This is a genomic window from Erythrobacter sp. AP23, from assembly GCF_001542855.1.
GTDB lineage: Bacteria > Pseudomonadota > Alphaproteobacteria > Sphingomonadales > Sphingomonadaceae > Qipengyuania.
The window spans coordinates 223,400-270,390 of record NZ_LNBY01000012.1 but is presented as its reverse complement, the minus strand read 5'-3'; the positions used below and the strand labels follow the sequence as shown (position 1 = coordinate 270,390).

The window sequence follows — 46,991 nt, the reverse complement described above, 5'->3', positions numbered from 1 at the left end:
GAGCATCACCTCAAGGTGAGCGCGGCCGGGCTCGACGACGGCGATTTCGTCATGGCGGCGGGCTATCCCGGCTCGACCAATCGCTACACCCGCCTGGGCGAGGTCAGGAACACCTTCGAGTGGAGCTACCCGACCTTCGTCACGCTGATCAACGACTGGATCGACACGATCGAGGCGACCGCGCCCGAAGGCTCGGATGCGCGTGTGAAATACGAATCGCGCCTCGCCGGGCTCAACAATTTCGAGAAGAACCTGCGGGGCCAGATCGATGGCGCGCGCCGTGTCGGCCTGGTCGATCGTCGCCGTGACCGCGAAGCCGCGCTCAACGCCTGGATCGCCGCCGATGCTTCGCGCCAGCCCTATGCCACGGCGATCGCCGCGCTCGATGCGCTGTCGGAGGAAAGCGCCACTGCCGCACGGACCAATTTCTGGTATAACAACGCCACCCGCCCGCAATTGCTGAGCGCGGCGCAGCGGCTCTACCGTCTTGCCAAGGAAAAGGAGAAGCCCAACGCCCAGCGCGAAAGCGGGTATCAGGAACGCGACATGGCGTTTTTCCGTCAGGGCCTGCAGGCGCTCGACCGCCGCTATGACGCATCGGTCGACAAGGCCGAGTGGCTGCTGTTCCTGAACGGCTATCTCGCACAGCCCGAGGCGGAGCGCGTTGCGGTGTTCGACGAGGCGCTGGGCCTCACCGGCGTGGACGATGCCAAGCAGCTCGATGCCATCGTCGATGCTTATTATACCGGCACCACGCTCGACGAGAGCGAAACGCGGCTGGCGCTGATGGACGCGAGCGCTGCCGAACTCGAGGCGAGCGAGGATCCGTTCATGCAGCTCGCCATCGCGCTCCATGATTACGAGCGCAAGCTGGAGAAGGAGAGCGAGGAACGCGAAGGCCGCGCGCTGGCGCTGCGCCCCGCATATATGGACGCGATCACCCGGTGGCAGCGCGAGCAGGGCCTGGCGACCTATCCCGACGCCAACAGCACGCTGCGCGTGACCTATGGCACCGTGCTCGGTGGCTCGCCAAAGGACGGCATGGCCTACCTGCCGTTCACCACGCTTGAGGGCATCCTCGAGAAGGATACGGGTGAAGACCCGTTCAATGCGCCCGAGGCACAACTGAAGGAAATCCGCGAGAAGGATTACGGCGGCTACGCGCTCGACAGCATCGGATCGGTGCCGGTCAACTTCCTGTCGGATCTCGACAGCACCGGCGGCAACAGCGGCTCGGCCACATTGAACGGTCGCGCCGAACTGGTCGGCCTGCTGTTCGATGGAACCTTCGAAAGCGTCAATTCGGACTGGGATTTCGATCCGCGCACAACGCGCACGATCCATGTCGACACCCGCTACATGCTGTGGGTGATGGACAAGGTCGACGGCGCGCATAGCCTGATCGAAGAAATGGACGTGGTGCGTTAAGCCCTGCTCTGCACGAATGACGAGGGGCCGCCGGAGCGATCCGGCGGCCCTTTTCGTTCGGCATCGGCTCGGGCCGGTTCCGCGTCAGAGATAGGGCCGGACCAGCGCGCGCACGTCGACGCGGGCTTTCAACCGCGCGGCAAGCAAAGCGGTGCCGCTGATCTTGCGCTGGACGAACAGGGTATCGATCGGCGGGATATGCCAGGTGGTCCGGTCGGCGGCCATTTCCAGGCCCTGTTGGCGCAGAATCTCGACGAAGCCGCGATCGCCGAAATCGAACGGGCCGGGGCGGTTCATCTCGGTCACGACGATATCGATCATCCTCTCGACCAGTGCGCGATGCCGCTCGACCGCCGCAGCGCCGAGGAAACCCGATTCCACCGCCGCCTCGCGCACCGCGTCGTGATCCTCGGCAAGCCCGGTCGCCAGCAGGCTGCGATAGCCTTCGGCCGTGGCCGGATCGACATCGCGCGTGGCGCCGAAATCGAGCAACACCAGCCTGCGCTCCTCGGGCTGGAAGCGGTAATTGGCGAAGTTGGGATCGGTCTGCATCACGCCGAATTCGAACATTTCCCGCAACACCAGCACCATCAGGTCGCGCATGGCCGTATCGCGCTGGTCCTGCGGTGCGTCGGCAAGTGCCTCTATCGGGCGGCCCTCGACGAAATCCATCGCCAGCACGCGCGCTGTGGTCAGGTCGGCATGCGGGCGCGGCACCAGGTAATCGGCTTCGCCCTCAAGCAGGTCGGCATAGCGCGTCATCTGCGCCGCCTCGCGCTCGTAATCGGCCTCTTCGTGCAATTGCCGCTTGGCTTCCTCGAGCAGCGGCGCGAGGTCGAGCTCGCGCGGCAGCGCGCCCGACACGCGCAGCAGCGTGGCGACATTGTCGACATCGGAATCGATGCTTTCGCGCACGCCCGGATATTGCACCTTGATCGCCAGTTCGCGCCCGTCGGGCAGGGTGGCGCGGTGGACCTGCCCGATCGATGCGGCAGCGATTGGCGTGGCGTTGAAGCGCTGGAAGCGCGTCCGCCAGTCGGGGCCCCATTCGGCGTCGAGCACCTTGCGCAATTGCTGCGGCGGCATGCGATGCGCCTGCGAGCGCAGTTGCGCGAGGATGGCCGAGAGCTCGGGCGGCAGCAGTTCGCCCGCATCCATCGAGATCATCTGGCCTATCTTCATTGCCGCGCCGCGCAGGTGCGAGAGGCGCTCGGTCACGCGGCCCACGTTTCCGGGTGTCAGCAGCAGGTCGCGCATTCGCGGCCTTTCGCCGCGAGCCAGCCGCCGTGCGCCCTCGCCGAGGATACCTCCGGCGACGCCGCCTGCCAGCCGCCCGAACGCACCCAGCCGTGCCGTACGCGTGCTGGGCACCGGGCGGTGACGGGCTTTGGGGGGATCGGTTTCGTCCATGGAGCTACCTGGACAAACCCGGAACAGCGTCTCGGTTCCGTCCGGAGCGCCATTCCGGCCACCATGGTGAATGGCGTGCCGCCGTATGGGGCGGATAAACGAAGGGCGCCGGAGCCGTAGAAGCTCCGACGCCCTTCGCGAAATCGGGTTGGCCGATCAGCCCTGGCGCTCGCCGGTCAGCGGCATGTCGCCGAAAGCGCCGGCGTTGACGGTGCCGGTCATCTGGTCGCCATTGACGGTGGCGGTGCAGTTGAGCGTCATCGGCATGGGCACGGTCATGTCCATCTTCCACTTGAGCGTGTCGCCGCCTTCGATGGTGCCGTCGGTGATGTCCATCGAGCCCATGCCGCCGGCCATCGAGCCGGTGAAGCTGTTGCCATCGTCGCTCGGCACGACGGTCAGCGTGCCCTTCTGGTCGCCCATCGGGCTCTTGACGACGGTGTCATAAGTACCTGCTACGGACATGGGAATTCCTCTCTTCGCTTGAGGGTTTGAGTTGGTGTTTCAATCGGCGTTACTGACACCGGTGTCAACATCGAGGTAGGTAGTCGGCAAGTCGAGCCGTTCGAGTTGTGCGTCGATTTCCCTGCGGTCGCCCACCACGACGATCGTGAGGTTCTCGGGACCGAGATAATCGCGCGCCGCGGCATCGATCGCGGCCGCATCGATCGCGCGATAGGTTTCGGGCAGGGTGACGTAGTAATCGTCGGGCCGGCCGAGATCGTCGTTCTCGGCAATCGCGCCCAGCACCTGGCGATTGGTTTCGAACCGGTTGGGCAGGCCGCGAATATTGCCGTCGGTGACGCGGTTGAACTCGGTTGCGTCGACGCTGCGAGAGCCTTCGGCGAACTCGCGGGCGGTCTGAAGGATCAACTCGACCGAATCCGCCGTGCGGTCGGACTGGACGGCGGTGCTGACGGTGAACAGGCGCGGGCCGTCGGGGGAATCGATCCCGCTGCGCGCGCCGTAGCTCCAGCCCTTTTCCTCGCGGATGATCATGTTCAGGCGGCTGAGGAAGCCGTTGCCGAGCACCTCGTTGGCAAGGTCGAGCGCTTCGAGACCCGGAGTCGGTCCCGTCAGCGGAAGAATGCGCCCGGCGTAGATCACCGATTGCGGCGAATTGGGGCGATCGATCACGACCAGCCGCGTCTCGGCGGGTGGTGTGGCCGTGTCGAGCGTCTTGGCGGGTGCGGGCTCGCCGGTGCCCTGCCAGTCGCCGAAGCTGGCTTCGAGCAGCGGCTTGAGCTTGTCCATGGTGACATCGCCGACCACGTAGATCGCGGCATTTTCGGGCCTGATCCAGCGATCGTGTTCGCGCGCGAGCGTGTCGGGACCGATCGCCTCGACCACCGGCACCGTGCCCAGCCCACCGACCGAGCCGTAAGGATGGTTCTCGCCGAAGACGAGCGGGCGCAGCGTCCGGCTGGCAAGCCCGCCGGGCGAGGAAAGCTGTTGTGCGATCGCCGCAAGCCGCTGGTCGCGCACGCGCTGGACTTCGTTGTCGGCAAAGGCCGGATTGCGCACGATATCGGCCATCAGCGCCAGCGAAGGCGCAAGGTTGGCGGTGAGCGCGTTCATCGTGACCGAGCTGGTGTCGAGTGAGCTGCCGGTCGAAATCGATGCTCCGAGGCGTTCCTGTTCTTCGGCGATTGCGACCGCGCTGCGCGTCTCGGTGCCTTCTTCGAGCAGGTCCATCATCAGCGACTGGGTACCGGCCCGCGCCGCGCCATCTGCGGCATAGCCGGCGTCGAACTGCATGCTGATGACCGCCTTGGGCACCGCCGTACGCCGGGCGAGCACGACTTCGATGCCATTGCCCAGCTCGGCGCGCTCGACTTCGGGGAAGGTCAGCGGGCCGACCGGCTCGGGCGTGGGCAGTTCGCGCGGCGGGCCGGTGCGGGTGATTTCGATCGGTTCCTTGGCATCGGGCTCGGGGGCGGGCGTGGTCGCCTCGTCGCCCCAGCCGCCCATGGTCGCGCCGCTCTCCGTGCGCTCGCCGGGCACGATAGCCAGGCGATAGACCGGACGCGTCATCCAGCGCTGCATGGCTTCGGTCACGCGTGCTGGCGTGGTGGCGGCGATGGTCGCGAGCTGGGTTTTGTAGACTGCCGGATCGCCCGTGTAGAGCAGCCCCTCGGCGAGCGTCGAACCCTTGCCGCCGAAACCGCCTACGCGCTCGAGCGCATCGATCTCGCTCGAGACCAGGCTGGTCGCGGCGCGTGCCAGCTCGTCGGCATCGGGGCCGTTGGCGATCATCTCGGCGATCACTTCGTCGAGCCGCGCTTCGGCAACCGCCTGGTCGACACCGGGCTTCACATCCATCTGCGCGGCGAGGATCGCGACCTGTTCGGACTGGTAGCTGTAGGCGGCAACGCCGGTTGCCAGCTGTTCGTCGCGGACGAGGACATTGTCGAGCCGCGAACTGGCAAGCCCGCCGAGCACGCTCATGCCCAGCCGCAGCGGCTCGGCGTCCGGATGCGTTAGCGCCGGGCCGGTCCACACGCGATAGATCCGCGCCTGCGGCACCTGATCGACCATAACGCGCGACTTCTCGGCAGCGAGCGTGGTCGGCTCGGCCTCGACCTCGGGTACCTCGGGGCCGGAGGGTATCGCGCCGAACCAGCGCTCGACCATGGGACGGGCGGTTTCGGCGTCGATATCACCGGTCAGCGACAGGATGACGTTGTTGGGCGCGTAATTGTCGATGAACCAGTTGCGCACGTCGGTCAGGCTGGCGGCATCGAGATCGGCCATCGAACCGATGGTCGAATGGCGATAGGGGTGGCCGACGGGGAAAAGCCCCTCGAGAATGGCGTAGAAGGTCAGGCCATAGGGCTGGTTGTCGCCCTGGCGCTTTTCATTCTGCACCACGCCGCGCTGCTTATCGAGCTTCTCCTGGCTGATCGCGCCGAGCAGATAGCCCATGCGGTCGCTTTCCATCATCAGCGCGAGATCGAGCGCGCCGGTGGGAACGGTCTGGACGTAATTGGTGCGGTCGAAGCTGGTCGAACCATTCGTGGTCGTCGAACCGGCCGCCTCCAGCGGGATATCGAAGTTTTCGACGTTCTCGCTGCCGCCGAACATCAGGTGTTCGAACAGGTGCGCGAAACCCGTACGTCCGCGCGGTTCGTGCTTGGAGCCGACGCGGTAATAGGTGGTCACCCCGACGATGGGCGCCTTGCGGTCGGTATGGACAAGGACTGTAAGCCCATTGTCGAGCGTGAACTGCTCGTAGGGAATATCGACCTTCTCGACCAATTCGGCGAGCGGCGCGGGTTCGGCCACCTCCTGCGCGGCAAGGATTGCAGGGTTTGCGGAGGCGAATCCCGCCAGGGCAACCGCGGCAATGCCGCTCATCAAAATGCGACGCATCGAAAACTCCGTGTTAGCGCGCGGGCCGGTTGGTGACCGTATAGCGGCGCTGGGCATTGGCAAGCACGTCCTCGCGCCAGAAATGCACCGGCTTCAAGCGGTGCTGGACGAACAGCGCAGCCTGATCGGCGTAATGCGGGGAATCGGGCCGCGTGGTGGCCGATCCGAAGGGCTGGATCGAGCGCGAGGACACCCGCTCGCCCGGCATCCATTCGACCCACTGGATGAAGCTGTCGCCATGCTTGAGCGACAGGCGGCCGTCCTCGTCGACGTTCCACAGGGTCGAAGCGCGCAGCGTGTCCGAACCGCCGTCCAGCGGGAGATCGATGTCGCCCTGGCGCAGGCGTAGCAGCTCGCTCATCGGCGGATCGATCCGTCCGAAATGCGTAGTCAGATGCTCGACGGCGCTTTCCAGCTCGTCCAGCACGTCGGGACAGGCCTTGTTCTGGTAGCGGCAGGACATGAATTCGCGGATGGTCAGCAGGGCGAGGCTGTCCGCAGGGCCGACGCTGTCGGCAGTGAAATCCCAGCCGAGCAGCAGATCACGGGCAGGCGCGAGGTCGGGCCTGTCCGAAAGATCGAGACCGGCGAACTCGTTCCACAGGTCGGCAATATATCCTGCCCGCGTGTAGGTCGTGTCATATTTGATCTTCTTGAGCGCCGCGCGATCGAGCTCACCCGCCTCGCTCAGGAGCTTCCATGCCATGCGCGAACGGTTGGTCTGCTTGAGCTCCACACCCAGCTCGGGCGCGAAATCCTCGGGCGCCAGATCGCTGCCATCACCGGCAGCGGTGAACGGCGTGTTGTTGGCATTGTAGAGCCAGCCGCTGGCCGGATTCACATAGCGCGGCAGTTCCTCGTATTCGACCGGGCCGTCCCACAGCAGCGACGGATCCGACCCGTCGAGCACACCGCGCCAGTTCGGTCCTTCCGGCCGGTCGGGGATCGCGGCATTGTAGACATAGGCGATATTCCCTTCGGCATCCGCATAGATGAAATTGGTCGAGGGAATGTCCATCCGTGCCAGGATCGCCTCCCACTCGGCGAGATCGGTCGCCTTGTTGAGCCGGTAATAGGCATCGAGCTGGCCGAGATTGTCGATCCCCCCATAGCGGAAGGCGAAGGCGCCCTTGCCGTTCTTGATGACCGGCCCGTGCACGCTGCGGTGGATGTCGCGGCGGATCGGCAGGACCACCGGACCGATACGGACGGGCAGGGTGACCGTGCGGGTTTCGAGATCGCGCCATTCGCCGTCGAAGCGGTAGCGCTGGCCGCTCTCGTCGAGTTCGAGCCGGTAGATATCGACCATGTCGGGCGTGTTGACGGTGTTGGTCCAGCCGAGCGTCCGGTTGTGGCCGAGGAAGGGGAAGGGCGACCCGGGGAAATTGGCGCCGGTGAAGTGCCAGCCCTCTTCGCTCTCCACACTGAATTCGTACCAGGCGACGCCCCCGCGTAGCGGCTGATGGCTGTTGGAGATCAGCGTGGTCGGCCCGCCTGAGCGTTCGGGAGTCACGGCGAAGGCGTTGGAGCCGTTGTGCGCACTATCGGGGCCGAAGGGGGATAGGGAAAGGCTGTCTTCCTTGTCCTCGCCGACTGGGCGCAAGGCAGTGTCCGCCGTGCCTTCGCGCGGGTAGCCGGGAATGTCCCGACCGAACTCGCGCCGCAGCTCGGCACCGCTCACCAATGGCTCGATGACGCCGTTGAGCCCGAAGAAGAACGGTTGCCGCAGCGCGAAACCGGCGGCGACATCCTCGCCGTCGACCGGGAACAAATTGGCGAGCTTGAGCTCGCCCGGATGCCGCGCCGCATAATCGTTTAGCCCGGTCGCATAGGCTTCGAACAGCGCGCGCGTGTCGTCGGGCAGGTCGGGATAGTGGCGTTCCGCAGTGCCGCGCGCATCGAGCAGGTGATAGACGTAGTCGATCGCCGCACCGTCCTGCCCGGCAATCGCGCCGTAGCGCCCGCGCGCCATGGCGATGACGTCCTGCAGCGTGCTGAAATCGTCTTCGGCATGCGCGATGGCGACACCGTAAGCGACATCGCGGTCGCGCTCGCCATAGATGTGGGGCACGCCGAACTCGTCGCGAATGATCTCGGCGGTGTAGCTGTCGCTCGATTGCACGACGTCATCGCGCTTGGCGAAAAAGGGCTCCCAAGTGGCCAGCCCGACGAATATCACCAATACGATTACGAGCAGCGCAAAACCGATGCGCCCCAGCCATTTTGTCATTAAAATCCGTCCTCTCTTGCAACCGGCCTAGCGAGGCTGGCGGCGCGACGCAACGCGATTGGGCAAAACCATGCCCGCGCATGTTCCCCCGTGCGGATTCGGCTCGCTAACTGCCGGTCAGTGACAGCGCAGATCACCATCGGCCACGAATCCTCCGGCAAGCCGGTCGAGTTCGACATCGAGGAACTCCTCGCCACCCGTCTGCTCGTCCAGGGCAATTCGGGGAGCGGCAAATCGCACCTGATCCGCCGCTTGCTCGAAGAGAGCGCCGGCATGGTCCAGCAGGTCGTGATCGACCCGGAAGGCGATTTCCCCTCGCTGGCCGAGGAATTCGGCCATGTAGTAATCGACGGAGCGGCCTATTCACCGGGCGAGATCGAGGCGCTTGCCCGTCGCATCCGCGAACATCGCGCTTCGGTCGTGCTCGATCTCGACGGGCTCGAGGTCGAACAGCAGATCCGCTGCGCCGCGCAATTTCTCACCGCGCTGTTCGATGCTCCGCGCGAGCACTGGTATCCCGCGCTGGTAGTGGTCGACGAGGCGCAGATGTTCGCGCCCGCCGCCGCCGGCGAGATGGCCGAGGACACCCGGCGCATGACCCTGTCGGCGATGACCAACCTGATGTGCCGCGGGCGCAAGCGCGGGCTGGCGGGGATCGTCGCCACCCAGCGGCTGGCGAAACTCGCCAAGAACGTGGCGGCCGAGGCCTCCAACTTCCTCATGGGGCGGACTTTCCTCGATATCGACATGGTCCGCGCCGCCGACCTGCTCGGGATGGAGCGGCGGCAGGCGGAGCGTATTCGCGAGCTCGAACGCGGGCATTTCCTCGCGCTCGGTCCGGCGATCACGCGCGTGCCGATGGCGGTCAAGATCGGCTCGGTGAAGACCGGTCACACGGGTCGGAGCGAGGGGCTGATAGCGCTGCCCGATACCGCGCCCGAGGACATGGCCGCGCTGCTCACTACCGATCTCGCCAGCGAGGTCGCCAAGGCACCGCCGCCGCCAGCACCTCCGCCCGCGCCACGGGTAGAGGAAGTGGCCGACAGCATTGCCGGGGCCGAGGAACGGCAGGTGAGCCCGCCCGCAGAGCCGGTCGACACCTCCGCCGTCGCCACGCGGATCGGGGAAATCATCGGCGAATTGGCGAGCGAAGAGGGCATCGCCTTCCAGTCGGCCAGCGCGCAATACCAGACCTTCCTCACCCGCTGCCGGCGCGAACGACTGATCGGGCCGATGCCCGACATGCGCGGCTTTCGCCGTCGTTTCGCGATCGCGGGTGCGGGGCTGGCCGAACTCGACGACGCGCTGCAGGCGCGGATTATGGAATTGGCCAATGCGGTCGACGAAGACCTGCTCGGTCCCTTTCTCGTTATCGCCAAGGCTGCCCATGCAGGTGAAACGCAGGTCGACGAGGCCGAACTGGCGCGGGCCTACGGCACCAGTTCGCCCGGGCGCATCCGCCGCCTACTCGACCATCTCGAGCGGCAGGGCCTCGTTGTCGTGCGCGAGGATTTCGGCGGCGACCGCACGGTGATGGTGCCGGGGCTCGAAGGCGTGCAGGCTGGATAATCCGCTCGTCGATACCAGTGCGTCGGTTGCCGAGGTCGAACTTCCCCGCGGCGGCGCTTTAGGTCAGAGCGATCCTCGCACATTTTCTGCCAACCGTATTGTTCGGGGGACTGCCCATGAGACGAGAAACCTTCACCGCCCTGGCCCTGGCTCTCGCCGCCGCTGTTTCCAGTCCTGCGATGCTTGCGGCGCAGGACGTTCCCGGGTCGGGCGTCGTCCCGTCAGCCATCGGGAACAGTGCCGAACGCCCGATTGCGTTTGCCCGCACGGTTCCGGCCGACGCCGCGCTGGCAGTGGTGATGACCGATACCGGCCTTCCCGATGGCCTGGAGAGGCTACCCGCCGATGCGGCCGCGAGGATTGCCGCATCCGAATTCGAAGGAAAGGCGGGCGAACTGCTCGACCTGCCCTCCGCAGCCGGGTCGCCGCGCATCGTGCTGTTTGGGGCTGCGGACGAGGATGGTGAGCCGATCGATTGGCGTGTCGTCGGTGGTCGGATCGTGCAGGAGCTGGCCGAAGAGGATGCGCCGATCGCGGTTGTGGGTCTGCCGGGCGGCGAGGCCATGGCGATGGCCGGACTCGGCGCCACCCTCGGGCAGTATCGCTTCGATCGCTACAAGAGCGACCGGACGGCTAGGCCTTCGCAGGCCATCACTTTCGTCGGGCCGCAGGCTCCCGAAGCGGACGCCTCGTGGACCGGTCGCCAGTCCGCCCTGGCGGAAGGCGTGCGATTTGCCCGTGACGTGATCAACGAACCGGCCAGCGTCATCTATCCGGAAAGCTTCGTTGCCCGGGCGCAGGCATTGTTCGACGGCGTGCCGAATGTCTCGATTCGAGTGCTCGATCAAGCGGACATGCGACGGATGAACATGGGGGCTATCGCAGGAGTCGGGCAGGGCAGCCGCCGCCCGCCGCGCCTCATGATGATCACCTATCGTGGCGCTTCCGGCGCTCCGATAGCTCTCGCTGGCAAGGGCATCACCTTCGACACGGGCGGCATTTCGATCAAGCCGAGCAGCGGTATGGGTGCGATGAAACGCGACATGTCGGGCGCGGCGGCCGTGACCGGCGCGATCTACAGCCTCGCCAAGTCGCGTGCGCCTGTCCATGCGGTTGCCGTGGCGGCGCTAGCCGAGAACATGCCGAGCGACAATGCCCAGCGCCCCGGAGACGTGGTTCGGACCATGTCGGGCAAGACCATCGAGATCGTCAGCACCGATGCCGAAGGTCGGCTCGTCCTGTCCGATGCCATCGAATATGTGGTGAGCGAGGCCGATCCCTATGCTTTGGTCAACATCGCAACGCTGACGGGTTCGGTCGGCAGAGCGCTGGGTCCGGAATATGCGGGCGTCTTCGCCCGGGACAAAGCCTTTGCCGAAGCAGCCATAGCCGCGGGCGAGCGGGTCGATGAACCCCTGTGGCAGCTGCCGCTGCACGAAAGCTATCGCAAGGCCGTTCGCGGATCGGACATTGCCGATGTGGTCAATGGCGGCGTGACGCCGGGGGCCAGTTCCGGGGCGCATTTCATCGAATACTTCGTGCCCGAAGACCTGCCCTGGATTCACATCGACATGGCTTCGGTCGACGAGGCTTCGACCAGCTCGCCATTGGTGCCCGCCGGGTCGAGCGGATACGGCGTGATGCTGCTCGACGAACTGGCGCGCAGCTGGCGTCCCCTATAAACGGCGCAAAACTCGGCAATCGCGACAGGCGTGGTGCATGACCCTTGCGGTCCGTGCCGCGCGACCTACCTATGTTGGTAATACACCCGCCGGAGTTTCTGCGGGGAGGACTTGTGTTGCATAATGGCCACACTATATCCGTGCGGCAATTCTTGACTGGGGTGTTTGCATGAATCTCGAAAAGTTCACCGATCGCGCCAAGGGTTTCCTGCAGGCGGCGCAGACCGTTGCCATCCGCATGAATCACCAGAGGATTTCGCCGGCGCATCTGCTGAAGGCGTTGCTCGACGACGAGGAGGGCATGGCCGCACAGCTGATCCAGCGCGCGGGCGGCAATCCTGGCGTGGCGATCACGGAGGTCGACAATGCGCTGGCCAAGGTGCCGGTCGTTTCTGGCGGCGGCGCGCAGCAGACGCCCGGCCTCGACAATGACGCCGTACGCGCGCTCGACCAGGCGGAGCAGCTGGCCGAAAAGGCCGGCGACAGCTTCGTTCCTGTTCAGCGCCTGCTGCAGGCGCTCGCATTGGCCGATAACGATGCAGGCAAGGCTCTGAAGGCTGCGGGCATCGATGCGAAATCGCTCGAGGCCGCGATCCAGGAAGTGACGGGCGGTCGCACGGCCGATAGCGCCGGCGCGGAAGAAAGCTACGATGCGATGAAGAAGTATGCGCGCGACCTCACGCAGGCGGCGCGCGACGGCAAGCTCGATCCCGTGATCGGCCGCGATGAGGAAATCCGCCGCACGGTGCAGATCCTCGCTCGCCGGACAAAGAACAATCCCGCCCTCATCGGCGAACCCGGCACCGGCAAGACCGCGATCGCCGAAGGCCTCGCGCTGCGTATTGCCAATGGCGACGTGCCGGACAGCCTCAAGGGCCGCACGCTGATGGCGCTCGATATGGGCGCGCTGATCGCGGGTGCGAAATATCGCGGCGAATTCGAAGAACGCCTGAAAGCTGTGCTTGACGAGGTGAAGGGCGCCGACGGGCAGATCATCCTCTTCATCGACGAGATGCATACGCTGATCGGTGCGGGGGCGAGCGAGGGCAGCATGGATGCGGGCAATTTACTCAAGCCTGCCCTGTCGCGTGGCGAACTGCACTGCATCGGCGCGACCACGCTCGACGAATACCAGAAGTATGTCGAGAAGGACCCGGCGCTCCAGCGGCGCTTCCAGCCCGTTTACATCGACGAGCCGAGCGTCGAGGATACAGTCAGCATCCTGCGCGGCATCAAGGACAAGTATGAGCTGCATCATGGCGTGCGCATTACCGACGGTGCGATCGTCGCCGCCGCGCAGCTCAGCAACCGCTACATTCAGAACCGCTTCCTGCCCGACAAGGCCATCGACCTGATGGACGAGGCTGCCTCGCGCATTCGCATGGAGGTGGAATCGAAGCCGGAGGAAATCGAAGCGCTCGACCGCCGCATCATCCAGTTGCGGATCGAGGAACAAGCGTTGCAGAAGGAAAGCGACGACGCGTCGAAGGACCGGCTCGAGAACCTGCGCAGGGAATTGTCGGAACTCGAGCAGCAATCTTCGGAGCTTACCACGCGTTGGCAGAACGAGCGCGACAAGATCCATGCCGAGGGGCGGATCAAGGAAGAGCTGGACCAGGCCCGGATCGAACTCGAGCAGGCCCAGCGCGCTGGCGACCTCGCCAAGGCGGGTGAGCTGCAATATGGCAAGATCCCGGAACTCGAAACCAAGCTCGAGGAAGCCAGCGGCCACACCGACAATGCGCTGCTCAAAGAGGAGGTGACCGAGGACGATATCGCCGGGGTCGTCAGTCGCTGGACAGGTATTCCGGTCGACAAGATGATGGAAGGCGAGCGCGAGAAGCTGCTCGAGATGGAGAGCATCCTGTCCAAGCGGGTGATCGGCCAAGCCCAAGCGATCGATGCGGTTTCCAAGGCCGTGCGCCGCGCGCGTGCGGGGCTGCAGGACCCGAACCGTCCGCTTGGGTCCTTCCTGTTCCTCGGCCCTACCGGCGTCGGCAAGACCGAGCTGACCAAGGCGCTGGCGGCGTTCCTGTTCGACGACGACAGCGCAATGGTCCGCATCGACATGAGCGAATTCATGGAAAAGCATGCGGTCGCCCGCCTGATCGGCGCGCCTCCGGGCTATGTCGGTTACGAGGAAGGTGGTGTGCTGACCGAGGCCGTGCGGCGGCGGCCCTATCAGGTCGTGCTGTTCGACGAGGTCGAGAAGGCGCACAGCGATGTGTTCAACGTGCTGTTGCAGGTGCTCGACGACGGCCGTCTGACCGATGGGCAGGGACGGGTGGTGGATTTCAGCAATACGCTGATCATCCTCACTTCGAATCTCGGCAGTCAGTACCTTGCCAATATGGAGGACGGCCAGAAGGTCGAGGATGTCGAGCCGCAGGTAATGGATGTGGTGCGCGGGCATTTCCGCCCCGAATTTCTCAACCGGCTGGACGAGATCATCCTGTTCCATCGCCTGGCGCAGGAGCACATGGCGCCGATCGTCGAAATCCAGGTCGCGCGGGTTCAGAAGCTGCTCAAGGACCGCAAGATCGTGCTCGACCTCACCGAGGGCGCCAAGAAGTGGCTCGGCCGTGTCGGCTACGATCCCGTCTACGGCGCACGGCCGCTCAAACGCGCGGTCCAGCGCTACGTGCAGGACCCGCTTGCCGACATGATCCTGTCAGGCTACGTCCCCGACGGTGCGACTGTGAAGATCGACGAGGGCGACGGGGAATTGGCGATGGTGGTGGGGTGACCCAGATACATGATGCGGCCACAAAAAAGGGCCCCGGAAATTCCGGGGCCCTTTCTTTTTTGCTCTCTTTCGAGATTAGAATCCGAAGGTTGCAGCAACCTTGAAGTAACGACCCAGAATGCCGTCGAAGTAGGTTACGACACCTCCGCCCGCGGGCGATGGGTACGGTGCCTCGCGATCGAAGACGTTTTCGACAATGAGACGCAACGTGAAGTCGTCCTCCGTCTGGAAGCTAATGCCGGCATCCATGAATACGACATCGTCACGTTCGAAGAACTCGAATGCGGTCGGCTCGGCATCGGGGTCGACTACGGCCTTGCCAATGTACTGGAACTGCGTGAACGCACCCCAGTTGCCATTGTCGTAGGTCACGCCGAGCGTGCCCTGATGCTTTGAGAAGCCGATGTCGCCACGAAGCGTGCTGAGGTCGCCCGAACCAACCTGCTGTTCGAGCTTGTCGATATACTGGTACGAACCGCGTAGGCTGATTGAGCTATCTGCGCCCAGGAAGGGGGTCGACTGCGTCCACCGCAAATCGGCGATCAGGCCCTGATAATCGTAGGATGCGACGTTCAGGAAGCCTGTCCGGATGAACTCGACCTGCCCGGCTGCATCTCGATCAATGCGGGCACACGCTGGATCAGGGAAATTGTTCGAATCGTAACACGCCTCGAGCGTTCCCTCCGCATCTACACTCTGGATCGCGCCTTCGAGTGCGATGTCGACATAGTCGAGCGACAGCGTGAGACCTGGAGCGAAAGTCGGCGTGAAGACAGCACCGATGGTCCAGCTGTCGGCCTTTTCGTTCTGAAGGTCGGTGTTGCCCGACAGCGAGCCACGAGTGGTAAAGTCCACGATGTTCGACGTAAAGTTGGCCGGGAGGCCGTCGGCGGCACAGTTGGCCTGCCGCTGGGCGGGGTTCGGGCCACTGTTGATGAAACGCGCATCGCACGGATCGTCGGCTGTCGTGAAGATCGCGCTGTTCGGATTGAACAGTTCGGTGATCGCAGGCGCACGAATCGAGCGGGTAAAGTTACCGCGAAACGCGATGTCTTCCACCGGCTTCCAGCGACCACCAGCAGTCCAGGTGACGTCCCCACCGGTCAGCGAGTTGTCGACGTAACGGATCGCACCCTTGGCTTCGAGCAAATACATGAACGGAACGTTCATGGCTGGTGAGACGATCGGAACCTGAAGTTCGCCGAACACTTCGTCGGTATTGTACGAACCCGAGACTGGATCGATCGGGATCGAGCGACCAAACTGTGAACGCGGGGCGTCGGGGTCGTTCGGATCGGGTTGACCGAAGAAGAACACGCCAGGATCGAAATCGGCGCTTTCCTTGCGGTGCTCGTAGCCGATCGAGAAGCCGATCGGACCGCTCCAGATGTTGAACAAATCACCGCCGATGGTCGCGATGAAGTCATACTGTTCGTTGGTTGCGGTCGGATCGGCGATGGTGGTCACATAATCTGCGACCGCCTGCGTATTCTGATTGCCGAAAGGATTGAATGGTGCACAGGTACCGCTGATCGTCTGGATCGGAGAATCGGCTGCACCCGCCGGGCACCCTGCCAGAGCATTTTCGAAGTTCTGCTGGACCAATTCGCGACTGCTACCGGTCGTTTGCGACCGGCCGTACAGGCCCGACACTTCCCAGTTCAGATTGCGCGAACCAAGGAAAAAGTCGCCGCGCAGACCACCGGCGATGCGATAGACTTCGACTTCCGAAGAACCTTCACCGGAAATAAGGTCGGTATTCGCCCGTCCGAGATAAAAGAAATCCTGCCCAGCGGGAAGCTGCGAGGCGATTGTGGCTCGCGCCGAGTCCGAGAGGAACGGGTTGCTCAGCGGGATGATGAGGTTGCCATCGGGCGTTCCCGCGTCGTCGAACAGCCACGTGTTGTAAACCGGCTGCGAACGCAGTTCGGTCCCCTTCGAATTCGCGTATTGTCCTTCCAGGAAGGCCGTGATGTTGTCGGTCACGTCGTAGGTGGCCGAAATCGCGCCGAGGTAGCGCTCCACCGGTGAAAGCAGGTTCAGCACCGGCGTAAGGCTGAAACCGTTGCCGCCCGACGAGTTGACCACCCCAAAACGTTCGCCGAAGTCCAGCGGGATCAGGTTGCCGTTGGCGTCGAAAACCAGCGTGTTTCCGTCCGCGTCGAAGAAATCGAAGCCAAAACCGGGAATGAGGTCGATTCTCGTCGGTGCGCCGAATTCGCTCAGGATCGGAATGCGGCGGTCGTCGATGATGATGTTGTCGAACGGCGAGTTGGGGTCGTTCGGAGCGACGTAAAACAGGCCCTGTGCCGTGCGTTCGCGATCGGGATAGAGCAGACCTTCCGTCTTGTTGTATTCGATCGCGGCGACCACATTGCCTCTGCCGTCCGCGAAGCTGGTGCCCGCCATCGCGCCGATGCGATATTCCTGCGCATCGCCTTCTTCGGCGATACCCATCTGAGCGTCGAAACGCACACCTTCGAAACGGTCCTTCAGGATGATGTTGACCGTTCCGGCGATGGCATCGGCGCCGTAAATCGGCGCGCCGCCAACCGCGATCGTTTCGATACGGTCGACCATAAGGGTCGGAATCGTGTTGAGGTCGACCTGCGAACCGGCGGCCACGGGGCCGAAGATCGAAGCGGTGTTCGAGCTGACATAGCGCCGGCTGTTGACCAGCGTCAGCGTACGCTGCGAGCCAAGGCCGAAGAAGTTGATGAAGGTCTGGCCCGAGCCGAAGCTGCCGGACTGACCACCCACCGGGTTGCTGGACGGCGGGCCGAAGGCGGGCTGATCCTCGAGCACTTCGCCAATATTGGTAAGGCCACGCTCCTCGATCTGGTCCGATCCGACAACGATCGAAGGCTCAAGCGTGTCGCGATTTGCGCGACGGATACGCGAGCCGGTGACGATGATCGGATTATTCTGGGCTGGAGCTGCCTCGGTCTGTTCATCGGCTATGCTTTCGCCGGTGTCCTGGGCCAGGCTGGGGGTGGAAATGGCAAGGGCAGCGACCCCGGCACTCGTAAAGAGTGCAAGGCGCAGACCTCGGTGAATGTTGCCAGTGTAGGTCATCATGGTTCCCTGATTTGCGACCAATGCAATATTGCACTTTTATTGAGCAACACGCCGCTTGTGACGCAATGGCTTTTCCCTGAGGTATGACAGATTGAAGGCGAACGGGCCCATGTGTTGTTCTTTTGCAACAAAATACGATGTTGGGCCGGTCGCGCCGAGAAACTCGCTCAAGGTCGGCGGCTGTGTTCCCGCCCGCACTGCCCGCTGTGTGGGACCAACGATACATGCCCAAGGGTCGGCGAGTTCGGACATGAATGCTCAAATCTTGCGGCACGAGGAGGGCGCAGCGGGGTCGAGGAATTCCCCAATCCAGCGACGAATTTCGCACCAACTGTTTGGGCCCGGCGCCGCCCAAGGTGGCGATCAGGGCGCCGACGGTCGAAACTGAGCGCCCCACGAAAGCCTGCCACCGGCAGGCGGATGCAGGGCAGCGTATCGGGATCGAAGCATGCTCGGACCGACCTGGCTACTCGGGCGGCGGCGACCTAGAGAAGGGTCTGGCGCACAGGAATCTCGATTCCGATCTGGTTGGCGATGAGGGCCAGCCATTCCTCAACCTGGCCGATCTCGTCCATGGTCGACCTGTCGGCTTCGGTCTGAATTACCGGCCCGCCGAGCTTGGCATGATCGGCAAAAGCATCGTGATCTTCGAGTTCGCCCTGGGTGTGCTGGTCCCATTCGATGCCAGCAAAGCCGAGAGCCGCCTGAATGGTTTCGCCACGGTTCTCGTTGAAGAAATCGCCATCGAGTGTGCGGACCCTTTCCCCAAATTCGCTTGAGGCCAGAATTGTGAATAGGTTCTGGCTCAGGAGCCAGGCAACTCCGCCAGCTTGCAGGTCGGTCATCGAGAACTGCTCTTCCGCGGACATGCCAAGGTTCAGGCCGGCATATCTCTGCAGCTCGAGATAGAGGCGTCGCGCCCAGCGATGGCCCATCAGTCCACGCTTGCGGACGCTCTGAAGGAAGGGAGAAACCGAGTTGCTCATCAAGATCGCACGCGCCTCGGGTAGAGCTTTAAGGAGAGAGCCAATCAAGCGGTTGGCATGGTTGGTCGGCTTGACGAAGACAGCCCCGACACCCTCCCTCTTCCTGCCCAGCAATCTGACCAAAGGCGCAACGAGCGGATCGACCCGCGGTCCGGCGGATGCCAGGGCTGCAATGATCCCAGGCTCGCTCATCCCGATCGATGTGCCGGGAATGTTCAACGCCCGCGCAAGAAGCGTCGAACGACAAAACGCGGTATGGAAAATGAAATGAACGGGTGAGGTATCAACCGCCAGATTGGCAATCTGATCGAAAGGGATCCATTGACGCCCTGTGGGATCGGGTGGCTCGTAATCGAACAGAAATCCAGGAGCGCAGAACGTTTCTCGGGGCACCTTGACGAATTCGACGACCTGTTTCTGCAGATCTAGCCCGTGCGGAATCCACTCCGGATCGGATTGGACGTCGGACATTACCAACACGCATCGATTCGGGGCTTGCCCGACCGGGGCCCCGATGTCCTGGATTTCCACCCCAGCCGCATTATCGAATGCGTCTGGCCTTCACGCCGTGTGCTCCGTCCACGCGCAGCCAGTACGAACTCATCGCCGCCTTCTCCAGCTCGACATCGTCCCCGACTTCCGGTTTGAACCGGCGGGGCGTGTTCGTGGCCTGCCAGACACTGCCTTCGGCTATCTCTATTTCCCAATGGTCACTGCGCAGGCGCCTCAGGCCGGTAATCTTGGACTGCAGGACGGCCAGTTCGTCCTCCTTGTCGGAGGAGAATATGCCTATTCGTGGAAGGCTGAATCCGAAGAGGCCCCGGCGAGTCTTCGCGACATCCTCTTTGGCGAGCACCTGCAGATCCCCGCTGTCCTGACGTGCAATCACATTGTCCACCGCAGCATCGAAGCAGGCCAGGCGGGCTTCATTCTGTTGGATAACGCGACAATCACGCAGCGCCTGAAGCTGGTTTGTGCCGTCCTCGTCGCCTTGCGCAGAGATCGGTCCCGCGAGCAACATGCTCGCGGTCGCCAGACACAGTCTCATTCGAGCCACAGCTCTCGGATTGTCGATCACACAATTTCCTCTCGATCCGGAATCTTTCGGCCATTGGCCGGGATTTCGCCCGCCATGTCAACTGTGCCTCCCTTGCCACACTGACAAAGTTCCAGGCATCGACTGTGTTTCGATCATTGCGGCGGCCACATGCGTTGCAGTAGGCCGCGCCCATTCAGATGAATGTCTGGATAACTTTCTTGCTGGGCGCCTCAAATGGGTGCCCCTCTCAGAGGGGATAGAAATGTCAAACAAGTTTTCCAAAGCTGCCTTGCTGACGGGCACGATCATGGCCGGTGCCGTGATCGCATCGCCAGCATATGCGCAGGTGGATGGGCAGGATGAGCCTGCTCTCCAGGCGGAGCCGCAGGACACGGCCGCAGCGCCGATCGTCGTCACCGGCTCGCGCATCGCGCGCCGCAACGTTGATACGGCCGCACCGGTCGCCATCGTTCAGGACGAAGAATTCGCGCTTTCCGGAACGGTCAACGTAGAAAACGTGATCAACACCCTGCCACAGGTTATTCCGGGAACCACGTCGTTCTCGAACAACCCCGGCAACGGTACGGCAACGCTCAACCTGCGCGGTCTCGGTACGACGCGTACGCTGGTTCTCGTGAACGGCCGCCGCTGGATGTTCTTCGATACAGCGCAGATCGTCGACCTTAACACGATTCCTTCCTTCCTTCTCGACAGCGTCGACGTGGTTACCGGTGGTGCATCGGCCGTTTACGGTTCGGATGCTTTGGCCGGTGTCGTCAACTTCCGCCTGAAGAATGTCGAGGGTCTCGAGCTGGGTGGCCAGTATTCGATTACCGAACGCGGTGACGGCGCCCGTTACCAGGTGCACGGCGCAATCGGTACCTCGTTCGACGATGGTCGCGGCAGTGCCACGGTTTATGCCGAATACTACAATCGCGACGCGATCTTCCAGGGCGACCGCGAGTTCTCGAACTTCTCGATTGGTGCCGAAACCTTTGGCGTTCCGCTCCAGCAGTTCGGTTCTTCGCTTCTCGAAGAAACCCGCCTGACCTATCGCGGCGACGGCACCGATAGCGCCGGCGTCTTCAACGCCAACGGGCTCGGCTTTTTCGCTACCCCGGGCAATCTCGTCCCGTACGACGGGCGTACGTACAACTACGCTCCGGCCAACTATCTGCAGCTTCCGCAGGAACGCTATCTCGTGGGCGGTTATGCCGACTACGAAATCGGTAATGGCCATACTGCGTACACCGAAGTTGCATATGTCAATAACCGCGTCGCACAGGAACTTGCTCCGACTCCGATTCTCGTCAATCTGGGCCTCGACATCGACTATGTTTCGGGCTTCCTCGATCAGGACACGATCGATGCTCTCAACGCGCTGGATGCCAGTGAGTCGGGTGCCGATGCCGGCGATGGCATCGTGGACGTCCAGGTTCGTCGTCGTCTGACCGAAGCAGGTAGCCGTAACTCGCTCGACGAGCGTTCGGCGTTTCGCGTCCTCGGTGGTCTGACCGGCCCGATCAACGACTTCCTGCAGTACGATGCGTACTACTCGTTCGCTCGCACACGCAATTCGAACATCCAGCAGGGTAACGCTTCGCTTTCGCGCTTCTCTGCCGGTCTCGACGGAACGGGTTCGGCGCCGATCAACATCTTCGGTCGCGGACAGCTTACGCCGGCACAGGTCAACAGCTTCCGCATTCAGGCGCAGAATAGCGACATCTCGACCCTTCAGGTCATCACCGGTGCGGTCTCGGGTACCTTCGGCGACTTCGCCATCGGCGAAAACAGCGATCCGGTCGGCTTCGCAGTCGGTGTCGAGCGCCGCAGGGTTTCGGCTCGGTTCATTCCGGACGAATTCCTGGCGTCGGGCGACGTTGCCGGCTTCAATGCCGGTGAACCGACGGACGGTAGCTACTCGGTGAACGAAGTGTTCGGCGAGTTGAACGTCCCGATCGAATTCGGTAGCGCTCGCCTCGAGCTGAATGGTGCAGCCCGTTACTCGGACTACTCGCTCGACACCGTCGGCGGCGCGTTCACCTGGGCAGCCGGCGTCGAATTCGCTCCGATTCCGGACGTCATGTTCCGCGGCCAGTACCAGCGTGCAATCCGTGCGCCCAATGTCGGCGAGCTCTTCGCTGGCTCGGCAATCGGCTTCCCCGGTGCGACCGACCCTTGCGGTACCGCTGATGCGACTTCCGGTGCGCTGCGCCAGCAGTGTATCGCCAACGGCGTGCCCGCAGCCAACCTCGGCAACGCGGCGCTCATCCAGCCCGACAGCCAGACGGCTGCATTCTTCGGTGGCAATCCGAACCTCGCGGAAGAAACCTCGGACAGCTTCACCGTCGGTGTCGTTCTGCAGCCGAGCTTCATCCCGGGCCTGACGATCACGGCTGACTATTTCGACATCGAAATCAAGGATGCGATCACCACGATCACCCTGCAAACGGCCCTCGATCTGTGCTTCGATGGTACGGCCACCGATGTGTCGTCGGTCAATTGCGCACCGTTCGTGGGAACGCGTGATTCGACGGGTTCATTCGACCGCAACAACGCACCGCGTTTGGGTGGCGCGAATATCGCCAACCTGGCGGTTTCCGGTATCGACCTCGAAATCGGCTACACTACCACCTTGCCGTTCTCGCTGATGACCGACTCGGGCGAGCAGGATCTCAACCTGTCGTTCCTCGGCACCTGGACGGAATCGAGCACGTTCGCACCGGATCAGAACGATCCGACGAACGTCATCGAGTGCTCCGGCTTCTTCGCCGGAAACTGTGGTGAACCGACTCCGGAGTTCAAGTGGACCGCGCGTGCATCGTTCGTCGATGGCCCGCTGACCACCTCGATCCGCTGGCGTCACCTCGACTCCGTGGACGATCAAGGCACGGGTGCCGATCCGGACTTCGCAACGTTCAACGGCATCGACACGATCGACTCGTACGATCTGATCGACCTGACGTTCTCGTTCGAAGCCACGGAGAAGCTCACGTTCACCGTCGGTGTGAACAACCTGTTCGACACTTTGCCGGGCACGCCGATCTTCGACGCAAACGGTGTCGTGACGAACCGTCCGAACTCGCTGCTTCTCGGCGACAACCAGGAGCAGGCCAACACCTACCCGAGCACCTACGACGTGCTGGGCCGCGACTTCTTCGCTTCGGTGAACCTGAAGTTCTAGTCGTAGCGACGAGAGTCGAATAAAAAGGAGGGCGGCGGACTTTCGGTCCGCCGCCCTTTCTTTATGTTCCGGCGCCAATTCCCACCCACGATCCGATGAGTGGCTGAATTACAAGACGATCAGATCGGCGAATACCTCTCCCTTGGAGAGAGAGACCGGGGTGCAATGCAATGCTTCTCGGCCCTGCTTGGTAAAGCCCTCGAGCAATTTCTCGCGTTCGTCCGCAGCCGCACTGGCCACAAGCAGAGAGCGAATTCGGTCGACCTCGCTTTCCGCCTGCTCCTCGATCAGATCCAATGTTCCGATCAGCTTTTCGCGTGACCCCTTGGCCCCGAGAATGAGAGTGCGGCGAACAGCCTCCGGGATTTCCCAGGCAACTGAGCCGAGGCCGAATTTTCGCTCTCCTCGAGCGGCCAGGTCTTTGGCGAAATCATACGCCTCTTGCGATATGCTGCTGTCGACCGGGATCATTTCGACGATACGGCTGAAGAGGGAGTTTTCATCCCTCAGCCAGGAAATTTGCTCGATGCGCTTCCTGTTGTGCGCAACGATCGGTCCATCGCCGCGGTGAACCATGAAGGCCATACGCCCCTCGGCATGAAGGACCCGCAGGATCTCCTTGGCGCCCGCCTCGGTATCGCCGTATTCGAATCCGAACTGACTGACGACCACGTCGAACTGGCCGTCATCGAAGGGCATTTCCTCCATATGTACGCCACCGACCAGCTTCGTTTTGTGGGGAGGGTCTGGAAAATCCTGGGCGATGTCGATGCCATACAGTTCGAGATCGGGTCGCGTCGCGCGCATCATGTGCAGCACCTTTCCCGCACCCGTGGCAATATCGAGGACCTTTGCGCCGCCTTTGACTTCCCGGAGAAAATCGGTCCAGACGTCGAATTGCGCGCGTGTAATCGCATCCCACTGGGTAGAAACCACTGCCGGAGCCGAGCTTGCATTCTGGGCCGCCCAGAAATCCTTCCAGACCGCATCTTTCCGCTGCTTATCCATGCCTTCGACCGATAGCAGGTACCACGTCGAAGGCTACCGTCATGCGCAGGCCTTCGCGAAAGCTCGTCGTGCCATGGTAAAGCGTACTGGGAAACAGTGCGAGATGGCCTTCCTGTGGCTGAATGGAGGCAAGCGGCCCGAGGTCGAGACCAAGATCCGGAGGCGGGCGGCCGATCTCAAGCCAGCCCTGTCGGTCGTCGCCCTCCGCTTCCTCGGGCACCAGAAGGTATAGCGCGGAACTCAGCATGCCCAGCGGGTGGATGTGTGAGGCATGATAATCGCCGCCGCCTTGCATCCGCACCGACCAGGAACCTGCGAGCGTCCATGGCACCAGGCGATGACGCAGCAGCGGATGAGCATCGTCCGCTCGAGGAAGGCCCGCACGATAATCTTCAAGCGTAGCTTGGATCGCGTCGCGCAGCTGCGCGAGCTCCGGCTCGCGACGGTGGAAAAGGATGTGGCGCGTCTGCGTTCCTCCGCGCAGCGACTGCCCGAGGGGTAGCGGGGATGTTTCGTGCAGGTCGTGCAGCACCTTGGTGGCTTGTGGGAGGTTGGTTTCTGACTGCCGCAATGGGAGCAGGCGGACGAGACCTTCCTGTTCGTGCAGCCAGGCTGCCCGCGGGTCGTTATTGATGCGCCAGATGAAACCCAGCAGGGCGTAGGCGGTATGCACCATCGCCTGTTCGTCGAGGGCATGGGCCAGCAGGCCTTCAGCCCGCTCGAATTGACCGCGCCTTATTCTGTGCCGGGCCTCGTGAATGGCCCGTTCGCTCGTGTCGAGCGCGAGTTCGGCATAAATCGATTCCGCCCTCTCAATCTGCCCGGCGTCGCCTGCATGCACCGCTTCCAACAGTCTGAATTGGGGATTGTCGGGAAACCTCTTCCTCGCCTCTGCCGCCACATCTGCGGCTTCGTCGGCAAATTCCAGACCGGCGAGAACGGCGGCGTGACCGAGAGGAATGCTCGGGTCGTCCGGAACGCGCCGGGCAGCTTCGAAATAGGGGCTGGCAAAGTCTTTCTCGCCATCGGCAAGTCGCAATTGCGATAGGAACTTCAATCCATCAAGCCATCCTGGTGCCTGCGCGACGAGCTGCTGCATGAGATCCCGTGCTCCCGCGCTGTCTCCCTGCGCGTCGAGCGCTTGCGCCTTGCCCAACCACAAATCGGCCTCGCCCCCGTTGACGGCTAGCGCCGCATCAAAGCGATGGGCGGCATTCTTCTCGCCGCGATCCAGCGCCGTTCGGGCGCGGCCATGCAGGGCCCGGACGTGACGCGGTTCGATGGACAAGCACTTGTCATAATACGCCGCTGCCTCTGCCGGGCGTCCGGCGGCACGCGCAGTCGTGGCCCTTACCGACCAGTACCGCGCCTGCCTGGCACCCGCCGCCTCATGCTCGTGAAGCAGCGAAAGCGCTTCCTCATGCAATTCGAGTTGTCCCAACGCAATCGCAAGGTTGAGAGCGAATTCAAGATTGTCCGGCTCGAGCTTCAGCGCACGAGAGAACGCGGCCTGTGCACTTTCTGCATCGCCGCTGCGCATCGCCATCGACCCCAACGCGTTCTGCAATTGCGCGTGATCGGGATGCTCTGCCAGCGCCTGCGCGAGCAGGCGAATGCCTTCGGTTCGGTCACCTGACCGTTCGGAAGCAATTGCACGAGCGTGCCACTGCTCGGGAAGAGCGCTCATTTGTCCCGCAGCCAACCGACGATGGCAACGCGGCCCATGGGAGCGAATGGCGGGACGTACGACACCATGTGGGTGGTCGGCACCGCGAAGAGATTGAGCGCATTGAAACGCGGACGGAACCCTTCGACGACGTCGCCGTCATCGTCTAGAAAGAGCAGGTAACCGCCCCAGTCGGGATGCCAGTTCTCGGGTGCGAAATTGAGCACGTAGGCAAACCGCCATCCCTCGGCGACGTGGCTGTCGATATGTCGTCCAAGATAATGGTTCGCTGCATAGAGCGATGCCTGTCCATCCGCTTTGGTCAGCGTCGGTGTCGCGGTGATTTCTCGGACCAGATCGAGAAAGGCTGGCGCATTTATGTGCTCTAGGATCAGTTCGTGCGGCCCCCCCGGATCCCATCCCTCCTGAACTGCCGTCAGAATGGGATATTGTGCGAAGCGAAACGCATAGTCTCCCTTCGCCGAAGCCTGATGCGCCGCCATGGCCGCCTTGTTGACCCTTTCGGCGCCGCCGGGAGCCTGGAGATCCTCCTGCCTGAAGCTCTGTGGTTCTATCCCGGGACCGTCCCCGGCCTGGATCGCCATGCCCCACTTGGTCGCGCGGGCGAGAATCATCTGGATTTCGCGCGCGGTTGCCTGGGTCAGCACGTTGCGAACTTGCACGCGGCCTTTTTCCGCGAATTGCTTGGCAAGTGCCACTCGATCGAGCTGCGGATTGATTTCGAAAAGCTTCTTTTCGGTCATGCGCTCAGCCTTACGATGCGCCGTGTATGCTCGCAACCATATGGCTCGAGCTGCCAACACCACGCAGTGCTTGACGTAAACGAGGGCCCGCCATAGGTCCGTATCAAATTGCAACGCAACTGGAGAGCGCCTCATGCCCGAAGCCTATATCGTCGAAGCCGTTCGGACCGCCGGAGGACGCCGCGGTGGCCGCCTGGCCGGGGTTCACCCGGTCGATCTCGCCGCCAAATCGCTCGATGCGATCATGGAGCGCTCGGGTCTCGAGGCGAAGGCCATCGACGATGTGGTGATGGGCTGCGTGAGCCAGGGCGGCGAGCAGGCCATGCAGGTCGGTCGCAACGCCGTTCTTGCCGCAAAGCATCTCGGCGAGGGCGTGCCCGCGGTCACCATCGACCGGCAGTGCGGCTCGAGCCAGCAGGCGATCCAGTTCGCCGCGCAGGCCGTGATGAGCGGGACTCAGGACGTCGTCATCGCCAGCGGGGTCGAAAGCATGAGCCGCGTTCCGATGGGCTCGACCGCGATGTTCCATATGAAAGAGGGGCTGGGGAACTACAAATCGCCCGGGCTCGAGGAGAAGTATCCCGGCATCCAGTGGAGCCAGTTCATGGGCGCCGAGATGATCGTCAAGAAGCACGGCTTCACCAAGGACGATCTAGACCGTTTCGCTCTTTCGAGCCACGAGAAGGCGATCGAGGCAACCAAGTCGGGCGCGTTCGAAGCCGAGATCGTACCGGTCGAAATCGAGACGCCCGAAGGCACCGAGATGCATACGGTCGACGAAGGCATCCGCTTCGATGCGACGCTCGAAAGCATTGCGGGCGTGAAGCTGCTCAGCCCCGAAGGTACCATCACCGCCGCCACCAGCAGCCAGATCTGCGACGGGTCGAGCGCGGTGCTGGTCGTCAGCGAGAAGGCGCTCAAGGAATACGGCCTGACGCCGATGGCGCGCATTCACAACCTCACCGTCACGGCCGGCGATCCGGTCATTATGCTCGAGGAACCGCTGTTCGCCACCGATCGCGCGCTCGAACGGGCCGGCATGAAGATCGACGATATCGACCTGTTCGAAGTGAACGAGGCCTTCGCGCCGGTACCGCTTGCCTGGCTCAAGCACACGGGCGCGGATGCGTCGAAACTCAACGTCAATGGCGGCGCGATTGCCCTGGGCCACCCGCTCGGTGCATCGGGCACCAAGCTCATGGCCACGCTCGTCCACGCGCTCAAGGCGCGCGGCAAGAAATACGGCCTCCAGACGATGTGCGAAGGCGGCGGCGTCGCCAACGTTACCATCGTCGAGGCGCTTTGACGCTTTGCGTCATCCCGGCAAAAGCTGGGATCTCGTGCAGCGAAGTCGAACCTATCCGAACCAGATCCCGGCGTTTGGCGGGATGACGAAATGAGAGGATTATTCATGGAAGTCAGCAGCAATACCCCCGCAGTCGTCACCGGCGGCGCCTCGGGCCTCGGCGAAGCCACTGCCCGCGCGCTTGCCGCCAAGGGCGCCAAGGTCGCCATCTTCGACATGAACGAAGAGAAGGGCAAAGCGGTCGCCAAGGACATCGGCGGCATCTTCTGCAAGGTCAATGTGACCAGCGACGACGACGTCGATGCCGGTTTTGCCAAGGCCCGCGAAGCGCATGGGCAGGAGCGTATCCTCGTCAACTGCGCCGGTATCGGCAATGCGATCAAGACCGCCAAGCGCGACAAGCAGAGCGGCGAGATCAGCCACTTCCCGCTGTCGGCCTTCGATTTCGTGATCCAGGTCAACCTCGTCGGCACGTTCCGCTGCATCGCCAAATCGGCTGCCGGAATGATGACGCTCGACCCGTTGAGCGATGACGGCGATCGCGGCGCGATCGTCAACACCGCATCGGTAGCCGGTGAAGACGGTCAGATCGGCCAGGCGGCCTATTCGGCATCGAAGGGCGGCGTGATCGGCATGACCTTGCCCATCGCGCGCGACCTGATGAACGAAGGCATCCGCGTGAACACCATCCTTCCGGGTATCTTCGAAACGCCGCTGATGAACGCTGCTCCGCCGCAGGTGAAGGAAGCGCTCGCCGCGTCGGTTCCGTTCCCCAAGCGCCTCGGCAATCCGGAGGAATACGCCAAGCTCGCCATGACCATGATCGAGTGCGGCTATTTCAACGGCGAGGACGTGCGCCTAGACGGCGCCATCCGTATGGCGCCGCGCTAAGCGGTCAGAACCAGGCCCTCAGGCCGAAGAGAACCTTGAGGCCGTCGGGATCCTTCCCGGCGGCCTTTGCTATGTCCGCCGTCTGGCCAAGCTTGGCTTCGTATTCGAGCCCCACGTAGGGCGCGAATTCACGCACGATCTCATAGCGCAGTCGAATCCCGGGCTCGATCTTGGTGATACCGGCGCCGATTTCCCGCTCGGCAATATCCTGCGCGGAAAACTCGGCCTCGATTCGCGGTTGGAGGATCAGACGCTGGGTGATCTTCTGGTCGTATTCGCCCTCGATACGCGCGGTGAGATCGCCGCGGTCGGAGAGGAACAGCGCACCATCGACATGAAACATGTAGGGCGCGAGGCCCTGCATGCCGATGACAGCATGCGTGCGCGATTCGGGCTCGACATCAAGTCGAACCCCGGCCTGCAGGTCGAAGAAGGGGCCGATCGCCCGGCTGTAAAGCGCTTGAACTTCGGCATCTTCAACTGAGCCGCCGAATTCGCCTTCGCCCTCGGTCTTGATCACCAGCCGGTCGAGGTCGCCGCCATACCAGGCCTGCGCGTCCCACAGATAGCCGTCTTCGCTACCGCTCTCGGTGCCGAGTCGCGCCTCGAGCCGCTCGACCAGTACCATGCCGGTCTGCATGCCGCCGTTTTCTTCGGCGAGCTGGCGGCGCGCGGGCGCCATCGCGTCTTCGCCCCAGACGAGATCGGCGGCATGGCGAGGCCCTTCGAGCGCGCGGGGCGGTAGCGCCGATTCGGGCGCCGCACCGGGGGCCGACTTGTCGTCGGCCGCGCCATGGGCGGAATGGTCCATGGGGTCCTGGGACGAATTTGCCGGAGCCTCGTGACCCATCTGCGAATGGTCCTTGGCCGCATGGTCCATCGCGGAATGATCCGGCGCTGCTTGCCCTTCGCTCTCAGCCTTCGGCGGGCATTTTTCCGGGGGCAGATGGCCCATCGCGCAGTGATCGACCGGAGCGGGATCAGGCGTGGGATGGGCCGATTGGTGGGAGTGCTGCTGCGCGGACAGCGGGGCGGCGAGAGCGGCCATCACGAAAGCTGCGCTGCGCATCACGCATTCTCCCCGGCGGGGAAGGGCCGCACGGTGACAACCTGCATCATGCCCGCATGCATGTGGTAGAGCAGGTGGCAGTGGAAGGCCCAGTCGCCCGGTTCGTTGGCGGTCAGGTCGAATGTCGCCGTTCCGCCGGGCTGCACGACCAGCGTATGCTTGAGCGGCTGGTGCATGTGATCGGCGCCGTTCACCAGCTCGAAGAAATGCCCGTGCAGGTGGATCGGGTGCGCCATCATGGTCTGGTTGACGAGCTTCACCCGCACGCGCTCGTCGTAACCGAAGCGGATCGGGTCGTCGGTGACGGCAGTGAATTTCTTGCCGTCGAAGCCCCACATATAGCGTTCCATGTTCCCGGTGAGATGGATTTCCAGCTCGCGCTCGACCGTGCGATGCGGGTTCATCCGCTTTGCCTTGAGGTCGGTATAACGCAGGACGCGATGCGACACCTTGTCGAGCCCGAGGCCGGGGAAATCCATCCGGTCGGATGGGCTGGGCGCGACCATGTCGAGACCGGGGCCGACCTTCACGTCGGCGGGCAGGAGCGAGGTGTCGCGCATCGAGTGATCCATCTCCATGTCGCCCATATCGTGGCCCATGGCAGCGTGATCCATCATCCCCATGTCGGTCATGGAGAGCGTCACGGGCTCGCGCAAAGGCGGGGGCGTCGCGATATGGCCCGCATGGCTGGTCAGGCTGGCGACGCCCATGCCGCTGCGATCCATCGCTTCCGCCACGATGGCATGGCTGCCCGCTAGCGGTGCGACGATGACGTCGTAAGTCTCGGCGACACCGATCTGAAATTCGTCGACCTCGACCTCGGCAACATCCATCCCGTCGGCTTGGATAACCGTCATCGGGACGCCGGGAATGCGGACGTTGAAGAATGTCATCGCCGAGCCGTTGATGACCCGCAGGCGCACGCGCTCGCCGGGCTGGAAGGCCAGCTGGAGATCGTCTGCCGGACCGTGACCGTTGATGAGGAAGGTGTAGGTCGCCCCGGTTACGTCGGAGATATCGCGCGGGTTCATCCGCATCCTGCTCCAGGTGCGGCGCATTTCTCCGGACATCTCGCCCTCGGTTGCGGTCAGCATCTGGCGGTTGAAGTAATGCTCGCCCACTTTGAGCTTGCGCATGATCTCATGCGGGTGGAGCGGCGTGAACTCGCTCAGCAGGACCACGTAATCGCGGTCGTAGCGCGGATCGGGCTCGGTGCTTTCGATGATGATCGGGCCATAGTGTCCGGCCTGTTCCTGCAGCCCGGAATGCGAATGCCACCAATAGGTGCCCGCCTGACGGATCGGGAATTCGTAGGTGAATGTCTCGCCCGGCTTGATGCCGGGAAAGCTGACGCCCGGAACGCCGTCGAACTGGAACGGAACCAGCAGCCCGTGCCAGTGGATCGAGCTGTCCTCCGCAAGATTGTTGGTGACATGCAGGCGCACATCCTGGCCCTCGCGCAGGCGGATGAGCGGGCCTGGTACCGTCCCGTTGACTGCGATCGCATGGCCGCCGCGCGAGCCGGTGGTGAAATGATGATTGTCGATGGACAGGCGGATGTCGTGACCAGACAGTTCGCCGAAGCCGTTTGTCGCGTGGGTAAGGACACCGCCTTTTGCCCATAAAGGCATCGGCAGGCTTGTCGCAGCGGCAAGGCCGGCGGTACTGGTGATGAAGCGGCGACGATCCAGCATGAATGACTTATCCGTGGGTTTGTGTTGCTGTCCGGGTCGGCCCTATATATACCCCTTGGGGGTATTTCAAAGGAAAGCACTCAGTGGCGGACGGAAAATCTGCGAAACTCAATCGACTCAATCGGATAGCCGGTCAGGTGCGCGGCGTCGCGCAGATGATCGAGGACGATCGCTATTGCATCGACATTCTTACGCAGATCCAGGCGATCAAGTCGGCGCTTACCAAGGTCGAGAGCCAGGTGTTGAAGGACCATGCGGCCTGCTGCGTTGCGGAGGCGATCGCGAGTGGCGACCCCGAGGATCAGCGGCAGAAGTTCGGCGAACTCGTGGACTTGTTCGAGCGCAACCGACGCTAGGGCGTTCGCCTCACTCGCAACTTGCGCGACGTTTTCCCGGCGACGGACGCATGCGGTAGTGATCGCGATGTGGGCGCGAGAGTGGAAACCTCGATCCCGCGTAGATCGATTTTCCTGCGATGGGCCGGAGAATTCTTGCCAGGACCGTGTTCCTTGTGTTCCATCCCGATGAAACGAGAGGGGAGATATCCAACACATGTCCTACACGCAGATCGAGTTCGACATCGCCGACGGTATTGCCACCGTCACGCTGCACCGTCCTGAAAAAATGAACGCCTTTACCCGCACGATGATGGACGAACTCATCGATGCGCTCGATACGACCGATGCCGATGACGGGGTGCGCGCGGTGATCGTCACAGGGCATGGCGACAGGGCGTTCTGCGCAGGCGCCGACCTCACGCCCGAAGGCGGCGGGCATGTCTTCTCCGACCCTACGCCGGTCGACGACCTGTCCGACGAGCGAGTGCGCGACGGGGGTGGGCGATTGACCTTGCGCCTGTTCAACTCGAAGAAGCCGCTGATCGGCGCTTGCAACGGAGTGGCGGTGGGCGTCGGCGCGACGATGCAGCTGCCCTTCGACATTCGCCTTGCGAGCGACAATGCGCGCTTCGGCTTCGTCTTTGCGCGGCGCGGGATCACGCCCGAGGCCGCCTCGAGCTGGTTCCTCCCCCGCCTCGTCGGCATGCAGACGGCGCTCGAATGGTGCATGACCGGGCGGATCTTCGGCGCCGGCGAAGCGCTCGACCGCGGTCTTGTCCGTTCGGTCCATCCGCAGGGCGAGCTGATGGAAGCGGCAATCGGCGTAGCGCGCGAGATTGCGGACAACACCTCCGCCGTCTCGGTCGCGATGACCCGAGCTATGCTGTGGCGGCTGGGCGCAGGGGGGCATCCGATGGATGCGCACCGTATCGATTCCCGCGCGATCTATCGTCTCAGCCGCAGCGAGGATGCGAAAGAGGGAATCGCCAGCTTCCTGGAAAAGCGGCCACCCGCCTATCCCGATACCGTCAGTGCGAACATGCCCGATTTCTATCCCTGGTGGGACGAGCCCGGCTATAGTTGAGTCGACGCAATAAGGTTACATTCGCAACGGCCTTGCCAAGCTGCATGCGTCATCTAAATGTAAGCGCATGTCGAAACGCCAGCCTGCCCAGCGCCTTGCCGAGTTCCTGCCCTACCAGCTCTCGATCGCCTCGAATGCGGTCTCGACACGGATCGCCGAGCAATATCGCAAGCGCTTTGCGCTCAAGACCACGGAGTGGCGGATCATGGCTGTGCTGGGCGATCACGGCGCGTTGACTCAGCGCGAACTGACCCAGCAGACCCTGATGGACAAGGTCCCGGTCAATCGCGCGTGCAAGCGGCTTGAGGATCGCGGGCTGGTGCTACGCTCGCCCAATGCCAGCGACGGGCGCTCGCACCTTCTCGAACTGACCGCCGAGGGTCGTTCGGTGCATGCGGGCATCATGCCGCTGGCGATGAAGATCGAAGGCGAGCTGTTCTCGGTTCTCAGTGAGCAGGAGCGGGCCAGCCTGCTCGACATGCTGGTGCGTGTGCGCGACCAGGCGGGGGACTTCGACGCCGAAAGCCTGGCCGACTAGGGTTAGTCGACCAGGCTTGGGTTGCGATCCGTCGCAGGAGGTTTCGGTTAACCGATCCCGCCGCTGAAAGCGTCGGCGATCGAACAGGCTGCCGGGCCCAGAATGACGATGAACAGCACCGGCAGGATGAACATGATCAGTGGCACGGTCATGATCGCCGGCAGGCGCGCGGCCTTTTCCTCGGCACGCATCATGCGCTCGTTGCGGAATTCGGCCGACAGCACGCGCAGCGCGCTGGCCAGCGGGGTGCCGTAGCGTTCGGTCTGGATCATGGTCGTGACCACGCCCTTCACCGCATCGAGATCGACGCGATAGGCGAGGTTGTCGAACGCCTTCTTGCGTTCGTTGAGGAAGGAAAGCTCGATCGCGGTCAGCGCGAACTCGTCGCCCAGCTCGGGATAGGCGCGGCCCAGTTCCTTGGCGACACGGTTGAAGGCGGCATCGACGGTCAAACCCGCCTCGGCGCAAATGACCAGCAGGTCGAGCGCATCGGGCAGGCCCTTGCGGATCGCCTCGTTCCGTTTCTTCGCAATGTTGCCGAGATAGAGTTCGGGACCCTTGTAGCCGAGGAAAACCGCGGCCATCAGCGCGCCATTGCGCTTCATTGGGCCCCAGTCGGGGAACATATCGAGCAGGAACACGGCTGCAAAGACGAGCCCGCCGAACAGGAGCGGCAGCACGGCGCGCAAGCCGATGATGACGATCGCCAGTTCCTTGTTGCGGATGCCTGCATGGGCGAGCTTCTGCTGGACGACTTCGACCTGACTCTGTTGCAACACCTTCATGTTGCCCAGAGTGTCCTTGATCTTCTCGGTCGTATCGTTCTTGCGGACCAGGCTCTGGCGCTTCTTGGCGGTCGAGGTGACGAGGCCCATCTTGAGCTCTTCACGGCGCCCTTCGAGGGCCTTGACGCGCTTGCTCATCGGGTCCTTGATCGTCACCGCGGTGTATATCGCGAACAGAACCGAGGCAGCCGCGATCCCGGCGAGGATCGAGCCGACCAGGAAGACGTCGAAACCGAGGAGGGTGGGGCCGGTTGCGGGATCCATAGTGTTACTCCTTCCCCAGCTCAGATCTCGAAGCTGACCATCTTCGCCATGATGAAGGCGCCGATGCTCATCCACACGAGGCCGCCGAGGCCGGTGATGATCAGGCGGTCATCTTCGAAGAAGCCACCGATATAGGTCGGATTGATCCACCAGATCAGGGTGAACACGATGAACGGCAGGGCGCCGACGATATAGGCCGAGGCCTTCGATTCCGAACTCATCGCCTTGATCTTGAGCTTCATCTGCGCGCGCTTGCGCAGCACGTCCGAGAGGTTGGATAGCGTCTCGGCGAGATTGCCGCCGGTTTCGCGCTGAATGGCGAGCGTGATGCAGAAGAAGTTGAATTCCGGAATGCCGAGGCGGTCGGCGGTTTCCTGGAGCGATTCTTCCATCGTCCGGCCGATCTTGATGCGCTCGACGATCCCCCTGAATTCCTCGCCGACAGGGCCGGGAATTTCCTGCGCCACGACGGCCAGGGTTTCGGTGACCGGCAGGCCCGAGCGCAATCCGCGTACCAGCAATTCGATCGCGTCGGGAAACTTCCCATTGAAGTTGGCAGTGCGTTTCTTGATCGCATGCCCGACGATGAAGTGCGGAAGGCCCGCCCCGACGAGCACGCCGACACCGAGCGAGAGACCCAGAGAGCCGCTGCGCAGATACATCAGCAATGCAACGACGACCACGAGGCCGAGAGAGGCGTAAGCATAATGGCTCAGCGTCCAGCCCTTGCCGGTTCGGTCGAGCCGGTTGGCCAGCGCCTCGGTGCGCGAAGCCGAACCGGCGACGCGGTGCACCTTTGGCTTGCGAGCGGCGATGGCCTTCTTGAACTGCGATTCAACCTTGGCGTCGGTGCTTTCGGAGTGACGAAATCGGACCTGTTGCAGGCGGCGCTGGCTCGCCTTTGCGGCATTGGGGCCGGACAGCAACGCGTAGACGATCGCCAGCATGGCCACGACCCCGACGGCCAACAGCACTAGCTGGATGATGTTCATGCGTGTTCTCCGTGCATATCTTCAAGGAACCGGGCGAGTGAAAGAAACCGCTATTCCGCAGCCGCCTCGACCGGTGCGTCTTTCTTTTTCGCCAGCAGGTTCTTGAAATCGAAGCTGCCGAGGAGCGATTTCTTGGCGCCTGAATCTTCGGCTTCCTCGGCATCCTGGTCGCCGGCACCGATGACCTGCGAAGACAATTGCTTGATCGCCGCGCTTGCTTTCGAGCTGGCGTTTGCATCGACGAAGGTCTTGCCCAGCTTGGCTGCGTTGGCTGCCGCCTTCTGGTCGAAGGGGATCGTGACATCGATCTTGCGTTCGATCGACGTTTCGAAATCGGCCTTGCTGATTTCGGTCACGCCCGGCTGAACCCTGTTGGCTACGATCAGGACCTTCGCATGCGGTGCATTGGTCTTGAGCCACGAAAGGATGCGGATCGTATCGCGTGCCGATGCGAGCGACATTTCCGTGGAAAGCACGACCACATTCACGTCGTTGAGCAGGTGCGGGAAGTTGATCATCATGTTGCGGGGCATGTCGAGCACCGTCATTTCGAACGTGTGCTTGAACTCTTCCTGCAGCTGCATGAACGCCGCGCCATCCGTCATCAGCGGATGGTTGATGGGCGCTTCGGCCGAAAGGATCGATAGGTTGTCGTTCGCGCGGATCATCGCGCGTTCGATGAACAGGCCGTCGATGCGGCTTGGATTGTCGATCGCGTCGGTAAGCCCGCGCCCCGGCTCGAGGTCGAGCGTGAGCGCCCCCGTGCCGAAATGGACATCGAGATCGAGCAGTGCTGTCGGCATGCGCTTTTCGGTCGAGAACAGCCATGCGAGCGAAGTCACCAGCGTCGATGCGCCGACACCGCCTCGCGTGCCGATGACCGCCGCAGAGATGTGGCGCTTGACCCCCTCTTCCTCGCCCGCGCGCGGAGCCGTGAAGACGGCTTGCGCCTGGTTGAGCGAATCGCGCAACATGCTCGCCGACAACGGCTTCAACAGGTAATCGTGGATGCCGCTGGCGAGGAGGTCGCGGTAGAGGCGAACATCGTTCACCTGGCCGATCGCGATCACGACCGTACCCGGTTCGCAAACCTCTGCGAGGGCGTTGATGTCGTTCAGCGGATCACCGCTTTCCGACAGGTCGACCATCAGAATGTTCGGGCTTGCCGAAACCGAAAGCGACTGGATGGCGTTGCGCAGGCCGCCCTTATTGCACTTTTCGGGCTGCCAGCCGAGTTCGATCACCACCGGTCGCAGCACGTCGAGGGCGGTCTCGTCACAGACATAGGCGGCGAAAGGATCGCGATTGCCCGTTGTGCCGGGTTTGAGTGAAGCGCTCATGGCTGCTTAGCCTCCTCCTTCTTGGGTGCTGACTTCGGGCAACTCGCCACCGCCCGTCGGCGCCTGGTCGCGATAGGCCCTGATGGCCTTGGTCGAAGTCGTGACGACGGTTTCGCCGGTGCCTTTCTGGCCGGAGATCAGATCTTCGGGATTGGCGACCATGCCGGCGAGATTGCCGTTCACCGCACAGCCGTAGCCGGGGTAGGTCGCATTGTTCGGGTTGGCCTCGTTGTTCGCCGACCAGTCCGGACAGCCCGGCACGCTAGCGGTCGAACGGGTCACGACGATACGGGCCTGGCCCGGATCGACATAGCCGGCGGTGACTGGCGAGCCATCGCTGATCAGCAAGCCGTAGCGCCCGGCAAGCGCCGCCACATCGTCGCGCACTGCGGGATTGGCGGTCGGATCGTCGATCGAGATACGGTCGCCGTAGCCGAGGCCCATGGCCTCGAACCAGCCATCGACGCGCTGTTGTTCGCTGACGGGGAGTCCGCCACCTGTCGTGTTCACATCGAGCGTGAAATTGGTCCTCTCGACGACCGGCTGGCGCGCACTGTAGAGCGAACGGTTGTCGGTCGGAATACCGCCGCAGGCGCCCAGCAACAGGCCGAGTGAGACGGCCAGAGAACCGGCGAGCTTGCGATTGATTGCCTTAGCCATTGTACTCGTCCCCCTATTCAAAGCTGAAACCGGGCTTTGCCGGCGTGCTGCGTTCGTTGCGGCGGGCATCGGGCTGGCTCTGAGCCTGCTGAGCGCCATTGTCGGTCGGAACCCCTTGCGAGATGCCCGGTGCAGCCGGTTCGCTCTCGACTGCGCTGGGCCCGGGCCGCTCGCCGCCCGTCACGCCATCGCTCTGCTGGTATCCGAACAGGCGTTGACCTTCGGTTGGCGTGCGGAATCCATCGGTCGGCAATTTGATGTCGTTCGCGTCGACGGGCTTCACCAGATAGGGCGTGACAACGATCACCAGCTCTGTCTCACCCTTGCGATACGTAGTGGAGCGGAACAGATTGCCGAGGATTGGCACGTCGCCGAGGCCCGGCGCCTTGTCGATTGAGTTGGTCGCATTGTTCGACAGCAATCCCGCGATCATGAAGCTCTGGCCCGAGCCGAGCTCGACGGTCGTTTCCGCGCGACGCGTGATGAGGGCGGGGACCTGGAAGCCGTCGAGCGTGATTGCGCCTTGGCTCGACAATTCCGACACCTCGGGACGCACACGCATCGAGATACGGCCATTTGCCAGCACGGTGGGTGAATAGGCCAGGCTCACGCCATAATTCTTGTATTCGATGGTGGTGGTGCCGAGGCCCTGGCTCAGCGGGATGGGGAATTCTCCGCCGGCGAGGAATTCGGCCGTTTCGCCGGACAGTGCGGTCAGATTGGGCTGCGACAGAGTGGTCACGAGACCTTCGGTCTCGGCAAGGTCCAACGCGGAAGCAATGTCGAGGCCGAGGAACTTACCAAAGGCACTTACGGTCGTACCTGGCGAGATGTTGGCCACGACGCTGCTGCCCTCGGGTCCGTCCGTGACGCCAACGCCCAAGCCCGCGGGGCTGCCCGGAGTGTACTGCGGGAAGGCTCCGGTGCGGCCTTGTCCGATACCGAACTTGAAGCCGCTGGAATTGTCGACGGTCGCGAGATTTACGCCCAGCGCGCGCACGAAGCTGCGGCTGACTTCGGCGATACGGACTTGCAGGTTGACCTGAAGCGGCGTCGCCATACGCAGGCGGCTGATGACATTTGTACCGTCGCCGACAAAGGCTTCGACGAGGCGCTGCGCTTCTTCGGCATCTTCCGGCGCGGCAACGGTGCCGGTCAGCAGGATGACGTTGGTTCCCATCGTCGCAACCGAGATTTCAGCCTCGGGCATCGCAAGTGCGAGCAGCTGGTCGACGCTGCCGATATTCGAACCGACGCGGATGTTGGCCGACCAGACGATATCGCCGGCGCGGTTGCTGGCGTAGATCGTGGTTTCGCCGCCCGATTTGCCGAAGACGTAAAGCTGGCGCTGCGATTTGACCTGGACATCGGCGATATTGTCGTCGGCGACGAAAACATCGGCCATGGTGCCGGGCACATTGACCAGTTCGCCGCGGCCGATCGACAAGACGATCTCCGAGCTCGGACTCACGATGGTCTGAGCCGTCGCGACGGTCGTCGGTGCGGCTGCCAGCGGCGTGACCGCCAGGCTGGCAAGCAGCAATTTGGTGGTAAGACGACGTTTCATGGAATTGCCCCCTGAATGGCTTCCCGCTTGTTCTATCCGGCTCACTTGAGGCTAACCGTGCCCACCGGCACGTCCTCGGTTTCCTTGCCGCGGGTAACGCGGACGCTCGGTCCCTGGCGGACCGGCGCGCCGGCCGCACCCGCCGGGGCGGCCGGGGCGGGCGCCCCGCCGATCGCGCCCTGCGGAGGGGCCGAACGGCGCTGGAAACGCGAGACGTCGCCGCCGGTGACATAGGTGCTCTTGCCGTCGTCCGGGCGGGCCATGGCCTGGCGCAGCAGGCGCTCTTCCTCTTCGGGCGAGGCATCGTCGGGAATGCTGACATCACCCGCCGCAATCGCCCGTTCGAGCTCGGTCTGGTTGTCGGCGAGCGAGCGCAGCGAGAGGCTCAGCGTGCCGATGGTCTGCGCAACCGCCACCTTCTCGGCTATCACCGGGGTGACTTCGAGCGTAACGGTGCGGAACTCCTTGACCACGGTCGAGCCGTCGTCGGCCTTTTCCGACACGGTCGACTGGTCGGTGGCGAGCACGCGAAGGTTACGAAGAATGGTTTCCGACGCTTTCAGATTGGTGCCGTCATTACCTTCGACCTGCTGGGTCAGCACCATGTCCACCCGGTCGCCCGGGAAAACGAATCCGCCGACGCCCGACTGGGCGGTAACGGGGACGGTAATGGCCCGCATGCCGGGGGCGAGGGCGGCGGCGAGGAAGCCGCGATCGCCCGGCGCGACCAGCGAGCCCTGGGTAACCGGCTCGCCGGCGGTAATCGGGTGGCGAACGACGGTGCCGAGCAGCTTGCTCATATCCGCTTCGCCGTCGAGGAAATAAGCATCCTGGACCAGTTCTTCGGGCCATAGCTGGAAGCCGATTGCATCCGCGGTGATGATCGTACCGACCGGCAATGCGCGCTGTGCGACCAGGACCTTGGGTCCCTGCGCCTCGACCTGCGCGGCGGCTTCGGCCTGCGGCGCACCGGCCCCGGCGAACATGCTCCGCGCGACGAGCGCCGTACCGACCGCGACGATCAGCGCGGCAACCAGCAGAACCAGCTTTTTCCTATCCATGGCTATCAAGCCCCCTAGTTCGGCCCGCCGATTTCCGCTGCGGGCAAGTATGGTTGCATGCTGTACCGGCGAATTGGTTAAGATCGCGTTCTCAGCCGACGGGGGACGTCATTCCACGCGCGAGCAATTCGCCGCTGGCGACGACCCAGATGCCGGCGAGCGAGATTGCGGGGCCGTAAGGGACCCACAGGTCACGGTCGTGCCTGCGTATGATGCGGATCGAGCCGAACGTGACCACCAACAGCAAGATTAACGGTGCGAGCACGAGAGCGATCGCGGCCGTGGCGTCGGTGGTGGCGGATTCGGCCATGCCGGTGGGCAATGGGATCGTCGGGCCGCCGAGTACGGCGCTGGCGAAGACGGCTGCGATCGCGGTGCCGACGACCAGGAGTGCGGTATCGCGGACTGGGCTGGTCTTGATCGCCCTTGAACGCGCTACATGCCAGGCACCGACCGCCATGGTCATAACCCAGCCGAGCATCGCCATGGCGACGAGCAACAGCGTGAATTGCGAAGGCGGTACCCACAGCGCGAGCGCCGTGAGCAGTTTCACGTCGCCTCCGCCCATCTGCCGGATCGCGAAGAGCACGCAACACACTGCGAATACACCGAGCGACAAGCCGATCTGTAATGCGACATCCGGCCACAGGGGCAGTCCGATCGAAAGCCAGTAGAGCGGCGCGCCCAGCGCAATCGTCATGGTCAGCCTGTTGCTGATTGTACGGCTCTTGAGATCAGTAACGATCACCCACACGAGTGCGATTGCCAATCCGGCAAGCAATACGTAGGTGAAAATCTGGCTTTGCATGACGCCCCCGAGGCAACCCTTCGGGATGCGGTGCTACAGGAACGTGCTTACCAAAAAGTAACCATAGAGGAGGCCGCCATCACCGTCCTGCCAGCGCCACAGGGGGCGATCGACCGCCGGGCGATTCCGCCGCATGCGAGCGAGTCGACCCACGTCCTGGCCGATGGGCACGCGATCAGGCGTATCGACTGGCCGGGCGCGGCCGGCGGCGAGCGTGGCTCGATCCTGTTCCTGCCTGGACGTGGCGACTTCTACGAGAAGTACCTGGAAACGCTCGAGCAGTGGCATCGCGCGGGCTGGCGAGTGACGGCTGTCGACTGGCGCGGACAGGCGGGTTCGGGCCGCCTGGGCAAGGATGCCGTGACCGGCCATGTGGACGACTTTACCGACTGGACCAGCGATCTTGCGCACTTCTGGTCAACCTGGCGCCGAGAGGCGCCCGGCCCCCATGTTCTTGCGGGACATTCGATGGGCGGACATCTGGTAATGCGCGCGCTGGTCGACGATCTGGTCGATCCCGATGCCGCTATCCTCAGCGCGCCGATGATTGGCATGTCGGGCCCACCGCTGCCGCTCGGTCTGCTCCATCTCGTCGCGCGGCTGATGACGAAACTCGGAGAACCGACGCGGCCAGCATGGAAGTGGAGCGAGAAACCGGGCGAGATGCCCGCTCGTCGCAGCGCCCTGCTGACCCATGATGCCGATCGTTATGCCGACGAATTGTGGTGGCGCGAAGAGCGTCCCGAATTGGTGATGGGACCGGGCAGTTGGGGTTGGGTCGAACGCGCCTACGCCTCGGCCCGCAGGCTCGAAGAAGCAGGCGCGATGGAAGCGGTGCAGGTGCCCGTGCTCGTGATAAGCACCTCGGCGGACAGGTTGGTCAGTCACGCCGCGGCCGTGCGCGCGGCGCGGCGACTGCCCAAAGGCGAATTGCTCGCTTTCGGCGAAGAGGCACGCCACGAAATCCTCCGCGAAGCCGACCCCGTCCGCGACCGGGCGATGGCCGGAATAGCTGAGTTTCTCGACCGTGTGGTGCCGCAGGAAAGCTCATGACTACTTACGACTTCGCCATCGTCGGCGCCGGCATCGCCGGGGCCAGTCTCGCCGCAGAGCTTTCCGCGAGCGGTGCCAGCGTCCTGCTGCTCGAAGCGGAAGATCGACCGGGCTATCATGCGACGGGGCGATCCGCAGCATTCTGGGAGGAATGTTACGGGGGGGCCGAGATCGTGCCTCTGACGCTCGCATCGGGCTCATACTTGCGCGAGAGGGGATTTCTGCACGAGCGCGGGGCACTCTACATCGCGCGGGAGGGCGACGAAGAACTGGTGACGCAGTTCATGCAGCGCTTCGTCCCGACCGGCGCAACGATCCAGCATCTCGGCCGCGGCGATCTGCAGAAGCGAGTGCCGGGCATCCGCCATGACTGGTCCGATGCGATCTGGGAACCGGTGTGCGCGGATATCGACGTTGCAGGGCTCCATGCCCACTATCTGGCGCAGGCGCGAGAGGCCGATGCCGCGATCGAGTGCAGGGCGCGTGTCGTGAGGCTCGATCGACGCAATGGACGCTGGGACATTGCAACCGAGCGGGGCGAGGCGTTTCAAGCAGCCGTTGTGGTGAATGCTGCAGGCGCCTGGGCGGACGAGCTGGCGAAGCTGGCGGGCGTGAAGCCGGCCGGCATAGAGCCTTATCGGCGGACGGTTGCGCAGGTGCGGGTCGATCCGCCGGTGCCCGACGACCTGCCGCTCGTCCTGGACATCCGCGGCCGTTTTTATTTCAAACCTGAATCGGGGCGCTTGTGGCTCAGTCCGCACGACGAGGAGCCAAGCAAGCCTTGCGATGCCGCACCCGAGGAACTGGCGGTGGCCGAAGCCATTGCGCAACTCGAGGAAGTCGTCGACTGGCGGGTCGAGGCGGTGGAGCACAAATGGGCAGGGCTGCGCAGCTTCGCGGCGGATCGTCGCCCGGTTTATGGCTATGCACCGGATGTAGAAGGCTTTGCCTGGTTTGCGGGGCAGGGCGGTTTCGGCATCCAGACCGCTCCCGCAGCAGCCCGGCTTGGACGTCAGCTCCTGCTCGGCGAAGAACGCGATGCAATGACCGAGAAGCTCGATGCCGAACTCTACTCGCCGGCCCGCCTTGACTAGCCAATCCCGCCCCAAACGCTAGTTTATGAGCGAATGAAATCGTGAATCGGGAGAGTATTTCGATGGCCCACCACTTCGAGATCTACAAGGACAAGGCCGGCGAGTACCGCGTGCGTTTCAAGTACAATTCAGAAGTGATGTTCGCGACCGAGGGCTACAGCTCCAAGGCCAGCGCGCAGAATGCCATCGATTCGATCAAGTCCAACGGCCCGGGTGCAGAGGTCGTCGACAATAGCTGATCGCGATTAGCCCGGGCGGGCGATCCGGTCCGCCTCGTCGCTGGCGAGGCGGTCCACCCGATCGTTTTCGGGATGGCCCGAATGGCCCCTAACCCAATGCCACTCGACCTTGTGCCGCTCGGTGAGTTCGATCAGGTCGTGCCATAGCTCGGCATTGCGCACCGGCTTCTTGCTGGCATTGACCCAGCCGCGTTTCTTCCAGCCGTGGACCCACTTGGTTATCCCGTCGATGAGATATTTGCTGTCGGTGTAGAGATCGACCTCGCACGGTTCGATCAGGGCGCGAAGGCCCTTGATCGCGGCGGTCATTTCCATGCGATTGTTGGTAGTTTCCGGCTCGCTTCCGGAAAGCTCCTTTTCATGCGGCCCCATGCGCAGCAGAGCGCCCCAGCCGCCGGGGCCGGGATTGCCCTTGCAGGCACCATCGGTGAACAATTCGACCTTCTTCATGCGAATGCGCCTTGGCCGTTCGTGCGATAGAATTCCAGCCGCCGCACGAAATCCATCGGATCCTTGCGCCGGACCAGCGCATCCTCGGGCGTGTCGAGCCAATCCTGCGCGCGGCTTGCGATGAAGCGGAGGCAGGCTCCTTCGCCAAGCAGGGGTAGTGCCGCCCTTTCATCAACGGATAATGAGCGCACCGATTCATAGCCTTCGATCATAGCGCGGCCCAGGTCCCGGTCGCATTGCTCTCCATTTTCGTCGAAACACCATGCGGCATGGGTCACGGCGAGGTCATAGGCCATCGCCCCGCTGCAGGCGAAGTAGAAGTCGATCATGCCCGTGACCTTATCGCCGAGCATCAGGACATTGTCGGGGAACAGGTCCGAATGTATGATCGAGCGTGGCAGGTCTGCCGGCCATGCACTGACGATGTCCGCGCCGTGTTCCAGCGTCGCAGCGAGCTGCGGATCGATCGAGGCAAGTGCCTCGGCCCCGCATTCCCGCAGAATGGCAAGCGTATCGCGCGGCGTCAGCCCGTCCGCGCGCTCCATCGGAAAATCGCGCGCGGCCAGATGTGTCGTTGCCAAGGCTGCGCCTACCGCCCGGGCCTGGGCTGGATTGGGCTCGTTGGGCGAAACGCCGGGCAGGAATTCGATCAGCGCCACCGCCTTGCCGTCCACCGTTCGCCACGCATCGCCATGGCGGTCGTGGATGGTCCGCGGGACCGGGCAATTCCGGTCGGACAGGTGGTCGAGCAGGCCGAGAAAGAACGGCAGGTCGCCAATGTCGATCCGGCGTTCGTACATCGTGAGGATGAAGCGGCCCCGCGTGGTTTCGACAAGCCAGTTGGAGTTCGAGACGCCCTCGGCGATTCCCTTGACAGAAACGAGATCGCCGACGTCGTATTGCGCGACCAGTCGCGCGAGTTCCTCGGCCCCGAGATGGGTGTAGACCGCCACGCTACTCGGTCAGTTGGCGTGGCAGCTTGAAGACCATGTTTTCTTCGGCCGTGGTCACGACTTCCTCGTCCACCAGCCGCCAGTCCGAAAGGCGATCGACGACCTCGCGCACGAGCTTTTCCGGAGCGGAGGCGCCGGCAGTGAGGCCCACCGTACCGACGCCCTCGAGCCAGGTCGGATCGATCTCGTCCGCCCGCTGGATCAGCATTGCGCTGGTGCCCATGCGTTCCGCGACTTCGACGAGGCGCAACGAATTCGACGAGTTGGGCGCGCCGATCACCAAGACGAGATCGCAGGAACCGGCAATCTGCTTGACCGCAGCCTGGCGATTGCTGGTGGCGTAGCAGATGTCTTCCGCGCGCGGTGCGACAATCTGGGGGAAGCGCGCTTCGAGCGCCTCGATGATGTCGCGGGTGTCGTCCACCGAAAGCGTGGTCTGGGTCAGATAGGACAGGTCGTCTTCGCGCGTGAATTCGAGCTTGGCGACATCCTCGACCGTCTCGACCAGCGTTATCCGTCCGCCGGGCACCTGGCCCATCGTTCCGATGACTTCGGGATGGCCTTCGTGGCCGATGAACAGGATGTGCTGACCCTTTTCGATCTGGCGTTCGGCCTGCCGGTGGACCTTGCTGACCAGCGGGCAGGTCGCATCGACATAGAGCATCTTGCGCCGTTCGGCCTCGGCCGGGACCTCCTTGGGCACGCCGTGCGCGCTGAACACCACGGGTGCATCGTCGGGCACTTCGTCGAGTTCTTCGACGAAGATCGCGCCCTTCGCCTTGAGGCTGTCGACGACATATCGATTATGGACGATCTCGTGCCGTACATAGACCGGGGCACCGTATTTCTGCAGCGCACGTTCGACGATCTCGATCGCCCGGTCGACACCGGCGCAAAAGCCGCGCGGAGCCGCGATCAGCAGCTTGAGCGGTAGGCGCGGATCGCCGTCGGACGCGGTAGGCGTGGATGGAAAGGGGGCATTCATGTGTCGCCCTCTAGCGCTTTCGTGCGGGCCAAGCTAGGGCAAGCCGCAGCTCGGCAGGGCTACGAATTCGAATGACCGCAAAAGGGAAAATAGCCGCATGACCATCCGTACCCGCCTTCTTCCCGCGCTCGCTCTAGGCTTCGCGTTGGCCGGCTGCGCCAGGGAAGGGGAACTGGTCGTCGATCAGGGGGTCGGCATCACGGCGGTGCGTACCACCTGCCCGGCAGTGGGCATTCCCGACTACACCGGCGACATCACGACCTTCCGCACGCCGGGTTCGACGACGATGGCCGATCTCGATGTGACCGCGGCCATCACCAATCTGCGTTCGACCTGCAATGAAGACACGCTCGATCGGGTCTATACCGAAGCCAGTTTCGATGTCGTCGCGCGGCGCACCGATACGCGCGGCAGCCGGACAGTAACGCTGCCCTATTTCTCGACTGTACTGAGAGGCGGGTCGGCCGTGGTCACCAAGCGTGTCGGCACGGTGACGCTGCAATTCGCCGATGGGCAGGAACGCGCGCAGGCGCGGGGCAGCGCCGGAGCCTATGTCGACCGCGCCGAAGCGACCCTGCCGGCCGATATTCGCGAGCAGATCACGCGCAGGCGTAGGGCAGGCGATCCCGATGCCGCTCTCGACCCGCTCGCCGATCCGGCCGTGCGCGCCGCGGTTCAGCGCGCAACATTCGAGTTGCTCGTCGGCTTCCAGCTGACCGAGGCGCAATTGCGCTACAACGCGACCCGGTAAGCGCTCGCATCTTGCCATTTCGCGCCGATAGGCTAGGCGCGCGCCATGGCTGACATGCAGACACTTCACGCGGCCTTCGCGGCCCGCATCGACGCGGTATTGAACGCTCTGGAAATGGAGGGCGTGCTGCCGGCGGAATCCGCGCGCGCAAACGTGACGGTCGAGCCCCCGCGCGATCCTTCGCATGGCGACCTGGCCACCAATGCCGCCATGGTGCTCGCCAAGCAGGCGAAGACCAATCCCCGGGCGTTGGCGGAGAAGATCGTCGAGCATCTGGAGCGCGAGCCCGACATTTCCGAAGCGGCAATCGCCGGTCCGGGGTTCATCAACCTGCGCCTCGCGCCCGATGCATGGCGGCGCGAACTGCGTGCGATTTCCGATCTCGGCGACGACTACGGCCGTTCGGATATGGGCAAGGGCCAGACGGTCAATGTCGAATATGTCTCCGCCAACCCGACCGGACCGATGCATATGGGCCATTGCCGCGGCGCGGTGGTCGGCGATGCGCTGTCCGGCCTGCTCGAATGGGCCGGCTACCGGGTCACGCGCGAATACTACGTCAATGATGCGGGCGGCCAGGTGGACGTGCTCGCCCGTTCCGCGCACCTTCGCTATCGCGAGGCCTTGGGCGACGACATCGGCGAGATTCCCGAGGGTCTCTACCCTGGAGACTATCTGAAGCCGGTGGGCGAACGGCTCGCGCAGGAGTTCGGCCCCGCCTACAAGGACGCGCCCGAAAGCGAGTGGTTGGAACTGTTCCGCCAGCGTTCGGTCGCGGCGATGATGGAGATGATCCGCGAGGATCTGGCGCTGCTGGGCATTCATCACGATCTGTTTTCTTCCGAAGCCGAATTGCAGGCGGCAAAGAAGCCCGAAGCGGCGGAAGCCTGGCTGCGCGAACACGGCT

37 protein-coding genes (1 of these 37 cut by a window edge) are annotated in these 46,991 nt (G+C 63.3%); 15 read left to right on the top strand and 22 right to left on the bottom strand.

Translation table 11 applies throughout. The features are described from left to right. The coding region (locus tag ASS64_RS06565; RefSeq protein ID WP_067691678.1) for a S46 family peptidase at nucleotides 1-1,428 on the top strand (1,428 nt) is incomplete at its 5' end. Nucleotides 1,429-1,512: 84 nt separating this feature from the next. Here ASS64_RS06565 and ASS64_RS06560 read toward each other — a convergent pair. The 4 genes from ASS64_RS06560 to ASS64_RS06545 all read right to left on the bottom strand — a co-directional run bounded on the left by ASS64_RS06560 (nucleotide 1,513) and on the right by ASS64_RS06545 (nucleotide 8,440). Next, nucleotides 1,513-2,838, bottom strand: coding sequence for an AarF/ABC1/UbiB kinase family protein (locus tag ASS64_RS06560; protein WP_067691600.1), 1,326 nt, complete (start codon nucleotides 2,836-2,838; stop codon nucleotides 1,513-1,515). A gap of 156 nt (nucleotides 2,839-2,994) precedes the next feature. Further along, nucleotides 2,995-3,303 carry a hypothetical protein gene (locus ASS64_RS06555; protein ID WP_067691598.1) on the bottom strand — a complete coding sequence of 103 codons (309 nt, stop codon included), beginning with the start codon at nucleotides 3,301-3,303 and terminating at the stop codon, nucleotides 2,995-2,997. A 39-nt stretch (nucleotides 3,304-3,342) separates the two neighbouring features. Next, nucleotides 3,343-6,210: a pitrilysin family protein gene (locus ASS64_RS06550; protein ID WP_067691596.1), complete on the bottom strand. Its 2,868-nt coding sequence runs from the start codon at nucleotides 6,208-6,210 to the stop codon at nucleotides 3,343-3,345. A gap of 13 nt (nucleotides 6,211-6,223) precedes the next feature. Beyond that, the gene (locus tag ASS64_RS06545; protein WP_067691593.1) at nucleotides 6,224-8,440 is read right to left on the bottom strand and encodes a penicillin acylase family protein; all 2,217 of its coding nucleotides are present in this window, start codon (nucleotides 8,438-8,440) and stop codon (nucleotides 6,224-6,226) included. 120 nt (nucleotides 8,441-8,560) lie between these two features. Here ASS64_RS06545 and ASS64_RS06540 point away from each other — a divergent pair, with 120 nt between their 5' ends. The 3 genes from ASS64_RS06540 (at nucleotide 8,561) to clpB (ending at nucleotide 14,437) form a co-directional block, all read left to right on the top strand. Then, on the top strand, nucleotides 8,561-10,009 hold the full coding sequence (locus ASS64_RS06540) for an ATP-binding protein (RefSeq protein WP_067691591.1): 1,449 nt from the start codon (nucleotides 8,561-8,563) through the stop codon (nucleotides 10,007-10,009). A 116-nt stretch (nucleotides 10,010-10,125) separates the two neighbouring features. Further along, complete coding sequence (locus tag ASS64_RS06535) at nucleotides 10,126-11,691, top strand: M17 family metallopeptidase (RefSeq protein WP_067691589.1); 1,566 nt, start codon at nucleotides 10,126-10,128, stop codon at nucleotides 11,689-11,691. Nucleotides 11,692-11,860: 169 nt separating this feature from the next. Further along, on the top strand, nucleotides 11,861-14,437 hold the full coding sequence (clpB, locus tag ASS64_RS06530) for an ATP-dependent chaperone ClpB (protein ID WP_067691586.1): 2,577 nt from the start codon (nucleotides 11,861-11,863) through the stop codon (nucleotides 14,435-14,437). A 75-nt stretch (nucleotides 14,438-14,512) separates the two neighbouring features. Here clpB and ASS64_RS06525 read toward each other — a convergent pair whose 3' ends face one another. The 3 genes from ASS64_RS06525 to ASS64_RS06515 all read right to left on the bottom strand — a co-directional run bounded on the left by ASS64_RS06525 (nucleotide 14,513) and on the right by ASS64_RS06515 (nucleotide 19,579). Further along, nucleotides 14,513-17,512, bottom strand: a complete 3,000-nt coding sequence (locus tag ASS64_RS06525; RefSeq protein WP_157075104.1) for a TonB-dependent siderophore receptor — start codon at nucleotides 17,510-17,512, stop codon at nucleotides 14,513-14,515. A gap of 488 nt (nucleotides 17,513-18,000) precedes the next feature. Beyond that, entirely contained in the window at nucleotides 18,001-18,972 is a 972-nt protein-coding gene (locus ASS64_RS06520) for a hypothetical protein (protein ID WP_067691580.1), read from the bottom strand. Between the two features lie 70 nt (nucleotides 18,973-19,042). Then, nucleotides 19,043-19,579, bottom strand: coding sequence for a hypothetical protein (locus ASS64_RS06515; RefSeq protein ID WP_157075101.1), 537 nt, complete (start codon nucleotides 19,577-19,579; stop codon nucleotides 19,043-19,045). On the opposite strand from ASS64_RS06515, the gene ASS64_RS06510 reads away from it, so the two are divergent. Beyond that, a complete protein-coding gene (locus ASS64_RS06510) occupies nucleotides 19,569-22,724 on the top strand; it encodes a TonB-dependent receptor domain-containing protein (protein ID WP_234002344.1) in 3,156 nt (1,051 codons plus the stop codon). The two genes, ASS64_RS06515 and ASS64_RS06510, sit on opposite strands and share 11 nt — an antisense overlap. Before the next feature lie 108 nt (nucleotides 22,725-22,832). On the opposite strand, the gene ASS64_RS06505 is transcribed toward ASS64_RS06510, so the two are convergent. From ASS64_RS06505 to ASS64_RS06495, 3 genes are read right to left on the bottom strand one after another with little or no spacing between them, the layout of a single operon-like run. Beyond that, a complete protein-coding gene (locus tag ASS64_RS06505; protein ID WP_067691570.1) occupies nucleotides 22,833-23,732 on the bottom strand; it encodes a class I SAM-dependent methyltransferase in 900 nt (299 codons plus the stop codon). Then, on the bottom strand, nucleotides 23,725-25,419 hold the full coding sequence (locus tag ASS64_RS06500; protein ID WP_067691567.1) for a tetratricopeptide repeat protein: 1,695 nt from the start codon (nucleotides 25,417-25,419) through the stop codon (nucleotides 23,725-23,727). Before ASS64_RS06500 ends, ASS64_RS06505 begins: the two co-directional genes overlap by 8 nt. Beyond that, the gene (locus ASS64_RS06495; protein WP_067691564.1) at nucleotides 25,416-26,162 is read right to left on the bottom strand and encodes a 2OG-Fe(II) oxygenase family protein; all 747 of its coding nucleotides are present in this window, start codon (nucleotides 26,160-26,162) and stop codon (nucleotides 25,416-25,418) included. Before ASS64_RS06495 ends, ASS64_RS06500 begins: the two co-directional genes overlap by 4 nt. Before the next feature lie 133 nt (nucleotides 26,163-26,295). On the opposite strand from ASS64_RS06495, the gene ASS64_RS06490 reads away from it, so the two are divergent. Together ASS64_RS06490 and ASS64_RS06485 are read left to right on the top strand one after the other, a co-directional pair. Then, nucleotides 26,296-27,468 carry an acetyl-CoA C-acetyltransferase gene (locus ASS64_RS06490; protein ID WP_067691561.1) on the top strand — a complete coding sequence of 391 codons (1,173 nt, stop codon included), beginning with the start codon at nucleotides 26,296-26,298 and terminating at the stop codon, nucleotides 27,466-27,468. A 105-nt stretch (nucleotides 27,469-27,573) separates the two neighbouring features. Beyond that, complete coding sequence (locus ASS64_RS06485) at nucleotides 27,574-28,359, top strand: SDR family NAD(P)-dependent oxidoreductase (RefSeq protein ID WP_067691557.1); 786 nt, start codon at nucleotides 27,574-27,576, stop codon at nucleotides 28,357-28,359. Nucleotides 28,360-28,363: 4 nt separating this feature from the next. Here ASS64_RS06485 and ASS64_RS06480 read toward each other — a convergent pair whose 3' ends face one another. Together ASS64_RS06480 and ASS64_RS06475 are read right to left on the bottom strand one after the other, a co-directional pair. Next, nucleotides 28,364-29,428, bottom strand: a complete 1,065-nt coding sequence (locus ASS64_RS06480; protein WP_083508214.1) for a copper resistance protein B — start codon at nucleotides 29,426-29,428, stop codon at nucleotides 28,364-28,366. Beyond that, complete coding sequence (locus ASS64_RS06475; protein WP_067691550.1) at nucleotides 29,428-31,122, bottom strand: copper resistance system multicopper oxidase; 1,695 nt, start codon at nucleotides 31,120-31,122, stop codon at nucleotides 29,428-29,430. Before ASS64_RS06475 ends, ASS64_RS06480 begins: the two co-directional genes overlap by 1 nt. An 83-nt stretch (nucleotides 31,123-31,205) precedes the next feature. Between ASS64_RS06475 and ASS64_RS06470 the strand changes: the two genes are divergently transcribed. The 3 genes from ASS64_RS06470 to ASS64_RS06460 all read left to right on the top strand — a co-directional run bounded on the left by ASS64_RS06470 (nucleotide 31,206) and on the right by ASS64_RS06460 (nucleotide 33,082). Next, nucleotides 31,206-31,478, top strand: a complete 273-nt coding sequence (locus tag ASS64_RS06470) for a metal-sensitive transcriptional regulator (RefSeq protein ID WP_067691547.1) — start codon at nucleotides 31,206-31,208, stop codon at nucleotides 31,476-31,478. Between the two features lie 196 nt (nucleotides 31,479-31,674). Then, nucleotides 31,675-32,544, top strand: a complete 870-nt coding sequence (locus ASS64_RS06465) for a crotonase/enoyl-CoA hydratase family protein (protein WP_067691544.1) — start codon at nucleotides 31,675-31,677, stop codon at nucleotides 32,542-32,544. 67 nt (nucleotides 32,545-32,611) lie between these two features. Then, entirely contained in the window at nucleotides 32,612-33,082 is a 471-nt protein-coding gene (locus tag ASS64_RS06460) for a MarR family winged helix-turn-helix transcriptional regulator (protein WP_067691540.1), read from the top strand. Nucleotides 33,083-33,129: 47 nt separating this feature from the next. On the opposite strand, the gene ASS64_RS06455 is transcribed toward ASS64_RS06460, so the two are convergent. The 7 genes from ASS64_RS06455 to ASS64_RS06425 form a co-directional block, all read right to left on the bottom strand. Then, nucleotides 33,130-34,131, bottom strand: a complete 1,002-nt coding sequence (locus ASS64_RS06455) for a type II secretion system F family protein (RefSeq protein ID WP_067691537.1) — start codon at nucleotides 34,129-34,131, stop codon at nucleotides 33,130-33,132. A gap of 20 nt (nucleotides 34,132-34,151) precedes the next feature. Next, the gene (locus ASS64_RS06450) at nucleotides 34,152-35,123 is read right to left on the bottom strand and encodes a type II secretion system F family protein (protein WP_067691534.1); all 972 of its coding nucleotides are present in this window, start codon (nucleotides 35,121-35,123) and stop codon (nucleotides 34,152-34,154) included. 50 nt (nucleotides 35,124-35,173) lie between these two features. Beyond that, the gene (locus tag ASS64_RS06445) at nucleotides 35,174-36,463 is read right to left on the bottom strand and encodes a pilus assembly protein CpaE (RefSeq protein WP_067691531.1); all 1,290 of its coding nucleotides are present in this window, start codon (nucleotides 36,461-36,463) and stop codon (nucleotides 35,174-35,176) included. A gap of 6 nt (nucleotides 36,464-36,469) precedes the next feature. After that, on the bottom strand, nucleotides 36,470-37,123 hold the full coding sequence (locus ASS64_RS06440; protein ID WP_067691529.1) for a CpaD family pilus assembly protein: 654 nt from the start codon (nucleotides 37,121-37,123) through the stop codon (nucleotides 36,470-36,472). Nucleotides 37,124-37,136: 13 nt separating this feature from the next. Next, a complete protein-coding gene (locus ASS64_RS06435) occupies nucleotides 37,137-38,690 on the bottom strand; it encodes a type II and III secretion system protein family protein (protein ID WP_067691527.1) in 1,554 nt (517 codons plus the stop codon). A gap of 41 nt (nucleotides 38,691-38,731) precedes the next feature. Beyond that, nucleotides 38,732-39,751: a Flp pilus assembly protein CpaB gene (gene cpaB / locus ASS64_RS06430; RefSeq protein ID WP_067691524.1), complete on the bottom strand. Its 1,020-nt coding sequence runs from the start codon at nucleotides 39,749-39,751 to the stop codon at nucleotides 38,732-38,734. Between the two features lie 91 nt (nucleotides 39,752-39,842). Further along, nucleotides 39,843-40,559: a prepilin peptidase gene (locus ASS64_RS06425; protein ID WP_067691522.1), complete on the bottom strand. Its 717-nt coding sequence runs from the start codon at nucleotides 40,557-40,559 to the stop codon at nucleotides 39,843-39,845. A gap of 63 nt (nucleotides 40,560-40,622) precedes the next feature. Between ASS64_RS06425 and ASS64_RS06420 the strand changes: the two genes are divergently transcribed. The 3 genes from ASS64_RS06420 to ASS64_RS16380 all read left to right on the top strand — a co-directional run bounded on the left by ASS64_RS06420 (nucleotide 40,623) and on the right by ASS64_RS16380 (nucleotide 42,945). Continuing rightward, entirely contained in the window at nucleotides 40,623-41,612 is a 990-nt protein-coding gene (locus ASS64_RS06420) for an alpha/beta fold hydrolase (RefSeq protein WP_067691676.1), read from the top strand. After that, complete coding sequence (locus ASS64_RS06415; RefSeq protein WP_067691520.1) at nucleotides 41,609-42,706, top strand: FAD-binding oxidoreductase; 1,098 nt, start codon at nucleotides 41,609-41,611, stop codon at nucleotides 42,704-42,706. The genes ASS64_RS06420 and ASS64_RS06415 overlap by 4 nt, the downstream gene beginning before the upstream one ends. A gap of 62 nt (nucleotides 42,707-42,768) precedes the next feature. Next, nucleotides 42,769-42,945: a YegP family protein gene (locus ASS64_RS16380; protein ID WP_083508212.1), complete on the top strand. Its 177-nt coding sequence runs from the start codon at nucleotides 42,769-42,771 to the stop codon at nucleotides 42,943-42,945. A 6-nt stretch (nucleotides 42,946-42,951) separates the two neighbouring features. On the opposite strand, the gene rnhA is transcribed toward ASS64_RS16380, so the two are convergent. From rnhA to ispH, 3 genes are read right to left on the bottom strand one after another with little or no spacing between them, the layout of a single operon-like run. Continuing rightward, nucleotides 42,952-43,395, bottom strand: coding sequence for a ribonuclease HI (gene rnhA / locus ASS64_RS06410; RefSeq protein WP_067691517.1), 444 nt, complete (start codon nucleotides 43,393-43,395; stop codon nucleotides 42,952-42,954). After that, nucleotides 43,392-44,348 (bottom strand): homoserine kinase, encoded by a 957-nt coding sequence (thrB, locus tag ASS64_RS06405; RefSeq protein WP_067691514.1) that lies wholly within the window; start codon nucleotides 44,346-44,348, stop codon nucleotides 43,392-43,394. The genes rnhA and thrB overlap by 4 nt, the downstream gene beginning before the upstream one ends. Nucleotide 44,349: 1 nt before the next feature. Beyond that, nucleotides 44,350-45,333 carry a 4-hydroxy-3-methylbut-2-enyl diphosphate reductase gene (gene ispH / locus ASS64_RS06400; protein ID WP_067691511.1) on the bottom strand — a complete coding sequence of 328 codons (984 nt, stop codon included), beginning with the start codon at nucleotides 45,331-45,333 and terminating at the stop codon, nucleotides 44,350-44,352. A 97-nt stretch (nucleotides 45,334-45,430) separates the two neighbouring features. Between ispH and ASS64_RS06395 the strand changes: the two genes are divergently transcribed. Together ASS64_RS06395 and argS are read left to right on the top strand one after the other, a co-directional pair. Then, nucleotides 45,431-46,084 (top strand): hypothetical protein, encoded by a 654-nt coding sequence (locus ASS64_RS06395; protein WP_067691508.1) that lies wholly within the window; start codon nucleotides 45,431-45,433, stop codon nucleotides 46,082-46,084. 45 nt (nucleotides 46,085-46,129) lie between these two features. Further along, on the top strand, nucleotides 46,130-46,991 hold the 5' portion of the coding sequence (argS, locus tag ASS64_RS06390) for an arginine--tRNA ligase (protein ID WP_067691505.1). 878 nt of this gene lie beyond the right edge of the window; 862 of the gene's 1,740 nt are visible here — the first part of the coding sequence; its start codon is at nucleotides 46,130-46,132; the stop codon falls past the right edge of the window.

Excerpts from the sequence above, each read along its gene's own strand:
- ASS64_RS06560 (WP_067691600.1), bottom strand. The coding sequence starts at position 2,838 with ATGGACGAAACCGATCCCCCCAAAGCCCGTCACCGCCCGGTGCCCAGC.
- ASS64_RS06555 (WP_067691598.1), bottom strand. The coding sequence starts at position 3,303 with ATGTCCGTAGCAGGTACTTATGACACCGTCGTCAAGAGCCCGATGGGC.
- ASS64_RS06550 (WP_067691596.1), bottom strand. The coding sequence starts at position 6,210 with ATGCGTCGCATTTTGATGAGCGGCATTGCCGCGGTTGCCCTGGCGGGA.
- ASS64_RS06545 (WP_067691593.1), bottom strand. The coding sequence starts at position 8,440 with ATGACAAAATGGCTGGGGCGCATCGGTTTTGCGCTGCTCGTAATCGTA.
- ASS64_RS06535 (WP_067691589.1), top strand. The coding sequence starts at position 10,126 with ATGAGACGAGAAACCTTCACCGCCCTGGCCCTGGCTCTCGCCGCCGCT.
- clpB (WP_067691586.1), top strand. The coding sequence starts at position 11,861 with ATGAATCTCGAAAAGTTCACCGATCGCGCCAAGGGTTTCCTGCAGGCG.
- ASS64_RS06525 (WP_157075104.1), bottom strand. The coding sequence starts at position 17,512 with ATGACCTACACTGGCAACATTCACCGAGGTCTGCGCCTTGCACTCTTT.
- ASS64_RS06520 (WP_067691580.1), bottom strand. The coding sequence starts at position 18,972 with ATGTCCGACGTCCAATCCGATCCGGAGTGGATTCCGCACGGGCTAGAT.
- ASS64_RS06505 (WP_067691570.1), bottom strand. The coding sequence starts at position 23,732 with ATGGATAAGCAGCGGAAAGATGCGGTCTGGAAGGATTTCTGGGCGGCC.
- ASS64_RS06500 (WP_067691567.1), bottom strand. The coding sequence starts at position 25,419 with ATGAGCGCTCTTCCCGAGCAGTGGCACGCTCGTGCAATTGCTTCCGAA.
- ASS64_RS06495 (WP_067691564.1), bottom strand. The coding sequence starts at position 26,162 with ATGACCGAAAAGAAGCTTTTCGAAATCAATCCGCAGCTCGATCGAGTG.
- ASS64_RS06490 (WP_067691561.1), top strand. The coding sequence starts at position 26,296 with ATGCCCGAAGCCTATATCGTCGAAGCCGTTCGGACCGCCGGAGGACGC.
- ASS64_RS06485 (WP_067691557.1), top strand. The coding sequence starts at position 27,574 with ATGGAAGTCAGCAGCAATACCCCCGCAGTCGTCACCGGCGGCGCCTCG.
- ASS64_RS06480 (WP_083508214.1), bottom strand. The coding sequence starts at position 29,428 with ATGCGCAGCGCAGCTTTCGTGATGGCCGCTCTCGCCGCCCCGCTGTCC.
- ASS64_RS06475 (WP_067691550.1), bottom strand. The coding sequence starts at position 31,122 with ATGCTGGATCGTCGCCGCTTCATCACCAGTACCGCCGGCCTTGCCGCT.
- ASS64_RS06465 (WP_067691544.1), top strand. The coding sequence starts at position 31,675 with ATGTCCTACACGCAGATCGAGTTCGACATCGCCGACGGTATTGCCACC.
- ASS64_RS06460 (WP_067691540.1), top strand. The coding sequence starts at position 32,612 with ATGTCGAAACGCCAGCCTGCCCAGCGCCTTGCCGAGTTCCTGCCCTAC.
- ASS64_RS06455 (WP_067691537.1), bottom strand. The coding sequence starts at position 34,131 with ATGGATCCCGCAACCGGCCCCACCCTCCTCGGTTTCGACGTCTTCCTG.
- ASS64_RS06450 (WP_067691534.1), bottom strand. The coding sequence starts at position 35,123 with ATGAACATCATCCAGCTAGTGCTGTTGGCCGTCGGGGTCGTGGCCATG.
- ASS64_RS06445 (WP_067691531.1), bottom strand. The coding sequence starts at position 36,463 with ATGAGCGCTTCACTCAAACCCGGCACAACGGGCAATCGCGATCCTTTC.
- ASS64_RS06440 (WP_067691529.1), bottom strand. The coding sequence starts at position 37,123 with ATGGCTAAGGCAATCAATCGCAAGCTCGCCGGTTCTCTGGCCGTCTCA.
- ASS64_RS06435 (WP_067691527.1), bottom strand. The coding sequence starts at position 38,690 with ATGAAACGTCGTCTTACCACCAAATTGCTGCTTGCCAGCCTGGCGGTC.
- cpaB (WP_067691524.1), bottom strand. The coding sequence starts at position 39,751 with ATGGATAGGAAAAAGCTGGTTCTGCTGGTTGCCGCGCTGATCGTCGCG.
- ASS64_RS06425 (WP_067691522.1), bottom strand. The coding sequence starts at position 40,559 with ATGCAAAGCCAGATTTTCACCTACGTATTGCTTGCCGGATTGGCAATC.
- ASS64_RS06415 (WP_067691520.1), top strand. The coding sequence starts at position 41,609 with ATGACTACTTACGACTTCGCCATCGTCGGCGCCGGCATCGCCGGGGCC.
- ASS64_RS16380 (WP_083508212.1), top strand. The coding sequence starts at position 42,769 with ATGGCCCACCACTTCGAGATCTACAAGGACAAGGCCGGCGAGTACCGC.
- rnhA (WP_067691517.1), bottom strand. The coding sequence starts at position 43,395 with ATGAAGAAGGTCGAATTGTTCACCGATGGTGCCTGCAAGGGCAATCCC.
- ispH (WP_067691511.1), bottom strand. The coding sequence starts at position 45,333 with ATGAATGCCCCCTTTCCATCCACGCCTACCGCGTCCGACGGCGATCCG.
- ASS64_RS06395 (WP_067691508.1), top strand. The coding sequence starts at position 45,431 with ATGACCATCCGTACCCGCCTTCTTCCCGCGCTCGCTCTAGGCTTCGCG.